Raw genomic sequence first — 48,249 nt, 5'->3', positions numbered from 1 at the left:
AGACTCAATATTTTCCTGTTATAATGGTATTCTAAATAAATCAGGCTGTCTTGGCAAAAGCAAAAATAAAATTGTGGTTTATGGTAGAGCTTTAGTATGAATACACTCATCGATTCAGCAATAAAATATCTTTTTAATCATTATTGCAGTGAAAAAGAGCTCATAAGGCAATTAGAGAGGGATTTTTCGCATGTGCCCGAGTTAGATGCTCAGATTCATGCAACCATAGTTCGCCTTCGGGAATTACATTTAATTAATGATAATCGTTTGGCTGAATCATTAAGTGCCCGTTATATCCATAAAGGAAACCGTTTTATTCAACAAATATTAAAACAAAAGGGCGTTAAAGAAGAGGTGATTGAGCAAATCTTAGAACATATTGAACTGGAAGAAGTTCGCGCCCTGGATGAAGCTCGGAAAAAAATGCGTGGATTTAAAAATGATACAGATGAGGCGATAAATACAAAATTGGCTCGTTTCTTAAGTGGCCGATGTTTTTCCCATGCTACGATAAAAACCGTACTTAAACAGTTAAGTGAAGAACAGACTACTTAAAATTTTAGATAGTGTAGCGGATGAATACAACAATCATTTGCATCTATAAGAAAAGAAAACTGTAAATTACACTCTGAATGAAATGATAAACTTACAACGCATCATGATTATTGGTAGACCAGGAAGTGGCAAGTCCACTTTTTCTGTTATGTTGCAAAAGAGTCTAAATATTCCATTGTTCCATTTAGATAAATATTTTTTTATTGCCGACTGGGTGCCACGAGAATATGAGGATTTTTTGTCACTCCAAAAAGAATTAGTTGCCAAGCCTTGCTGGATTATTGATGGTAATTCCAGTCGATCATTTGAGATGCGTTATCGCGAAGCCGACATGTGCTTGTACTTTAATTTACCCAAATGGCTATGTTATTGGCGGGTGTTTAAGCGCTTGTTTTATAAGGCTTCAGAAATCGATGATAGAGCCGCTGGTTGCAATGAAACGGTACGATGGTCGCTATTAAGTTATATGTGGAACTATGAACAACGGATTAACCCCTTATTAAATGCTTTAAAGAACCAATATCCAAAAGTGAAATTCATTGAGCTGCGTAGTCCATATGATGTGGCGCACTTGATGCGTGTGCTTACACATAAAGAAGAGTACAGTATTGTGACAGGATTTTAATAAATGATGCCGACGAATATGATGATACTCTTGATGGGTATTGCAGGTACCGGTAAAAAAACCATAGGCGAGGCAATTACAACACTGGCTTCTCAGTTTCGATTAGCGCATCACCATGCTTGGATCGATCCGGTTCTAAAACTTCTAGGTAACGATGCTCAAGTATTTTGGTCTCTTGATGATAAAGGATGGGCAGCGCTTAACAAGGCCCGAGATGTGATTTTTGATACGATGACTGAGGTTTGTTCTAAAGAAACGAGCTTTGTTATTACCTATGAGCTCTTAGCGAATAATTCTTGGCATCAGGAGTTTTTTAATCAAGTACAAGCCGTTGCTCAAAAACGGGATGATATAGGCGCGGTTTTTTGGACGAAAAAAGGTAATTTTTAAGAGCTATTCTTCTAAGTAACAGAGGAGAATAGAATGAGCAAAAAAAGAAACTATTACACGGCATCAAAAAAATCAAAGATAGCAGTTGCGGCAATTGAAGGAAAATTGACTCAGGCTCAACTGACCAGCGAATACGGTGTGCATCCTACCCAAATTAAAGCATGGAAGCAAACAGCATTGCAGGCTATTTCAGATGCTTTTTCCAATTCTCATGATAAGGATAAAAAAGAGCAAGCCGAGCTTGTTGGTGCTTTGTATGAGGAAATTGGTCGACTTCAAGCCCAATTATCATGGTTAAAAAAAAAGACGGCCACTGAGCTTGGATGAAAAGCGTAAGCTGATTGATAGCAACGCTGAAATATCAATCCGAGAACAATGCATGCTACTCGGATTGAGTATTTCCAGTTATTATTACAAAGCGTCTCCTATATCAGCAGAGGACGAGCGGCTCATGGCGCTGTTAGACGAGCATTATCTCCAGTATCCATGTGAAGGTAAAGTGAAGCGCGCACAATGGTTGTCCCTTGAAGTTGGCTATCCTGTTGGTAAACGACGCATCAAGAGACTCATGGAGGCTATGGGATTAGAAACCGTCTACCCAAAGCCAAATACAAGCGTTCCCAATAAAGAGCACACCGTGTACCCCTATCTATTACGTGACATCGATATCACTAAGCCTAATCAGGTCTGGGCTGCTGATATTACCTACGTGCGTATGAAGGGAGGCCATGTTTACTTGGTTGCCATCATGGACTGGTATAGTCGGTATGTGCTTCAATGGGCGGTGTCCCCAACATTAGAAGCAGAATTTTGTGTAGAGGCGCTAAAAAACGCGTTATTACAGGGGCGGTGTGATATTTTTAATACCGATCAGGGTGCTCAGTTCACGTCTAATGATTGGATCAATACCTTGAAGGCCCACAAAATCTCTATCAGTATGGATGGGCGCGGCCGATACCTCGATAATATTTTCATAGAACGTTTATGGCGCAGTGTTAAGCAAGAAAAACTCTATCGGTATGATTTCGAAACAATCGAAGAGATAGAGCTGGAATTAGCTGAGTATTTTGAATATTATAACAACCGAAGACTCCATCAGTCTTTTGGATATTTAACACCAGCTCAAGTGTATTTCGGACACCCTAGTACGGTTTCTAAAACATAGTTCGGTGTGTCATGGCTTACCCACAGGGTCCACAGGCCTATCCGAGACGATGAAGGCTCTACTGGCCTATGGACTTGTGGATAAGCCATTCTGTGAGAGCAGGAGTTAATAAACCAATTCGGAATAGCTCTTATTTTTCCTGAATTTTGTTCCAGATTACCAGACCTAGATTACAATCGATTACCCTTGTTCTGAGAAGTACCGTGGAGGCCTTATCAAAAACGGTCATTGCAGATGAAGAACAAAGAACTTCATTTCAATTAAGACTCAATGAGTTTCTTACCAATAAAGAAAAAAGTTTTGATCAGGTTGCGGAACGAATATGTGAGGCCGAACGCAAACTCGCAGTGGTTACGAAACAATTAGAACAAAGCAATCAAAGGTATCGCACATTGTTAGACAGGCAAGAACAACAGATTATTCGTCTGGAGCAACTGGATGCAGAACAATCCAATGAGGTGCAGGAGTTAAGCAATGAGGTTAAGCCTAGCATCAATGGGTTTTATGCAATTAAAAAAGAACCTCCATTTTTGGCAGTCTCCACCTATGGGATGCCGATGGTTGCTGTAGTATAACAGGGGCTATTCTTCTTTGAAGACGGTGTTGGAATAGGCATTGTCTTCATATTAGAATATCTGTATAGGGAAAACCCATCAATGAATGCCTTTTTCGGCCATTATTTTGAACTAAAACGAGTCAACATGTAAATAAGAACAGTAGCTTTTGAATCTGAGTTAATTATTACTTTGGAGAACAATCAAAAGGTGGTGATTACCCCTTTTAAAACCCATGAACCTGGAAATTTCAAACTGGGAATTGATGCGCCTAAACAGGTGACTGTGAACAGGCAAGAAATTTATTTAAGAAAACAGGAACAGTTAAAGAAAGAGAATACATTAACTGACTCCTAATGGTTTTTGTTATAGCGAGATGAGTGGATTTTTATTAGCATTTATTCTGGAAATAATAAGGCTCGATGGTTTCATAAAGCAGGTCGTTAAGGTGGTGTATCACTCGATGAATTAAAATATCATGGGTATCGGTGAATTGATGGGCGATTACCTCACTGACTGCATCAGTCGTTTGCTCTTCTTTGGTCAGGATTAACAGTAGATACTCTGGTTGTGTGGAAAGAAATTCATTAATTAACGGGCGAAGCAGTTCAAGTGTGGCCTCTTTTTTGGATAAATAAATTAAACACTCGCGTTCGAGCGCACGAAACAATTTATTATTCAAGGAATATCCTTTTGCAGCCAACCCTTAATATAGGTAATGGTTTCTTCAATAGTACTTACTGCTTGATGATAGCAGAAGTAATTATTTTCTTGTACTGATTATTATTGCACCGCATAAGATAATCATAGTCCCATTTGAATTAGTCGTGAAGATTTTCTATGGGTTTTAATGTAGTAAAAAGAGGGCAGAAAGTCATTCGGTCGATGCTGTAAGTGCTGCAATGCCAATTCTAATCGCCTTAGCTCTTCAATTGGTGGATATCATTATTCTGGGGACTTTGCTTTATTTTTTAAGGCCCTGTGAATTCACAATTCAGTAAGATTTTTATGAATTTACTGTGACTCCAAACGGAACGAACAGTGTTTTCCCATTGATTTGTACTTGAACAAACATTTTAATAAATCCTACTTTGTTAGGCTCTATATGAAATAGTAATTCAGGTCCTCCTCGTTCAGTATTATTTGTAGGTTCCTTGCCCATTGGATGAACATGAGTTACAGTTTTAAAGTCCTCATTAAAACCTACGATGTGAGCATAAGCACCCATAATGGGTTCTAAGGTATGAACTGGGTTTTCCTTTGCATCGGTGATGTCAATTTTGCCCATGACTGCTTGACCGACGTGCAATGGTGTTTTATCAAAAGACAATTTGAATTGGTAGCCATCAACACTACTTTCAAATAATGGTTGTCGATGAATAGGATTTTCCAATCTCTTTTTGGTTTTTGGGGAAGGTAAATCAGCAACTACATATTCTTGGGTTTTTGTATTAGTCGGTATCAGATCAGCCCATGCTCGATAGGAGGCGTTCTTAAGAGTAGGTTGCCATTCAAATTGATAGATACCTGGTTTCGTTGTTTCGACTGGATGGACATGACTGTAGTCAAGGAGGTTATCATCGATAATCAACAAATGAATCTTTTGTGTATGTGCTTCAATAAGATCGTTTAAGGTGATTGGTTTATTGCTTTTGGTGTCAATTAATTTGATTAACACCAGTTTCTTGTCCTTTTTATCCTTTATCTCTTGAATAGATAATTGCATGGTATTTTTTGATTTCAAAGAATGTGTTGCTTGATTGTTCATCATGCGTTGATTAGGCTTTTCGGAGAAAGCAGTAGGATAATATAAGTTAATGAATATCAAGCTCATTAGGGTGACGGCACATTTCTTCACAATATTTTTGTCTCCAAGAAAACCAATTGGTTATAAAATAATTTCTTATAGTCCTATTCTGTAGGCTATTTATTTTGATCAGCACATAGAATGATATCATGATTGTCCTTTTAAGACAGACATTAAATATAAGTAGAGGTATCCCAAATGTTTATTGTGTAACTTCATGTTGCTTTTAATGGTTCATTCGATTATTGGATATTGTTCAGAAAGCAATGTACCTTCTCCAAAAAATGATTGTTAGGAGCGTCATCGACGTTATTGATTGAGGTGATGAATTTGATGTGATCCGTGTCAATTAATTAGTGTCCTATTTCGAAAATCCAGCACCAATTTTGAATGGGTTTAGGACACAAAAAAGTGAGCTAAAATCAATTCAGCTATCATTCAATTAATTCAATAAAAGGGAAAAATTTTTCTTTTGTACGCTAAATCTTTTTAAGAGTTTTTTATTGAGGATACCTCAAGGCATTCTAGTTGAGTTTCTCAAAGGTTATTCTTAGCTAACTGTCTGTCAAAGCAGAGAACACTTTGTTTTGACTTGTCCATGCCAAAGAGTCTATATTGTAATTATTTCCTTTTAAAATCAAGGATGGAAATCATCATGAAACACAGTCATTGGATGGTTTTGGCGTGTTGTTTAATCCTTACTGCGTGCATGAGCAGTGGCACTAGCAGTAAGGATACTAAGAGTCTGGAAGAGCATGTCGCTCAAGGCCATGTTGGTCATGGTGGCGGTGGTGGTCGCTAACACTAAAATCTTTTACTCAATCCTAAAGGTTAACATGAGCGCTCACTCTATTAATAAGAACTATTTGGGCACTAAAAATTGGGATAAAATGATGCGCACCACATCATAATGGATGGCGAATGCAAAGGATGGCTGTCATGGTAGAGCAGTGGCACGAAAAATCACCTGCAGATATGGCATTGTTGTTTCAAACTGACTTATCTTTAGGACTATCTGAGAAAGAAGCGGAGCAGCGGTTAAAAGAAGCAGGACCCAACCTGCTGAGTCAACAGAAAAAAACGTCTCCTTTCCTCATTTTTTTGCAGCAATTTGGAAGTGTGGTCTCCTGGGTGCTTTTAGGTGCTGTTGTTGTGTCTTTTTTGTTGGATGAAAAAGCCGATGCCATTGCCATTTTGGCTATTGTCATTTTAAATGCCATCATTGGCTTCGTATTAGAATACCGCGTTGATCGCGCCATGCTTGCCCTGCAACAAATGGCGGCACCCAAAGCCACCGTATTGCGCGATGGTCATGCTAAAATAATTGTTGCATCTGATGTCGTCCCCGGTGATATTATTCTTTTTGAAAGCGGCGATTTAATTGCAGCAGACGCGCGTCTTTTTGAATTGTCCGCACTTAAAATCAATGAGGCCCCACTCACGGGAGAATCCCTACCGGTTGCTAAACATCTTGATTTTTGTGCCCAAGACACTCCTTTAGCTGATCGCAAAAACATGGTGTTTATGGGAACATCTATTGCCGATGGTACAGGCAGAGCACTAGTTGTTGCGACCGGCATGCAAACAGAAATGGGCCATATTGCCAAAATGCTGGGCGAAGCCTCCTGTGATGAAACGCCTTTACAGAAAAAACTCAACCAAGTGGGTTCTCGTTTATTGTGGCTTTGTTTTTTCATTGTGATTGCCATTTTTGGATTGGGTTTACTGCGTAACATTCCCATTTTTAAACTGTTCATGAGTTCAGTCAGTCTTGCGGTTGCTGCGATTCCTGAAGTTTTGCCTGCCGTAGTCACAGTGGTTTTAGCTCTTGGGGTGCAGCGTATGGTGCGGCTTCCTGTTGCTTTATGTATTAGGTTATAACATGAGCATTGCGGTCTGGGTAGGGATGATTGCGCTCGCAGGCGTTGCGGCCGAAACAAGTGCCGTGATGCTTGCCTACCTCGATTCCGATTACACTGCGCAAAAAGAAAAGGGATTACTCAACACCTTGCCGGATTTGATTCAAATGGTGCGAGAATGTGCGGTATCGCGTATTCGACCTATGGTCATGGCAGGTCTTGCCAATATCCTGGGGCTGCTCCCTGTGATGTGGGCTACAGGGATTGGAGCTGACGTCATGAAACGTCTTGCAGCCCCTATGGTGGGTGGCGTTTTTTCAGCGCTCTTGCTGACCTTAATTGTGATTCCCGTGGTGTATGTGATGTGGCGGAATCAGGTGGATTTGAAAAAACAAGGAAGTCTAACGGAGGCACAATGAAATTAACTTTTTTAGGGGCAACCCAGACGGTGACCGGTTCAAAATATCTTTTGACGGTGGATTCTAAAAAAATCCTTATTGATTGCGGTCTTTTTCAAGGTTATAAAGAATTGCGCTTACGCAATTGGGATCCCTTGCCTATTAACCCACGTGATATTGATGCGGTCATTCTCACTCATGCACACATTGACCATACGGGCTATCTGCCCTTGCTCATCAAAAAGGGATTTCAAGGCAAAATTTATGCCACACCAGGCACCAAGGCATTATGCGCTATTTTATTGCCAGACAGTGGACATCTGCAGGAAGAAGAAGCCCGACTGGCCAATAAATACGGGTTTTCCAAGCATAAGCCAGCTCTTCCTCTTTATACAGAAAAAGAGGCAAGAGAGGCCTTAAATTATTTTGAGACGATTGATTTTGATACGCCACACCAATTATTCAGTGAATTGAATTTTGAGTTTCATCGTGCCGGTCACATCGTAGGTGCCGCCATGGTAAAAATAAAAACCAAGAAGGGCTCGATTTTATTTACCGGAGACCTAGGCCGTCCTCACGACCCCGTCATGAAAGCCCCCACCATCATTCAAGAAGTGGATTATCTGGTGATGGAATCCACATACGGAGATCGACTGCATGGGGTCACCGATCCCTTACCCCAACTTGGCCAAGTGATTAATGAAACCATCAACCGAGGCGGCTCAGTTGTGATTCCTGCTTTTGCAGTGGGACGTGCGCAAAGTATTCTTTATTTTATTTATGAACTGAAACGAACAGGGGAAATTCCCAAAGACATTCCAGTGGTTTTAGACAGTCCTATGGCGATTGATGCTACTCGTTTGTTGTGTACTTATAAAGAAGATCATCATTTAACTGAAGAACAATGTCGCGGGTTATGTCAGGCGGCCACCTATGTTCATACGCCTGAGGAATCCAAGGAGATTGACCGCCATAAAATGCCGCAAATCATCCTCTCTGCCAGTGGCATGGCTCAAGGAGGTCGCATTGTGCATCATTTGAAAGCGTTTGCCCCGGACTCTAAAAGCACTTTGTTGTTTACTGGTTTTCAGGCGGGGGGTACGCGTGGAGCCAGGATTGTGAATGGAGAGAAGGAAGTCAAAATTCATGGGGGTTTTGTTCCTATACGTGCTAAGGTCGTGGCCATGAGCAGTACGTCAGCACATGCGGATTATCAAGAACTGTTAGGCTGGCTTAAGCACTTTGTTACACCGCCTAAAAAAATCTTTATCACTCATGGTGAGCACCACTCTGCTCAATCATTAAAAGAAAAGATTGAGCAACAATTCGGTTTTTCATGCACCATTCCTTCTTATCTGCAAACGGAGGATTTGTCGTGAGTCATGAGAACAGTCATGTGCTTTGTTTAAAGTATTTAGGGATTAAAACCTATCATGAAGCCATTATTTACATGCGAGAGGATTGTCATGTTTGTCATTCGGAAGGGTTTGAAGTACAAACACGTATTCAAGTGAGCTTAGGTGGACGCTCTATTATGGCCACCCTCAATGTCGTGACTTCAGAGCTTTTAAAGCCAGGTGAGGCCAGTTTGTCCAATTATGCTTGGGATTCTTTAAAGGCTAAAGAAGGCGATGAAATTCAACTCTCGCATCCTAAACCGTTGGAATCATTAAGCTTCGTGCATACCAAGATTTATGGCAATGAACTGTCTTATGAGCAACTCAAAGGGATTGTGGATGATGTGTTAAGTGGTCGACTGTCTGACGTGCAAATTGCTGCTTTTTTAGCGGCAAGTAGCGCAGGACATCTCACAAAAAATGAAATCATGAGACTCACTCAAGTTATGATAGACAGTGGTGATCGCTTATCCTGGTCTTCGCCGCTTGTGATGGACAAGCATTGCGTGGGCGGATTGCCTGGAAATCGCACGACCCTGATTGTGGTGCCTATTGTCGCGGCTTTTGGGTTAATCATCCCCAAAACGTCCTCCCGCGCGATTACCTCTCCTGCAGGAACCGCCGATACGATGGAAACTTTAGCGCCAGTCTACTTAAGCCCAAAGGCCATGCGTCACGTGGTTGAAAAAGAAAACGGTTGCATTGTGTGGGGTGGTGCTGTGAGTTTAAGCCCCGCCGATGATGTGCTGATTCGTGTGGAACGAGCCTTGGATTTGGATAGCGAAGGACAATTAGTCGCCTCGATTCTTTCTAAAAAAATTGCAACGGGGGCTACGCATGCGGTCATTGATATCCCGGTAGGACCTACTGCCAAAGTCAGGGATAAGCCTATGGCGTTACTTCTGAAACACTTGCTTGAGGACGTAGGACAACAGTTAGGGCTTGTGGTCCATACGATATTGACTGATGGGTCGCAACCGGTGGGAAATGGCATTGGTCCGTCGTTGGAGGCACGTGATGTTCTTGCCGTGTTGCAAGGGTTGCCTGATGCCCCAAATGATTTACGCGAAAGAGCCTTAAAGGTGGCGGGTGCTCTTCTTGAATTGTCATCCAAAGTTCCAGAAGGCTTAGGCCAATCCGTAGCGCAACAAGTATTGGACAGCGGGCAAGCGTTTAAGAAATTTCAGGCCATTTGCGAGGCGCAAGGGGGGATGAAGGAATTGAAAACAGCACACTTTACTCATCCTGTTGTGGCTTCCCAAAGAGGGCAGATAGCTCTTATCGATAATCGAAAGCTTGCCAAAATAGCCAAGCTTGCTGGTGCGCCTAAGTCGCAATCAGCAGGAGTGGATTTGCATGTTCATGTGGGTGCACCAGTGGAGCAAGGCGAGCCTTTGTTTACCATTCATGCGGAGTCTTCAGGGGAGCTAAACTACGCCTGTGATGTTTTGCGCGACAAACAAGACGTCATTGTTTTAGGAGAACACTCTTGAAGCCACTATTATTTTCATTATTTGACTCCTCAGAACTAGCAAGACGATTACAAGAATCACTCCAAGTGGACGTTGGTGAAGTGACGTTCCATCGTTTTCCAGATATGGAATGGTACTTAAAAATTAATTCAGAGGTTAAAAATCGCAATCTCATGGTAGTGGATAGCTTAAACCAGCCTGATGAAAAAATACTGCCTTTGCTGTTTTTTGCCAAAGCGGCTAAAGAATTAGGCGCTAAAAAAATCGGCTTGATTGCTCCTTATCTTCCCTATCTACGCCAAGACAAGCGCTTTCATCAAGGTGAAGGAATTACCTCGCGTTATTTTGCCGAGATGTTATCCACCTCATTGGATTGGCTGATGACAATTGATCCTCACTTGCATCGCTACCACTCTTTAGATGAAATCTACTCCATTCCTACCTTTGTCTTACATGCCACAAACCCTATCGCTGCATGGATTAAACAGCATGTTTCCAACCCAGTGATTATTGGCCCTGATGTGGAAAGCGAGCAGTGGGTTTCTAGTATTGCAGAACAAGGCCCGTTTCCTTATGTAATTTTGGAAAAAGTTCGTCATGGGGATAAAGAGGTGGCTATTTCGGTACCCAATCTACTTAAGCTTGAATCGTCAACCCCCGTATTGGTGGATGACATCATCTCCACCGCCAGAACTATGGTAGAGACGGTGAAGCATTTACACCAAGCAGGAGTTAAGTCCATTGTTTGTATTGGGGTGCATGCGCTGTTTGCACAAGACGCATACTCCCTATTATCAGGAATGGAAGGGGTGCAAGTCATCACCTGTAATACCATCCGTCATATCACCAATGCGATTGATGTCAGTGATTTGATTGCGACGGATTTAGCACAATATAAGTTGGTAAAGACTTATAAAAAATAAGTTGGAACAGTCTTAATAGAGAAGGAGTATCACATGTCATTTTTTAAAGTAATCAGGATCATGATGGTGTTCATTGGGCTGGTTTTTGCGACTTCCTTTTTGAGCTCTTGTGATGGTGCGGTGAAACATAGTTCACAAGAGGCTGATGGCTATGGAGGACACAACGCAGGCGGACATGGTGGTCATGGCGGCGGAGCTGGGCATTAAGACCATTCGTTTTCTTAGTGAATTGTGACGGGCTCAGACAGACCCATTGGTTTTTAGTGGGTCGCCAGAGGTTTTAGTGCTGGGTGGACAGGGTAATCAGTGAAAACAATATAAAGGGGTGACCGATGAAGCAAGACCCTCATCAAAAACAGATACATTCTGGTAAAGAGCAGGCTGGTTGTCATCAGGAACATAAGGCACACAAGCCTCAGCAGGATTCCTCCAAAATGGAAGGTCTAATCGTTTATACGTGTCCTATGCATCCAGAAATTCGTCAATCTGCCCCTGGTCATTGCCCCCTTTGTGGTATGGCATTAGAACCCGAAACAATATCAGCAGAAAAAGCAGCGAGCCCTGAGTATCTTGATATGAGACGTCGATTTTGGGTTGCATTGATTTTGACTGGTCCTGTCGTGATATTGGAGATGGGTGGACATGGTTTGAAGCATTTTATTTCTGGCGTTGTTTCCAGTTGGATGCAATTGCTTCTTGCAACACCCGTGGTGTTATGGGGCGGTTGGCCATTTTTTAAGCGCGGTTGGCACTCTCTAAAAATACGTCAATTAAACATGTTTACCTTGATTGCTATGGGTATTGGGGTGGCGTGGATTTACAGTGTGGTGGCTGTTCTTTGGCCAGGTGTATTTCCCCATGCGTTTCGAAATCAAGAAGGGGTGGTCGCTGTTTATTTTGAAGCGGCAGCAGTGATTACGACTTTAGTCTTATTAGGACAAGTGCTGGAACTCAAAGCACGAGAGCAAACGGGTAGTGCCATCCGTGCTTTGTTGAAATTGGCTCCTGAACGTGCCCATCTTATTAAAGAGGATGGCAGTGAAGAAGAAGTATCGCTTGACAAGGTTCATGTTGGAGATACATTGCGTGTTCGTCCTGGTGAAAAAATACCCGTGGACGGTGAAGTATTGGAAGGGCGCAGTTTTGTCGATGAGTCTATGGTGACAGGCGAACCCATTCCGGTTACTAAAGAAGCAGGGGCCAAAGTCATTGGAGCCACTATAAACCAGAGGGGTAGTTTTGTGATGAGCGCGTTGCATGTGGGCAGTGATACCATGCTTGCTCGTATTGTCCAAATGGTGAGTGTTGCCCAAAGAAGTCGTGCTCCTATTCAGCGATTAGCAGATACCGTTTCTGGATGGTTTGTTCCTGCAGTGATTTTGGTTGCCGTATTGTCTTTTATTCTATGGGCTTTTCTAGGGCCACAACCGTCATTGAGTTATGGTTTAATTGCCGCCGTATCCGTACTTATTATTGCGTGTCCTTGTGCTCTTGGTTTGGCAACACCCATGTCCATCATGGTAGGGGTTGGAAAAGGAGCCCAAAATGGGGTTTTAATTAAAAATGCCGAAAGCTTGGAGCGCATGGAACAGGTCAATACCTTAGTGGTTGATAAAACGGGTACCCTAACGGAGGGGCGTCCTAAATTGACTCGCATTGTGACTGATGATGCGTTTGATGAAGAGGTTATTTTAGGGTTTGCAGCTACTCTTGAGCACCAAAGTGAGCATCCTCTTGCCAATGCCATTGTAACGGCTGCGAAAGAAAAACAGTTGTCCTTGGGCTCAGTTGAAGATTTTGAAGCTCCTACCGGGAAGGGAGTAATAGGGAAGATCAATGGTCATCGTATTGCCATTGGTAACGTGAAATTAATGCAGGAGCATGGAAATGACAATGCTTCCCTTCTTGAACAAGCGGATGAACTTCGTAGCAAAGGTGCATCAGTCATGTTCATGGCAGTGGATGGTAAAATAGTCGCTCTTTTGGTGGTGGAAGATCCCATTAAATCGACTACTCCTGAAACACTACGCGAGTTGCAACAACGCGGTATCGAAATTGTTATGCTCACCGGAGATAGCAAGAAAACTGCAGAAGCGGTAGCGAGTACCTTAGGCATTAAAAAGGTAGTGGCTGAAATCATGCCTGAAGACAAAAGCCGCATCGTGGGTGAATTAAAAGACAAGGGTCTTATTGTTGCCATGGCGGGAGATGGAGTAAATGATGCCCCGGCGTTGGCAAAAGCAGACATTGGTATTGCCATGGGAACGGGTACTGATGTGGCAATCGAAAGTGCGGGTATTACCCTGTTGCATGGGGATTTGCGTGGCATCGCCAAAGCACGTCGTTTGTCAGAAATGACCATGAGCAACATTCGTCAAAATCTGTTCTTCGCCTTTATTTATAATGTACTGGGTGTGCCCTTGGGGGCTGGAGTCTTGTACCCACTCACTGGCTTACTCTTAAGTCCTATTATTGCAGCAGCAGCGATGGCACTGTCTTCTGTTTCCGTCATTGTTAATGCGCTTAAGTTGCGACGGATAACACTATGAAAAAAAGATGAAAAAAAACGGTTGCGCATAGAAAAAAAACAAAATCGATCTATACTGATAAGAAGCAGTCAGTTGTTTTTAAGGCAAAATCATGGTGTTCCCAGTGGTTATGATCGTGGTTGGTATTGTCTTTCTCATCAGTGGTGCCTATTTAATTAAAAGCGTATTGCAACAAACGAACCATTATCGTTGGCAGTGGCTCGTTTACCTTGCTTTTATTGGCGCTTTTATTCTAAGTTATTCGGCCAGTATTTTTTACGGTCTCTTGGTTGATCCCCACTGTCTTAATTATTTTTATGGCAGTGTGTTTTTATTAGGTGCCACCTATGTTTATTTGTCTTGTCGTCTTATGACTAAGACCATTCAAAAGATGGAAGTGATGGATGATTTTAAAAATCGCTACGAACTATTAAGGCATCATACCAAATACGATTCGCTGACTGGTTGCCATAACCGAGAGACTCTTTTTGATATTTTAAACACACGGTTTCAACACATTAAGAGCAATGATGGATGGGTTATTGTCCTTTTTATTGATATGGATAAATTTAAGGCGGTTAACGATCGTTATGGCCATGATGTGGGAGATAACACGTTGACCGCATTTGGACAACTCCTAAGGCAGCGATTGCGAAAGGAGGATGTAGTGGCTCGTTATGGCGGGGATGAGTTTATTGCCGTGATGGAACACATCTCCGTGGATGAGGCGAAAAAGATTGCTGAGAATCTTATCACCGTGACCAAACAATCCTTCAAAAAAGGTATTTTATCGAAACTTAATCTAGGCTGCTCCATTGGCATTACTCAGATGAATTCTCACTCGGCTTCAGTGAATGCCGTGATTAAAGAAGCGGATTTGGCGTGTTACGCGGCCAAGCAAAGAAAAATCAATGGCTCTGTTTGTGTCTATAGTACGATGCTTGCAACAACCAATAATCCCATCGATTTGGGTATCCATCAAGTCACCGAATAGACAATGGAAACGCACAAAATAGTCGTCTTACTGCAGCAGTGCATTAAGTTCTAATTTAAGTGACCTTTCTGTTTTTGCGCTACCTCGTCAATTAATATACCACTCTTGTTTAATGGCATCAGGTGGGAGATACTAAGAAATAAAATAATAAAAAGAAGGTATTGATTCATGACCCATTTTCTAATGAAGCACGCTCACCTACTTTTGGTGCCTGCACTTCTTGTTGGCTGTTCTTATAATGCCAAACTAACCCCTGAAGGAGAAAAAGTGACCCTTCTCCAGTCCGGCAAGCCCTCAAAAGGCTGTGCTTTTTTAGGGGAAGTCAAAGCCTACGATCGCAACGGCATGAGCCAATCGTATCAATCGCATGAGCATTTGATTCAGGATGAACGGAATATCCTAAGAAATGAAGCGGCTCTCTTAGGTGCCAATACGGTTTTGGTGACTCAACACCAGCAAACTTATGAAGGCAAGCCCAAAAATGATTTCGTAGCGGACCATTGGATGGTCGGCCGGGCTTATCGCTGTAAGATAAGGCAATAGAGTGACTTCTTGAGCGATTGTTTATGGAACATCATTGTGTCTGGCGCTTTTTTTATGGGGTAATCCTTCTGTTGCTGTATGCCTCTTTGGCCACAGCGGGGAAGGCATTGACTCTTCAAGAAATAACCCAAATTGCTTTAGCGAACAACAAGGATTTAAAAGCGGCGCGCTATAATGTGACTATTGCCAAGGCCCGTTTGCTCCAAGCAGGCCTTTGGCCTAACCCAAGCCTTAACCTCTCCAATAACGACGATCGCTTATTTAATGATGAAGGGGAATATTCACGCAGTGCTGGTTTTAGCCAAGCATTTCCTATTTCTGGGCGTATTGCGAAACAAAAGACCGTGGCGCACTTGGATGTGTTGAAAGCCATGGCAGAAATTAGGGACGCGGAGCGTCAATTAAGTAGCAAAGTGGCAAATGCGTTTTATGCTGCCGCGATTACCGAGCGTCGCATGCAACAGGTGAATTACTTAGTACGGATAAACCACGAGCTAGTCGATGTTATCCACAACCGTTATCACGCGGCTGAAATTTCAAAGCTGGATGAGAATGCAGCGCGCATTGAGTATCTGCGGATTGGGCAAGAAAAACATCTTTTGCATAGTTTTAGTATCAATCAATATGCCCTACTGAATCAATTGATGGGGCGGGAAGCCAATTCACCTTTATCCCTTAAGATGGATTTCATTGCTGAGAGAACGCTCCTGAAATTACCCTTCTTAAAAGCGTTGGCGCTTAAAAATCGCCCGGACCGTCACTCTATTGTGTTATCGATTCACCGCGCCAATGCCGATCGCCGTTTGGCCAAAGCGGAGCGTTTTGCTGATTGGACGGTAGGGCTTGGTGTGCAACAAGATAAAATTGTGGTGGAAGAAGGCCCTCCTCAACCCGCCGATCGCACCTTGGGGGTTACGCTTTCTGTGCCTCTTCCTCTGTTAAACCGTAATCAAGGGCGAATTTTGGAAGCCAGTCACACAGGAACCCAAGCCCTGATGGCATTACGTGCTTTGAATTTAAGTATTGAGACGGAAGTAACCAGTAACTATGGGCAATTAAAAGCTCTGCAAATGAGTCTTAAAGAAACGCAACAGGTCTCCCTTAAATTAGCGGTTGAGAATGTCAAACTGGCGCGTGATTCTTATGAGAGCGGACAAATTTCTTTTTTGAATGTATTGCAAGTACAAAAACAACAAAATGATTTGCAAACGACTTATCTCAATACTTTAGAAAAATATTTGCAAGTGTATGTGGCTTTATGTACGGCTATTGGTCCTGGTAAAACCAATGGGTTTTGCCCTTATTTAGCGTATCAAAGGAATGGGGATAGCAAATGAGATGGCGGCAGCGAATGAGAAGAATGGCATTAATTAGTCTGTTTCTTAGTCTACTCGTTCCTATTCAAGGGTGCTTTGCCCATGGAGAAGAAATTGAAGTGAGTGAGGGAGGAGCCAAAGGCCCAGTTCATTTAACACCAGCACAAACTAAAATGCTGGACATCAAGGTGGTGGAAGCAACCAATCGTCCTATGGCGCAATTGCTGGGTTTGAATGGCCAAGTTCAATTGTTACCGGATGCGCAAGCGGATGTCAGCATTCGGATTAGTGGGAGTGTGACCGCCATTGATGTGAATTTAGGGGATAGCGTCAAGACAGGACAACGCTTAGCCACAGTGCAATCAAGATTAGTGGGTAATCCCCCACCAAGTGTTGCGGTCACGGCCCCAATTGCAGGCATCATTGATGCGCGTAACATTAATTTAGGCCAAGCCGTTGAGCCGAACACCGTTCTTTTTCACATCAGCAATCGCGATAAATTATTAGTCATAGCCCAAGTGTATGAAGAAGATTTAGGTAACGTTAAAGTAGGGCAAGAAGTGAATACTCATGCCTTAAGTTACCCCAAGAAGGTATTTGCAGGACAAGTGACTTTAATTGAGCCCAATCTCGACGCATTAACTCGTACCGTCAATGTGAGAATTACTTTGGACAATAAGGATGGGCTCCTTAAGCCTGGGATGTTTGTACGCGCCAATGTGATTTTAACGCGTAATGAGGCAGCACTTACCGTACCCAATGCGGCCGTGTTGCAGGCGGATGGCGAGCAATTTATTTTTGTGCAAAATGGGGATATTTATGATCGCCTCGCTGTTAAAGTAGGTGCTGTGGATGATGACTACACCGAAATTACAGACGGCCTAGTCCCCGGTGACCTCGTTGTCACTCAAGGCAATCGCGAGATTTATACTCTGTGGCTCAGTGGAGGCAGTAAACCGCCTTCAGGCCAAGAGGAGCCTCATTAAATGTTTACTCACCTCATCGCCTGGTCTTTACATAATCGCCCCTTAATTTTGGCGTTAACGATTATTTTTTGCTTGCTGGGTGGTTATACCCTAAAACAAATGCCGGTGGATGTGTTTCCTGAATTTGCACCACCCCAAGTGGTGGTACAAACCCAAGCGCCTGGCATGGCGACCCAAGATGTGGAAACCTTAATTACCTATCCTTTGGAAAGTGCGATTAATGGCACGCCAGGCGTTGTCAGTGTGCGCTCTAAAACGTCCGTGGGGCTTTCCACCATTACGGTGGTGTTTGACGATCAGAGCGACATTTACCGCAATCGCCAGTTGGTGAATGAACGCATTCAACAAGTAGTGAATCGCCTTCCTCCTGGTGTTGCGTCACCCATCATGTTACCGGTTACGTCGGCTGTGGGGTGGCTCGTGAAATACGCGTTGATGAGTCGCACGGCAAGTCCTGAAACGTTGCGCACCATTTCGGATTGGACAATTCGTCCCCGGATTTTAGCATTAGGTGGTGTGGCTTCTGTGGTATCCCTTGGTGGGGAAGTCAAGCAATACCAGGTACGCCTCATTCCTGAGCGCATGTTGGCTTATCGAATCACGGTCGAAGACGTGCGACAAGCACTGACTTCTGCGAATCAAAATGTGCCTGGTGCTTTTGTCCATCAGGCAGGAACCGAATTCGTAGTCAGTACTGTTGGGCGGATTAAGACACTGGATGACATCAAAAAAACACTGATTGTGGTTCGTAATGGCGTGCCTATTACCATTAATAATGTGGCAAACGTTGCTTTTGGCGGTGAAATTAAGCGGGGTGATGCGTCTTATAATGCAGAACATGCGGTGATTGGGACTATTTCTAAAGCCTATGGAGCCGATACGGTCACGACCACAGAGAACGTCGAAAAAGCACTTTTTGAAATTAAAAAGTCCCTACCTCACGACGTGACCTTAAGGACTAATGTCTTTCGTCAAGCCAATTTTATTGAATCCGCCATTCACAATTTAACTCGTGCCCTCCTTGAAGGCGCTGTGATTGTTATCGCCATTCTTTTTGTGTTTTTGATGAACTGGCGTGCTTCATTGATTACCTTTTTGTCCATGCCGGTTTCGTTCGTGGTCGGTATTTTAGTTCTTCATTATTTTGGCATTGGTATTAATTCCATGACTTTAGGCGGTATGGCGATTGCCATTGGTGAGGTGGTCGATGACGGCATCATTACCGTTGAAAACGTCGTGCATCGTTTACGAATTAATCGTCAGGAAGCCCATCCTTTACCCACCATGCAAGTGGTTTTTGATGCGGTTTTGGAAATTCGAAGTTCCGTGGTTTATGCCACAATCATCATTAGTCTGGTCTTTTTACCTATTTTCTTTTTGTCAGGTATTGCCAAGAACATTTTTAGTCCTTTAGCGATTGCTTATATTGCCTCAGTGTTAGGTTCTTTAGTGGTCTCCATCACCATGGTACCCGCCTTATGCTATCTGTTGTTAGTACGTCGTCAAGAAAAACAACACGATGCCGAAGTGAGCTTGCATGCTTTGTCGCAAAAGGAACGGCATTATGCGGTAGAACAGGAAAGTAACCATGAGGCAGAGCGCGAAACTCGCTTTGTCTTGTGGCTTAAAAAACATTTTTTAACGGCACTTCAATGGTCTATCTCACACTGCAAAACGGTTCTTGCGTTTGCTTTATCGGCTTTTGTCTTTGCCCTGGCCTTACTTCCTTTTTTTGGTACTTCCTTTTTACCGGAGTTTCATGAGGGCAACTTTATTGTCGTGATGAGTACCTTGCCGGGAACCTCACTGGATGAATCCATGCGTTTAGGACAACAAGTGCAAAAAGCATTACTTCGCTATCCGCAAGTAATTTCCATTGCGCAGCGGGCAGGGCGCAGTGAATTGGATGAAGATGCTCTACCCCCTAACATCAGTGAATTTGATGTGCGTCTTAACTTTGATAAAGACAAGTCCATGAGGCCTGATGAATTGCTGCGTCGAATTCGGGCCGATTTGGCCAATATTCCAGGTGCTGTGTTTAATGTGGGACAGTTTATTGCTCATCGTATGGATGAAGTGCTTTCTGGGGTAAGAGCTCAAGTGGCCGTTAAGATTTTTGGGGATAATTTATCCACCCTCAATGAATTAGGGCAATCGATGGAGGCTTTGTTACAATCAGTACCCGGGGTGGTGGATGTGAATAAGGAGCAGCAGATTAAAGTACCCCAATTGGTGATTCAACTTGATCGCGAAAAAGCAGCGCGCTATGGGGTCAATGTGGGACAGATTTCGGAAGACGTACAGGTGCTTTTGAATGGAGTGAGTGTTTCCAGTGTTTTAGAAGGGCAACGAACGTTTGATTTGTATTTGCGCATGGATAAACCAGGACGTGACAGCGTCAAGGACATTCAAAACATGTTGATCGATGCTCATGGCGTAGGAGAAGACAGCAATGCACAAATCCCATTGCGAGCTGTGGCAGAGATTGCATTGGAACCGCAACCTTTTGCCATTAATCGTGAGAACGTGCAGCGGTTGTTAGTGATTTCGTTCAATGTACAGGGCCGCGATTTAGGCAGCGTGATTGCCGAAGTGCAACAAGAAGTACAGGAAAAAATCAAACTCCCCACCGGTTATTTTATTCAATACGGCGGCCAATTTGAAAGTCAGCAACAAGCCTCTCGAGTGATTTTGGTCTTTGGTGGCTTGGTGATTTTTATTATGTTGATTTTGTTGCATAAAGCCTTTGGCACGTTTAGAGAAGCGTTATTGGTGATGTTTAATTTGCCTTTGGCACTCATTGGCGGGGTCATTTCTCTGTTTTTGGTGAGTGGCGAGATGAGTGTGGCGGCCATGATTGGATTTATTACGCTGTTTGGAATTGCTGCGAGAAATGGAATCATTTTAGTGAGTCATTACAACCAACTGCGATTGCAGGGAAAAACTCGGGAACAAGTGGTTATTAATGGCACTATGGACCGCTTGGTGCCGGTATTAATGACTGCTGCCACAGCAGCCCTGGGCTTAATTCCCTTGTTGTGGGGTTCGCCTGCGGGTAAGGAATTGGAGCGCCCTTTGGCTCAGGTGCTTTTGGGGGGATTATTGACTTCTACGGTACTCAATATGTTAGTGGTACCTACAGTCTATAATGCCATGGAAGCATGGCGAGAAAAGCGAAGACAAAAGGATAAAACAGAGCAAGGAGAAAAAAAATGAAACACACGACTTTGAAACAACAAAGCCATTTTTGGTTGGGGCTTATCGCCAGTGTTTTGCTGGTTTTTGGGTATTCTCAAGCAATGGCTAATTCTACTGAGGAGCCAACGAAATCCATTCCCAAAACGATTCCAGCCCTTTGGGAGGCAATAGATAAGCATGCGGCATCGATGAATCAAGTGCTCCGTGGTGATGATTTAACCTCCATTCACCAACATGCGTTTGCCATTCGTGATTTAGTCAACGCATTACCTGCGTTAAGCACGAATTTGTCAGAGGAACAGAAAAAAACACTGCAGCAAAATCTAAGCTACGTCAGTCAATTGGCCACTCGTCTTGATAAATCAGGCGATGCCAATGATAAAAAAGGGACTGAAGTCAACTGGGGAAAATTACAAAAAGTGTTGGCGCAGCTGCGTGCTTTGTATCCTTCAGATGCCCCTAATTAATCAAGGAATGAGTCATGGTGTAGGGTGTTGCTCGAGGTTTATTTGTCAATTACTGTCGCCTTAAGCAACGAGGCTTTAGAAGCAAATGGCCCTTTTCAGAGGCACAGACATCATGACGTACAAAGCGACTAGTGGATTTTCAGCTCCTATTGAGCAAGATCAGATTTTTATGTATTAATTGGGTTTTAAATCCAAGGTAATGACCTCGTCCGCTTTCCCGCTTTTGGGAACGATAGTCACCGTGCCTTTTGTAAAAGAGCCAATCGAGTAGCTTTCTTCTTCTAAGGTCACGGGATTGCCTTTTTGATCCCGTGCCGAGGATAAATCCGCAACTTGGGTTAACTCTTCACGAGTAATCGAGGAACCACGATACATGTGTTTCGTTTGGTTCGCATTCTCTGTGGTCTCAGTAGTTCCATGACCCAGGGTGACAAAGGATATGGCGAGCATGGTTAATAAATAGAATAGAAAATTTATCTTGTTCATGAGATTCTTCTTTATCAAATGATTGAGTACCATAATAGATTATCTACTGCCCAACAACAAACGGTTGAGACTTGATTTTGTATTAATTAATTCCCTTTAATTACTTCCTTGAGCAGTCGTTGTCTCCACGGTATCTTGATGATATCGGTCATCCGATGGAGAAAACATTTTTTGTAAAAATCTTATTCCTAGTCCACAATAGATAAGATGTGGATGATTCAGGATGGTGGTGACACATGGACAAGCAAGACATCGACTCGCCTTATCAAATGGGGCATGATTTTTTTTCTTATCAACTGGATTTTTGGCAGCGTTCTATTTTGTTTTGCGATACGTTACGTGAACGTGCCAATAACATGATGGAGCACGAACAACAAGGGTTGCCACCCCTGCTTCATTTTAAATACGAATTCGTTTTGGATGGGAACTCATTGGAACCCAAAACGAATTATGCGTTGGCTAAGATTCTTGAAGTCGGCGATGTGTGTTTTGAGGAATGTTTTGATCCTAATGCTCATCCAGTTATTATTGTGGATCCCAGATCTGGCCATGGGCCAGGGATTGGTGGGTTTAAACGGGACTCTGAAGTGGGCATTGCCCTGCACAGTGGTCATCCGGTGTACTTTGTTATTTTTTATCCTAATCCTGTGCCTCATCAAACGCTCGCCGATGTCCTGATGACTTTGCGCCATTTTGTTGAACAAGTCCAAGCCTGGCATGAAGGCAAAGCCCCCATTCTTTATGGCAATTGCCAAGCCGGTTGGATGCTGGCCTTATTGGCTTCTGATTGTGTGGGATCGGTTGGCTTGACGGTCATGAATGGTTCTCCGGTTTCTTATTGGTCCAATAGTGAAGAAGAAGCCAATCCCATGCAATTATTGGGTGGGCTCTTGGGTGGTGCCTGGAGTGCCCGTTTTCTATCGGATTTAAAAGAAGGGATATTGGATGGGGCCTGGTTGGTCTCTAATTTTGAGTTACTCAATCCCACCACGGCCATTTGGGATAAGTATTATGGTTTATTTGATGAAATCGATGCAGAACGTGAGCGATTTTTAGAGTTTGAACGCTGGTGGAATGGTTTTTACCAATTTAGCCAAGAAGAGATAATGGCGACAGTGACTCAACTTTTTATTGGCAATCAATTGGAGCGTGGTGAAATGCCAATTCATAAAGGATGTGTTTACGATTTGAAACGCATTCGAAGTCCCATCGTTCTTTTTGCATCCCAAGGCGATCAAATTACCCCACCGAGGCAGGCTTTGCATTGGATAAGGACGATTTATCCTACGACACACGCATTGAAAAAAGCCAAACAGCGAGTCGTTTATCTTCTTCACCCCTCCGTTGGGCATTTAGGGATTTTTGTCTCAGCTAAAGTCGTTCGTTTGCACCATCGCGCCATTTTAGAGCATAGTGATGCCATTGAGCAATTGCCGCCGGGGCTTTATGAAATGATGATTATTAACCCAACGGGCGATCCCGATTGCAGTAAAGAACAATATCATGTGCGTTTTGAAGAGCGTGAACTCACAGAGCTTTGCACAACGAGCTCCACAGAGCCGTTTGACAAGGTTCGCCAAACATCCGAAGCCAATGATTCGATTTACCAAAAAACAACGCAATCTTTGGTACAAGGCTTAAGTAATCCGTTCTTATCCTGGTGGCTTGAGAAAACTCATCCCATGCGCTTTAGTCGCTATGTGTTTTCTGAAAAAGTGAATCCGTTGATGAAAGCAATCGAACGATTAGGCCCACCCGTTCAAGCCAATCGTCGCATGGTCACAGAGAACAATTGTTTTAAAAAAATAGAGCATGATTTTGCGCAGATGATGAGGGATTCGTTGGAATTGGTCCGAATCATGCGTAATGATGTCATGACGAATTGGTTTGAAGCGCTCTATAAGGATCCTGATTAACAGGCGAGGAAGCTAATTCATGGAGCGTATGGCATCAAACTCCTCGTCAAGGTTCATTTCATTCTCTAAATCCCTGGCTTCATGACCCTCTTTCTCATCAAAAAGAGGGCTAGTTTCTTTAGTTTTTTCTTCGTAGTCATTCTCTGTAAAACAATCCTTAGCGTTCATAATCATTCCTTCAAAATGATTGTTCTTGTCCTTGCCAACGACTAAAAAACAACAGGGTGTATTGTTGCTATTTCCATCTTTGGCATTTAGCATAACGGATAACGATTCAATTGACAAAAATAAGAAATTAAAAGGGGTTAACCGAATAGCCATTTGGCTATTTTTTTATAAGAAGAAACGAGGGAATGGGATGTTGGTTCCCTAACTGGAATAAGGAACGCATCGACCATGATAGAAATTATCCCCAATTGGCACCCCATTTTTGTCCATTTTACTGTGGCCTTATTTACTGTTTCGGTGATTCTTTATGCCCTAATCTACCTAGCTTCTTACACTCATTGGAACACCAAGCCCTTGATTGTCGAATTGGAAATAGTAGCTCGTTGGTGTTTATGGCTGGCCGCATTAAGCACGGTGACCACGGTGTCCGCTGGGTTTTATGCTTTTTATACGGTGAAACATGGGGCTATGGTGCATGCCGTAAAAGTGATTCACCGCAACTGGGCACTCGGTAGCGCGAGTGCCATTTTACTTATGGCTTTCTGGGTGGTTTGGCGTTATATTAAACGCCAAAAACCGACGCTGATTTTCTTAATGGTATTGTTCCTGGTGCAAGTGCTGTTGCTTACGACGGCTTGGTATGGAGCGGAATTAGTCTATCGGTATGGGTATGGTGTTCTACCTGTCAAAGCAAAACAGACGGTATCGCCGCATTAATACAATTTTTATGGAAGGATACAAACATGGTACATAAGGACTTGCGTTGTTCGATAAGGAACTATTGCTTCATTTTTTCCTTTTTACTGCTCAGTTCTTCTGCTTTGTTTGCCCAGCATGAGCAACATGGTGCTTCAACACAACCGTTACCTTCTCCCAAGACTACACCGTCTCAATCGAAACCTGCACAATACAAAATGGAACAACCTATCGCTAAAAAACAATCTGTCAGAACAGTGAAACCGCTCACTATGACAGGTGGAGCAAAGCGTACGGTTAATTTGGTAGTCGCTTATAAAACGGTGAATTTTGCAGGCAAACTAAGACGCGCTATTGCCGTCAATGGGCAAATTCCAGCACCGACTCTGCATTTTAAAGAAGGGGATGATGTCACCATCAATGTGTACAACCATTTGGATGAGGGAACGTCCATTCATTGGCATGGTCTTTTAGTCCCTTGGCAAATGGACGGGGTGGATGAGGTGAGTCAAAAACCAATTCCGCCTGGAGGGGTGTTCCATTATCGCTTTAAACTGTACCAAAGGGGGACCTATTGGTACCACGCCCATGCCAAGGTTCAAGAACAAGAAGGTTTGTATGGGACTTTTATTATTGATCCACCCAATCCTCCAAGCTATCACTACACCAAAGATTATGTGGTGGTGTTATCCGATTGGAGCAACACCCCTGCGGAACAAGTGCTTGCGAATTTAAAAAAAGACGGCGACTATTACAGTCCTCGATTTCCCCTGCAACCCTCACTCATGAAATTTCTTCATGATTATCGTAACGCCTCTCCTGAAGAGCGAAAAAAATTAATCGCCGATTATAAAATGATGCAACAAATGCGTATGAGCATCTATGACTTAAGTGATGTGGCGTATGATGCGTATTTATTAAATGGTCATCCTAAATCGCATCCTTGGACTGCTCCTGTGAAAGTAGGGGATACGGTGCGGCTACGCTTCATTGGCGCAGGTGCAAGTACCATTTATCGGGTCAAAATCCCTGATGCCAAAGTGGACATGGTGCACATTCAGGGAAATGATGTGGACCCTTATCCCATTGAGGATTTTTGGATTGCACCGGGTGAAACCTATGATATCCTGGTGACCATTCAAAAAAACAAGCCTTACATTATTTATGCCGAGTCGATTGATACTCTGGGTAAAGTCTATGGGGCCTTAATGACCCATCCTAATCAAGTCGTCAACTATCAGCAAGTGACTCCTTTCCCTGAGCCACTTCCTGTCACAAGAGAAATGATGGCCAATATGATGCAGTCTATGAATGGCGGGGCGATGAGTGGAAATCAACAACACGCCTTGATGAACAAAAAAACATCATCACCGGCAATGAAACCTTCCATGACTATGCCTTCGCACTCCAAGACAATGAGTTCGCAAAGTGCTAATCACTCGATGTCCTCCATGACTGCCCAAAAGAAAATGGACAATGCATCCAATCATTCCGCACACACCGCATCAATGAAGTCCAAATCCTCATCGACCTCGATGAACAAGAGCATGGACATGCCGGGCATGAATCATGGCGCAATGAGTCAGAGTAAGACGTCTAACTCTGCTCAAATGAAATCTGACCCCTCATCGACCGCAATGAACAAGAGCATGGACATGTCGGGCATGAATCATGGGGCAATGGGCCAGAATAAGACGTCTAACGCTGCTCAAATGAAATCTGACTCCTCATCGACCGCAATGAACAAGAGCATGGCTATGCCGGACATGAATCATAGCGCAATGAGCCAGAGTAAGACGTCTAACTCTGCTAATGATATGTCTATGAATAAGAACATGAAGTCTGATGGGCCTATGGAGCAGGGCATGTCGATGAATGATTCCATGAACATGAAGATGCCCATTGAGCCGACCATCATAGGCGATAAGATAGAGCCGGCTGATTCAGCAAAAGCCAGCACCCTAGGAACCAAATATCAAGAGTTAAAAGGAGCAGTGAAAACCAACAACCCGAATATACCAGTCGATGGGATTATTAAAATGGAATTGTTTGGTTACATGGACCGTTATATCTGGTTTATTAATGGCTTACCGGAATACAAGGCCAAGCCGATTCTGATTGAGCCAGGAAAGCGTTATCGGATTATTTTTACCAACAATTCGATGATGCGTCACCCCATGCATATTCATGGCCATTGGTTTATTTTACGCAATGGTCATGGGGCTTACGATCCGTTACTACATACCATTGAAGTCCCTCCAGGGGCGACTGCCGTTGCCGATTTTGATACTGAAGCCAGCGGTCAGTGGTTTTTCCATTGCCACCATCTTCTGCACATGACGGCGGGCATGGCACGCGTATTTCAATACACCACCATCATTGAGATTGCCAACGGCACTCGAAAGCCAGAGCATTACGCTGTTCAGCAAGCCTACATCAATCGACCTATCGTACGAGAAGACGAAGTCATGCCGCTGGATACTGCGCTCATCAAACACCCCGCAGGGCATCATCAAGGCTTCTATCGCTCAAGCTATATCGAGCTGGGTGAAGATCCTTTTCATAATGCTCAGGAAATGTCTTTTAGAGGCCTCTATGGCCCAGATTACAATAAGCTCCAGTTGTATACTGAGGATGCGGAAATTTATAAAGGATCCGTTGAAAATGCGGACATCGATGTGTTTTATTGGCATTTGATTAGTCAGTTTTGGGCTGTTAAAGGTGGGGTCAATTATTTTTATCGCCCGGGAGGCCCTTATTGGCAACCTGGTATTGGTATTGAAGGGGTGATGCCTTATTACATTGATACCAACATTAGAACCTATTACCGTGATGGCAGCGTGAAGTTTGACATTCAGTTGGCTCGGGCTAACCAGCTGACCAATAACTTCTTCTTCCTCACAGGAATTCGCAGCATTTTGGCTACTCATACTGTAGTCAAAAATGAAATTGGCAATGGCTTAAACCAAATGCGTTATATCCTTAGACCTTATTATCGTATTAAGCCAGGGCTTAATATTTTTACAGAGTACGAACATGATGAAGAATACGGTGCTCTTAAGAGGATTCTTCGAAGTCAGGGAGAGGCTACCACTCAAGATACAATCACATTAGGAGTTGCTGTTCTTTTTTAAACAGTCACGTGAGTTGCTGATACCTAGATACTGGAGTCCTAGTGCACTAGATAAAAGCATCTGTTTAAGCCCACGTTCTTGCTCATGGGGTTGAAATTATTTTGAGTTCAGAGTAGGCCAAATAACAAATAATTAGTACTCGTGGTTTGTTCAGAAGAAACCTCGTGAATGCACTAATTGGAGGAATGTATGTACTTAGATGCTCTTTCACGGCTTGATAAGGCTGCTTCATTTTGTCGTATTGACCCTGAAGCTTTAGAGAAACTGAAACACCCTAAATCCTGTCTGGAAGTATCTCTCCCGGTTCGGATGGATAATGGTGAATTAAAAATTTTTCAAGCTTATCGAGTCCATCATAATGACAGCCGTGGTCCTATGAAAGGGGGAATACGGTTTCATCCAAAATTGGATTTAGACGAGATGAAAACTCTTGCATTATGGATGACAATAAAATGCGCTGTCGTTGACATCCCCTTTGGTGGCGCAAAAGGTGGGGTAATTGTTGATCCAAAACAGTTATCCCGCATGGAATTGGAGCGATTAAGTCGAAGCTATATTGAGTTAATAGCAGATTTTATTGGGCCAGACAAAGATATCCCTGCTCCTGATATGTATACCAATGAGATGATCATGGGCTGGATGATGGATGAGTATGCCATCATTGTTCGGCAAAATAGTCCAGCGGTAATCACAGGTAAGCCTATTCCTTTGGGAGGGAGCTTTGGACGTGAGGGTGCGACCGGTCTAGGTGCCTACTATTGCATTAAAATTCTTGAAAAAAAGAAAAAATGGCAGTCTTCTGAGCTACGAGTTGCTGTTCAAGGATTTGGTAATGCGGGACAAAGTATCGCTAAGCTGCTTTATGACAATGGCTATAAAATTGTTGCAATAAGTGATTCGAAAGGGGGAATTTATAATACCAAAGGCATCGATATACCTCGCATGATTGAAATAAAAAATAACTCTAAAGAACTGCAGTCTATCTATTGCAAAAAGTCTATTTGTGACCTTGCGAAGGAAGCCAGAATCACGAATGAAGAATTATTGGAACTCGATGTCGACTTACTTATCCCAGCTGCTGCACAAAATCAAATTACCCAAGAAAATGCAGCAAGAATTAAGGCGCCCATAATCGTTGAAATTGCAAATGGTCCAATAACCTTAGAGGCCGATGCACTATTGCAGAAAAAGGGACTATTAATTGTACCCGATATATTAGCCAATACGGGTGGGGTAATCGTAAGCTATTTTGAGTGGGTGCAAAATAAATCAGGTTATTATTGGACTATGGAAAAAGTTCAAGAAGAATTACAGACTATCATATCCCGTGAATTCAAGAATATTTGGCAGATGATGGAACAATATCAAACAGATATGCGGCAAGCGGCTTACATTCATGCCTTGAGTCGATACGATAAAGCAGTTACGGCCCAAGGAACTCGCGGATATTTTTCAAATTGAAGTCTAAGCCTATAAGGAGAGTTATCCTGCTTGAATTTCATGTCTCTTCTTACTGGGACTCATTGATTATTGGTGTTGATTGGGATATTAGGCTTACTCTCCCCAAAGAATAGCAGGTCCTTCCTCACGTCTTTATGACGGTGACTGATTTATCTGACTGAGTATATTTAGCACAAAAAAACCTCTTAACAACATGTTAATACAGTACTCACGCATCAAGAGAATGAGTTCCCATCTTCTTAATGTCCGCTGCCATGCCCGCCTTGCCAGCCGTGTCCACCTTGTCCACCGTGATGCCAATTTTGATGCCAGTTATGATGCCACTTGTAGTGGTATTGAATCCAATGCCATCTATGTCCATCCCAATGCCACTTACCATGTCCACCATGAGGTGTCCAATGAGGTGGATGATGGACACTGGCAGCCAATATCATAGAACCTAATTGGGAATCATTTTTAACTGAGGTATCAAAGGCAGCAGCTACAGCAGTTGAGCCCATCAAAGCGGCTACAGCAACAAACCGCTTCAACGTCTTTAAAGTCCACATATTTGTATAGCCGGGTACATCCCTGACACTGTTCGGGGACATAGTTGACAGAATTTATTGAGCTAAAGGAGACATTAGCTCAATAAATTATACGTATAAATTTTAAATCTCTCAAAGTAGATGTCGAACTGTTCACCCAAAGGGTTGAGTTTGAGTTCAACATCATGCCCTGCAAACGCTTCCCCCATAGGGTATTCCTGTCCTTTATAACTGATGCGTCCATTGCCACGCACTTTTCTAACGATCGCATCATCACAATACTCAAAAGGCTCTAATTGATGAGGCATAGCACGTTGGCTGGGTTGATATTTTTTAGCCGGAACAAGCATGTCTATAGCTTGATGAGGGCGTTTATAATTATAAATTTCTCGCCATTCATTGAAGAGAAATTGAGCATGCTTAAAATCAGTAATAATGTGTTGGGTTAATACATCTTTTTTTAAGGTACGATGAAAGCGCTCTAGTTTGCCATTGGTTTGAGGATGTCTAGGTCGTGAGTGAGTTACACGTATACCTAAACGCATTAACCACACGGTAAGTTTAGTATGTTTAAACAATTTTGAGTTTCCCCAGGGATTACCATTATCAACATTAAATTGTTTTGGTAATCCATATTGTTCAAACGTTTCAATAAGACGATTTTTCACTGTTAAATACTGTTCATTAGGACAGGCTTGAATGCAGATTGAAAAGCGAGAATGATCATCCAAAATAGTTAAAGGAAAGCACACCTCTTTGTTAGCTAGTCGAAATTTTCCTTTAAAATCCATTTGCCATAAGTCATTAGAATGCTCTCTTTCAAATCGACCAAGCTCTTGACGTTTTAATGATTCTTCTTCGGAAATATAGCCATTTCTTTTCAAAATATCACTAATAGTACTTGGCTTAGGTAAGCCCTTTATACCTTGCTCCAAGAGATGACTATATATCTTCCTTCCTCCCCAGCTAGAATGTTGAACTCTTATCTTAATTATCTGTTCTTCAACGGCTCGTGGAGTTTTATGTGGGATGTGTTGAGGTGCTCGAGACAGTGGCTCTAATCCCTTTAACCCCTCTTTTTTATAACGACGTAATAGCTCGTAGCCTGTTTCTCTACTTATTTTAAACTCTGCACAAAGTGACTTAAACGAGATTTCCTTTTTTAAAGCTCTTATAACAAACTGCTTTTTTTGGGACATAACTGTAGCCTCTTTCCAAGGCATATTGGGTCTCCTGTTTTAACCAATATGCTTATTGTAAAGTGTCAGCTATGTCCCCGGACATGTGTCAAGTATGTGCCCGGTCTATACATATTGCCGCTCCTTGTAAAGGATGTGATTGCGCTATTCTAAACTACTATAAATCCAATACTTATTATTTTCAGTATAGACAAGAGAGCACTTTAGTTCAATATTTGAACAATTTATAAGGTGCTACTTTAGTGGCGCAATCTTTTATCAAGATGGTCTATACTAATAAAAATTAATGAGCAAAGGAGGGCACATCATGTCGCCTGAACCTAAGCATCACCCACAGCCACCAAAACCACAAAAAGAGATGCGCTTTTGGAGTTCTCCTTCTGGCATGGTGGCCATCGTCATTATTGGGATTATTGGCTATTTCTTGATTGTAGAGCATGGTGCTCACATTGCGAGTTTTCTTGGGGCTTCGCCTTTTTTGCTGTTAGTCTTACTCTGTCCACTAATGCATCTGTTTATGCATAGAGGACATGGAGGGCATGGAGAGGAGCATCACCATAAATCGGATAGTAAGGACAATGATTCTTCTGAGAATAAGGATTAATCGACATGGAACATACTTCGTATGCTTATGGTTTGTGGTTATTGGTCATTGTCAATTCGGCGATTTTCATTTTGTTTGCTTACAGTTGTACTACCACGTTTAAGACAAGGCGAGACTGGCGTGCCCTTGGGGCTTTCTCTGCCTTTGTGGTTGCCTATTTTACTGAAATGTATGGTTTTCCTTTAACCATTTATTTACTGTCGGGATGGCTTTCTAAATATTATCCTGGAATGGATTTATACGGTCATGACAGTGGCCATTTACTCCATACCCTGCTTGGCTTGAAAGGTGATCCTCATTTTGATGTTTTTCATATCTTAAGTTTTGTCTTCATTATCGGTGGTCTTTGGATGATTGCATCGGCCTGGGGTACTCTTTATCATGCTCAAAAGAAGCATCAACTTGCCACCAGTGGGCTGTATGCCAAAATTCGTCATCCGCAATACGATGGATTTATTCTGGTAATGATTGGTTTTTTACTGCAATGGCCAACCATTCTGACCTTAATCATGTTTCCTATACTGGTTTATATGTATGTTCGTCTCGCGCGTAGAGAAGAAAAAGAAGTCTTGGCCGAATTTGGTGAGGAGTATCAACGCTACGCTGCAATGACTCCTGGATTTATACCTCATTTGAGTAAGCAAAATAAGATTAAAGGAGATGCGCCATGATGTTTATGTTTCACAGTGCCGAAATGCTCGGCCTTATCGCAATAGCGCTTGGGATTATGTTGGTAGTTTGGGCATTACGTAATGAAGGGAGCAGTACTGGATTAAGCAAAGTATTTGGCTGGCTCATCGTCATTATTGGGGTTTTAGGGGAATTATGCAGTACTTATTACAGTATTAAGTACTGGTATGCCGGTTATTTCCAGATGCCAATGATACAAGGTGAAGCCTTTATATTCCATACCGCTCAGATGTTATCTTTGGTTGCTATAGCACTTGGTATTATTTTGGTCGTCTGGGCTTCACGCAACGAGGGTCTCGGTATTTCGCTGGCAAAAGTTTTTGGTTGGCTCATCGTTATTTTTGCGATTTTAGGAATGATTTGTAGTGGTTATTATGCCACTGTATACTGGTATAAGGGATATATTCAAACGCCTGCGAGTATGCACATGACGATGCCCCATCAAACGTCGAGTCATAATCAATCATCCAATCAATAGCTCAGTCAGTGCATAACAAATTTATGGCACAAAACTGGATACAAAAAGAGTAGTGAATTTTGAATAAACAATGCCATAGAGCAGAGGTGAGCTTAAGAACAAAAATAGAATAAAGGCACTAATAGGGCTAAACCTTACCTCAATGATGCTTATAAAACCCAACCCCTTTAATATCAGTCCATAAAGTGGTTTGGTGGCAAAGGAAACATTGATCTACACGGGCTTCATGCTCATGAGCCACTTTTTTTGAAATCATATTAAAATGCTCCATATAATGACTGGGTGGCGCTTGGTGGCATTGAGCACAATCCATGGAGCTCGGGGATGGGTGCCTAAATTCAGAGAGGCTCCAATGAGCCGTTTCATGACAAGCAGAACAATCGTCGCCAAATAACTTAAAGTGCTTGTCCTTGTTTTGATGACACGAGGCGCAGCGTAAAGTCTGTTCTTGAGGTGATAACTGGGGGTTGACCCGTAATGTGGGCCTATTGGATTCATTCTGCTCTAAAAAGAGCATAACCTGATTAATAATCAACTGCTCTTCATCATCATTTGCATTTGAAAAGGTTTTAAGTTGCTGCAATCCTAATGAAACCAAAGCATTGTGATCCATCTGAGTGATGCGTGCTGTTCTGCCCTGGTGCTCTCTATGACACGCGACACAGCCGTCTATGTTGGCATGAAATGAAGTCGGTTGGCGTTTTAACAGAGATTCGTTGTTGGCATGGCAGGCGATGCAGTTCACGGCCTCAACTCCTTTGACTGGGGTATGACACGCAGTGCAGTTGTGACTAAGAAAAGAGTGAGCCTTGGAAAGTTCTCCAGGGCTTGCCATTCTTTGCCACTCGACCAAGTGAGTCAAGCTGCTCTCCTCCTCTCCATGATAAGACAGGTAATAGGCCAGAAAAGACAGTGCCGCTATCACGGTAAGGGCAGCGAATGTAGCCCAGCGAAGCTTCATTGAAACCACCTTAATCCAAAATAAATTCCAGACCACACGTGCAGACCCAGCAGAACATACAATACCAGTGCGGTAATAATGTGACACGTTAACCATTTTTGAAACAGGCGCTTGAAGTGCTCGTGAAAACGAATGGCGTATTCCAGCTCAGAGATGGCATCCGCCAAGCACAAAACGCGGACTTCTGCTGACTTGATTAGCTGACCATCCAATGCGGTGTCTTCAAGCAACCAGGAAAGAAAGCGAGCTGTCATCAGGTGTAATTTCCCGATGTTTTGCTTAGAGGGTGCGCTTGCTTGTAATTCTTGAGCCACGATTTGGTATTGCTTTTGTAATCCCATCAAGATTGTCTTTTTTTCATCGATTTCATGAGTCATAAAGCCCATGAGATAACGGCCAATAAAACCACTGAGCGTGACAATGAGCGTCATAGCAGTCAAAGCAATACCTAAAGCGCTATTAAATTTATGCCCTGTATGAATCAAGACTAAAATAGAGCCGATAATGCCTGTGTAAATATGCCATGACAACAGGGTATTCATGGACACGTACCGTGTTACCCAATTTTTCAAAAATGAAATGCGCTTAATAAAGAGGTAGAGTAGGGGTATGAGCATCAATATCGAGCCACTCACGCCAAAAACACCACCCCAAAAACTCCCGGCAAAACGATAAGAGGTATGGACTGCAAAGCCTAGCCATGTGATAAGCATGAACAGTACTAAGCCCAAAACCATCAAACGTCCTTGCGCATTCATTAAGCATCCACCTCAATATTTTTTGTCGCTTTGGCCTGACAGGCTAAGATAAGCCCCTGTTGTTTGTCTTCCTTGGAAAGAGCATCTTCACAGGCCATGGTCACCTCTCCTGACAGCAATGTCACTTTACATAACCCACATTGCCCGGTTCGACACGCATAATCAATAGCAATCCCATTGGCTTCAGCGATTTCAAGAAGGGTACGGTCTGGAAGAATTGGAACCATTTTTTCAGATTTCCGAAAAGAAATCATCGCACGGGTATCGGCTTTGATGGCATCCATGTCTTCCTGGATTATTGCTGGTTTCTTTTCTGGTCCAAACGCTTCCGTTAGAATCAAATCAGCAGGCACGTTAAGTTCTTTTAAGATAGCAAGGATGGCATCCATCATCGCAGGAGGACCACAAACATGGATACGATGAGAGGCAATATCAGGGACAAGATGGCTGATGATATTCTTGGTGAATAGGCCTTGTAACCCCATCCAAACGGCTCCCTCTGAGCGCAGCATCGACGCATACACATGGAGATTTAAGTATCTTTCTTGAAGTTGCTCTAATTCTTCGCGAAAGAGAAACTCACTCGTTGTGCGACAACAGTACAGCAAATAAATGTCATTGTGCCATCCAATATCGGTGAGATAGCGGATGATGCTCATCATCGGGGTAATACCAACCCCGCCACAAATCAATACGATACTCTTTGCCTCTTCACCAGTAAAAGTAAATTTACCATTAGGCCCCATCACTTCCAGTACATCTCCTTCCTTAATTTCGTCATGCAAATAACGGGAAAACAAGCCTTGTTCTTCCCGCTTGACCGTAATGGCACAATAATGCAATTGGGTTGGGGTGGACGCCATGGTGTAACTGCGTCTTACCGTTTTACCATTGATCACTGCGGTGAGCGTAATGAACTGGCCAGGATAATAGGTAAATGGCAACGCCACCTCATGGAGTGAGGCCAAATGATACGTTTTGATTTCTGGTGCTTCTTGAAAGATACGGCAAACACGAAGTGTTCCTTCCCATTTCTCTTCCGGTTCGGTGAGCGATCGCATGACTGGAAATTGGGGAACGGGACATTTATGAACAGGACAACAGGTAGCTGGAGCAGTGGTTGTGGTTTCTGATGGCACTTTAGAAACTTGAGAGGGCTTAATGGGCTCTACGGACAAGGAAGGGGTTGGTTCAGCTGCTTTTGAAGATTGGGGTGAGTCATCCAAAGGAGCAGCCGCATTTTGTTTCGTTAAGCGATCGAGCAAAGCAGCAGCTCTTCTCATTTTGAAAAAATACATCCAAATCATGACCAAAAAAAACAGACCAAATAGGGCGATAATCGTTAAATGAAAAAAAGGCCCCCCTAAGACATTCCTGGCTTGTGGACTACTTGGAAGAAGATTCATTTCACGTTTAAACCACTGCAATGCGATGTCACTGGGATTTTTTCCTTCAGAAAGGGCGCGAAGTGCGGCCAGTGCACTCTCATATTGTGCAATCCCTTCCCGTAATTTCTCTAAGGCCTCCTGCATTTTAGCGTAATTGTTCTTGTTGGCTGCGGACAAAAGCTCGTTTAGCCCACCTTTCATGAGCGCAATGCCAGATGTGATGCGTTGATGTGCCATTTGTTGAATTGCAAGGCGTTTTTCGGGGGATAATGTGGGTAAATTCATTAAAGAGGGATAAAGGTCCTTAGAGGGAGTCCCTATGTTTTTCATCATACCACCCATTCCCTCGCCTTCTTTCTCTTTTTCGCCTCCTGGGTGATGTGCGGCATGCTCTTCCGTTGTGGTTTGTGCAAAGGAGACAGAAGCCACCGCCAACAGGAACGAAATGGATAAGGTTTGAATCCATCGAAGGTGGATAAATTTTTTAATGTATTGAAACCGCATCCGTTCCCTCCAAAGCTCACTTAAACTGTCGATTCATGACATGGTTTTAAGTGGAGCAGTCCGCACGAGAGTCTTTCTTATTCACTAAAAGACCCTCTTGTATTTTAAGCTGAGATGATTTGTTTTTCCGTCTCATAGTAGTTTATCCCATATTCTGTAACAAATTTCCAATAACTCAAAAGGGTATGCCTATGAATTCGTGCGGCAATTCATTGCATGGATTAGAAACTCAGCCAAATCAGTACATTATTTGCTCTTTTTTGCGGTTTCCGTCTATTCTATAATAGAAGCTTTTTTAAGAGATGTCCTATGTGAATCTTAAAAAAGTGAAGGGAAAGCTCGCTTTGATAACCTTACTGGGAGCAATCGGTTAAGCGCCAATTCAGACACAGTAGTGAACAGGATGGCGCCAGGATGGAGGAATTCCCAATGGCGAGGAGGTGGATGGTTCTATTAGGGTGTGTGGTCTTGAGTTTATTGACGACGGTTTCGTTAGCCCAATATCGAAATGGTGTTTTTTCGGTGGAGTACTCAAAGATCTCTCCTATAAAAAATATCCTGCTTAAAAAAGCCACATTAATCATCAAAATCTACTATTATGGGTATCCCAGAGGACATTTCTCAGTGGTCACGGATGAAAAACAACAGTTTATCCTAGGTTATGATGATAAAGATCAAATCGCTCTCGAACTCATCGCCATTTCGGGACAGGAAAAATACAAGGCCTTATGCCGTGGGGAATCGAAACCAGGGCAGTTGAAACTAATAGTCGTCTGTAGCCCCCATAAGAAAACGACCTCATAAAGAGGCGATGTGAGGGTTTCCCTGGGTATTTTTAAGTGAGAGAACGACCAACAATCGCTTCTACGCTAAGTAAAATATTCTGAATTTCTTCAGTAATTTCTTCTTGGCGCAGTAAATTGAGTCGATTGGTTAATGAATTTTTTTTATTTTCTAAGCGATCTAATGCCTGGTTTAAATGAACAAGTCGTTGATGATTCTCCGCAAAAAACGATTGATAAAAAATCGAATAACACATGGCAAGTAAATAATGCTCCACCAGATCAGCGAAAAACTGCTCTTTGGGTACATTCAAAACGGGTGGTACAGAAAAAGGAGGCACAGGATTTGTATCCAATTCTTTAAAGGGCTGCCAGGTTTTTACTTGAATTTGATTGTGCTCTTCCTCATTGAAGAGAATAGCCCATTGCCAAGAATGCCATGTTTTATTTCTTTGCAATAAGGCTTTTTCTAACGTGGTTAACACGTTTGAAATCACGGCTGGGATTTCTTCAATGGCATTGGGTCCATCGATTGTTGCCATGACACGAGAATCATTAGCCATTCTTAATGTCAGTTTATGCCCTACAAGAATGAGTGCAGGTTCCAATTCAGAATGTTGCTCTTTGTGCGCTTCTAACTGATGAAGCACATGATCATTAAAAGAGCCACAAAAGCCTCGCTCTGAGCCAATAAGAATAGAAACTAAGGGGAGATTCCCTTGTTGATTGGGGGGCATGGGATAGAAACTTAAAAAATCATGGCTCACTTCACGAATGGTTTTAATGACGTGGTCCTGCAGGACAAGACATTGGGTGATTTTGCCTAGTTCAATTAAAGAGAGATTTTTCATGGCCGTCATAATGTGGCTAATTTCTTCTAAAGTATGAAGATGTTCTTTTAGTTTCATTCGCTTCGTCATAAAACCTTCCAAGTGATCAATGAGACTCATTACTTTGGAATGGATAATGGGTCAGTTTATGCCATTAGCCATTCTTTTATCGCTTTTTCCCATTGTTCTCGTGGCCTTCCCAATGACCAATTGCTCTGTTTTATTTCTTCCTCTATTTTTTTGAGGATTTTGGGGATGTCTTCTAAATTCGATTCGTCAAAGAAGCCCTCATTGTAAGCAATAAGCCATGCGAGTTGAAATTCAATGGGTAATGATGAAAACCGTTCTTGTTTCAGAATTTCTCTTAAAATTCGCCCTTTTTGAATCTGCTGTTGCATTTTGGCATCCAGTTTCGCCCCAAAGCGAGTGAACAGTTCCAAATCAAGAAATTGCAGGTAATCGAGTTTCATTCGACCGGCTTCTTTTTTAATTTGCGGATGCTGCGCTTTACCACCGACTCGGGAGACCGATTTGGTGATATCAATGGCTGGAAGAAATCCAGAAGAGAATAAGGATTCATCAAAAAAGATTTGCCCATCGGTGATTGAGATGAGATTCGTAGGAATATAAGTGGCCATTTCCCCTTCTTTGGTTTCGATAATAGGCAACGCCGTCATACTGCCACCACCCATGGCCGGGGAAAGACAGGTGGAGCGCTCTAATAAACGGGAATGCAGATAAAAAATGTCAGCAGGAAACGCTTCACGACCAGGAGGTCTACGCAGTAAAAGGGATAGTTCACGATAACTATTGGCATGAGCACTCAAATCATCATAGACTACCAGGGTATCAAAGCCCTTTTTCATCCAGTGTTCGGCAATGGCGCACCCTGCAAAAGGAGCCAGATAAAGTAATCCTGGTAAGGCCGTCGCTTGGGCTACCACAACCGTCGTATAGTCCAATGCCTTGGCTTCTTTTAATAATTGTATGGTAGTGCTCACTGTGGAACGCTTTTGGCCAATCAACACATAGACACAATACACTTTTTTATCTTTTTGATTCATCACAATGTCAATGGCCAAAGCACTTTTACCAAGCCCATTATCCCCGATAAGTAACTCCCTTTGTCCTTTTCCAATAGGAATTAAATTATCAATCATCTTATTTCCTGTGTACAATGGCCGATTCACAAAGTCGCGGTGAAGAATAGGTGGGGATAACCTATCCAGTAGTCCTTGTTCTTCATAGGAAGGAATCTCACCGCCATCTAATGGATGACCTAAAGGATCAATCACCCGCCCAAGCAGTTTATCGCCTACAGGAATACTCAATACGCGTTTCAGAGGAAAAATAAGGGTGCCTGCCTTTAACTTTTGGGTTTGTACCAGCATCACAGCGCCAACCAGCTCTTCGGTGAGGTGGAACACCATAGCGATACAGCACTCATCCTCTGAAATAAGAATTTCATCGATGGTCGCTCCTGGTAAGCCCTTAATCCAAATAATACCATCTCCAACAGAAGCCACCTGCCCTTGTTCGGATACCTTGATTTGAAATTGATAGCGCTCAAGGCGTTGTCGTTGCTTCTCAAGAAAAGAAGGGGGGTTAGGCCAGTTCATTTTTTGTCTCTGTAAAGAATTTTAATTCATCACGAAGGTTGGCTTGCAAGCACATGGGGCCAATTTGCAGGGTTAATCCGGCGAGAAGCTTCGGATTTTCCGTAAAAGAGACGGTACGTTTTTTAGGCGCCAACTGTTCAATGACTTGCAAGAGCCCTTGTTTCTGATGTTCTTTGATGGGGTAAGCCGTTTGTATCGCAACGGTCTCATCTTCAGGCACAGTATGGAGCCATTGCCATTGTTCTATCGGAACATGATTCAGATCCTTGATGGTTTTTTCAATGATTTTTTCTTCAAGATGGGCATCCGCAAAAGGGATTAACACTTTTTCAGCAAATTTCCCAGCCAATAGAAACGCTTCTTTGGCATTGTTTTCAATGAGGGTTGAGACTTTTTGCATTTCATGGGAAAAAATCTGTTCTTTTTCTTGGCTTAATTGTTGTTCAAATCTGAGTCTTTCTTCCGATTTCCATTGTTCCATCGCCTCATGCCACTCGTTTTGCAGAGTTACTTTCTCTTGTTGCCAATCGCTAAGACGATGTTCATAGGTTGTTTGCAATTGCGTTGCTTCTTTGTGCCGTGTTTCCGCAGTCTCTAATTGTTCCTGCACTCTTTTTTTTCGTTCTAATAGGGTTTTTTGTATGGGCGCATAAAGAAAGCGTTTCAAAATCCAAATGAGAATAAGAAAATTAATGAGTTCTAATGAAAAAGTGGTCCAAGAGAGTTCCATTGCCTTTATCCCTGTTGCGTTACAAAATAAGACAATAAGGGATTTCTAAAGAGGATAATCAAAACAATCACCAAACAATAAATGGCTAATGATTCAATCATGGCCAAACCAATAAATAAGGTTCTGGTGATGGATTTTTCGGCTTCAGGTTGCCTTGCCAAAGCATCTAAGGCGTGACTAATCGCACGCCCCATGGCCAGAGCCGGCCCTATGGTTCCTATGGCAATGGCTATTGCTGCAATAACGGTTGATGCTAAACTAAACCAACTCATGTCATTCATAACGATTCTCCTTGGCTTTTAAGCTCATGGGCTTGAATGCCCCCGGCAATGTAAATTAAAGCCAGCATGCCAAAAATATACGCTTGGATGATGGCTTCAATAATATGTAAAATGAGTATTGGAATAGGGACTAAAAATCCGGCAATCATAAGGACAACCAGGGCGGTTAATTGCAAGCTCATGATATTACCAAACAATCGGACGGCTAATGCTAAGGTTCGAGATATTTCGCTGATTAAATGAAAAGGCAACAAAAAAGGAGTTGGCTTAAGATAATGTTTCAAATAGTTTCGCCACCCCTCGGCACGAATTCCAAACCAATGTACCGATAAAAAAGTCATCATCGCAAGGGATGCCGTCACTGATAAATCCGCCGTTGGTGAATAAAGTCCTGGAATAACACCGATTAAATTGGAAACAAGGATAAAAATCCACAAGGTGGCTACAAAAGGAAATATCAGCTCAACGTGCTCGGGTAATACTTCGTTCATCGCATCGTGCATCGTGCTCAAAACACCCTCCCAAATGACTTGGTACGTGCTTGGTTGTAGGAGAGAGCATTTGCGAGTGGAACTCCATGCCAAAAGGAATAAAGCCATCATAATGAACCACGTGGCCAAGACGCTTTGTGTGATGTGTAGCCCACCGATTGAAAAGGCAAAATACGCTAAAAATCCTTCTTCCACGGTTAATCCTTAATTAAAAGATACACGTTAATGGCGCCAATAATCACACCGAGGAGGATTAAATTGATGGTCCAACTCATGGAATAGCCTTTTATTTTTTCATCGAGCCAAACCCCGAGATAGGCTCCTGCGATGATGGGTAAAACAAAAACAAAGCCTAAAGTCCCCAGGTAAACCGTTTGGGCTAATAAAGTCGATTTTCCCTTTTTGGCTTCATTGATTTTGCGGACATTCCGTTTCACTTGTTGTTCCAGTTCCTTTTTCGAATCTTTAAATTCCATAGCTGTTCTGCCGGTTTAACTCCCATAAACGCTTTAACATGCCTTCATCCAAACGATGCACGCTTTCTTTAGTACGCGATAGATTGTCTTCTTCCCAATGCAATTCTTCCTCTAGGACCATTTGTATGGCTTGGTACTCTTTATGGCGCACATAATGTCTTGTCGCGATATGCAATTGATTGTCAATGAAATAAACCACGGCACCCGGTAAGGCTAAGTATTCCGTCTCTTGATTCTCATAACGAAACCAAGCCAGGCCGAATTTTAAGCACGTCATCATTCGGTCATGATGTGCTAAAATCCCAAATTGTCCAGAAGCATCTTCACCCACAAAACTGATGATCTTATCGATTTTTTCATATTGTGTGGCACTCTTAAGATGGATAGTAAAAAGCTCCATGTCCGTCGTTATCTCCCTTTATTCATGGCACCTATCATGTAACACTCTTCTTCTGAAAACTCATCGTAATCGCCTCTTAGGAGCGATTCGCAATCGGTTAATGTGTGTTCTAATGAAACCGATTTCCCTTCCATTCCTGTTTGAAGCTTGGTGACATGAAAGGGTTGGCTAAGATAGCGTTGCAGTTTGCGTGCTCTTAACACAATAGCACGGTCTTTAGGAGAAAGCTCTTCAATCCCCATCATGGAAATCATGTCTTCTAATTCTTGATAACGTTCCAGGTGTTCTCGTACGCCTTGTGCAATGGAATAATGTCGCTCGCCCAACAGGATTTTATCCATAAATTGACTCTTGGAAGCTAAGGGATCTACGGCAGGATAAATGCCTTTGCCTGCTTGTGAGCGAGAGAGTACGATGATGGAATCCAAATGAGTAATAATCCCAGTCACAGCCGGATCGCTCATATCATCAGCCGGAACATAAACCGCTTGCACCGAAGTCACTGCGCCTTTGGCAGTCGACGTCATGCGCTCTTCAAGTTCCGCTATCTCAGTCATTAAGGTGGGTTGATAACCGACACTGGCCGGCATTCTGCCGAGTAACCCCGAAATTTCACTGCCGGCTTGCACAAAACGATAAATATTATCCACAAGAAAAAGAACCTCATGGCCCAACGTATCACGCAAATATTCCGCATAAGTTAATGCCGATAACCCGGTGCGAAAGCGCACTCCTGGCGATTCATCCATTTGACCAAATACCATGAGGGTTTTATCCATGACTCCAGCCGATTGCATCTCATGCCATAATTCATGTCCTTCCCGAATGCGTTCCCCAACACCAGCAAAGACGGAGGTTCCTTGATGTAATTGAATAATGGCATGCATCAGTTCCATCAGAAGTACGGTTTTTCCAACGCCTGCACCACCAAACAATCCTGTTTTACACCCTCTGATGAAAGGACAAAGTAAATCAATGACTTTAATTCCGGTCTCAAGAATGGTTTCTTGAGTGCTCGTCATTTCAAGTGGCACGGGTTTGGCCAGAACATCACGATATTCATTGGTTTTTAATGGCGGGGCCCCGTCTAAAGGCTCACCAAAAATATTTAAAAGACGGCCCAAGCACTCTTTTGAAACAGGAATTTGTAAGGAAGTGCCTTGATCATAGACTAGTAAACCTCTTTGCAATCCTGAGGCGCGGTGGAGCGTGATGGCTCTCACATGATGCTCATCAAGATGCTGACACACTTCTAAAATGTATTCATCACGGTCCGTATGAGTTTTAAGCGATTGATGCAAAGGAGGTAAGACGTCACAATTTATTTTGACAACAGGACCATTGATTTCGACAATTCTGCCGATTGGTTTGTCATGACTTTGAGCAACCGCCGTGTTTTTATCCATTATCTTCCAGTTTTATTTGTGACCCAGGAATTAGGTGTCGTCCTGTTTTCTCTATTGTTACATCACATTATGGAATTTTAATATAACAGAGTTTGAAAACAGATAGCAAAATGCGAATCCATACCAGTTAGCCTGGAAATCTAAAAAACAAAGCAATGTGGGGAGTCTCATTAAGCTGCCAATATCCATGTCACTGAGCGAAATGATACACCAATCCACCCCTTTAGTAGGGCTCGATGAAATAGGTAGGTTCTAAATGGGACAATCTTAATAGGCTACCAGCATAATAGGGCTCCCAGAAATCTCATAAGAGCCCCAGTGATTGGATTTAATTACCCTAGAATAGGCCTCTAATCGAGCATTTATTGATTTTTCATCATGGGGCATCCCATCATTTTATTGTCCATCATCATCTGCATCATTTGCATCATCATCTGCATCATTTTCATGCGCTGTTCCATCGTGTCGGGTTGTTTTGCTGCATCATCAGGCATACTTTTCATCATCTTCATGCCTTTTTGCATCGAATGCATGCCTTCTTCCATCATGGGCATTTGTGTTTGCATCAATGACTTCTTTTCTTCCGTTGTTTTGGCGTTCATGAGCTTATCATGCATTTCCTGCATTTGTTTGAGTGCTTCCTGCATTTGTTTCATCTCTTCTTGGGGCTGGGTTGACTGATTAGTGCTTTGCATTCCCATATTATTCATTTGGGAACCAGAAGACATGTCGTCGTCTGCGAAGAGTGGGGTAGCAACTAAACTGCAAGCGGCCAATAAAATGAACACATTCCGTTTTAACATAATGAAATCTCCTTATTATTTTTCAATGAATTGTCCGAGGTGAACATCCTATCACAGTACTATAAGAGCTGGCCATGAAAAGCAAAAGACATACTGAGTCGTTGTATTAATGCCAACCTTTCCCTCCTGTATTGTGTCCTTCATAAGTATGAGAAACACGGTGTGTATCATTGGTCGTTTTCGATGAAGCACAAGAGGTGAACAAAAATGTTGAGCTTAATAATACCACTACCCCAATAACTGCCTTAACAAATCTTTGCGTTGGCATGTCAATGCTCCTTGCAATGAATTATGTGATGGCTGAATCAATATAAAAACAACCCACCTCATTTTTATAATATAGCACCGTTTGGAAATACTGGGCTGTTTTTCATTTGTTTGTCCTTTTTATTGTTTTCCTGCTGTTCCTACATTTCTAAAGAGGACCCAAAAAGTAATTTAGCCTATAAAATGGATAAAGTAAGTAATAAGGCACCACTTTATTGACCAAAATCGATGGGGTAATGTTTCTTGCAGGAAACAGAAGCACTGTTTGGTCAAGGAAATCCACAAGATGTCATTCTTTTCATTTTCTATTTCTGAAGAGAGGCTCCTTAAATGGCATTGATGGGGTAAATCTTGTGCTATCCTGTATTATATCTTGTTGATTATAGGGCATAATGCTAAGGATGTCGCGGCCATGAAGGGACTAGAAAAACAATGTTGTCCTAAGGAAAGGATGCTCACTCAGAACCAAGAATTGCAAGAAGGGCTAGATTTCTCTTGTTGTGCACCGGCTGATATGAGTACTTCCGACAGCGTCTTTCCGTTTTTCACTCAATTAGTGCAAGCCAACCTGGCTAAATGGACGGCAGGAATAAGTCCTGCTGCCATCGGTTCTTCTTATTCCACCTGGCTTTGGCAATTGACCCAATCCCCTGGGGTTTTGTGGGAACTTGCTTTTTATCCGGCTTTGCATGCCAACGATTGCATTAATAATATCGTTTGTGTTGAGCGTGCTGCGGATGGTAAAGACGTGCGTTTTAAAAAAGACAGTTGGCAGCCCATGCCTTGGCGTTTATTCGCCGAAGGATTTTTGCAGATGGAGGATTGGTGGCGACGTGCCACAACGGACGTGCCAGGATTACCCAACCAGGTGGAACGTACTGTTTCATTCTGGGCACGCCAATGTCTTGATGCCCTATCCCCTTCCAATTTTGTTTGGTCTAATCCCGATTTATTCCATGAATCCATGCGCACTGGGGGACTTAATCTTATCCAAGGCAGCCAAATCGCACTCGAGGATTGGTTAGAAAAGCTAACAGGCACACCGCCTACAGGCTCTGAGCATTTTATCCCAGGAAAAGACGTGGCCGTTACACCAGGGCGAGTGGTATTCCAAAATCATTTGATGGAATTGATTCAATTTGAGGCCCAAACCAAGACGGTATATAAAGAGCCGATACTCATCATACCCGCCTGGATTATGAAATATTATATTTTGGATTTATCGCCACATAACTCCTTGGTAAAGTGGCTTGTAAGGCAGGGGCACACGGTATTTATCATTTCTTGGCGCAATCCTGACAAAGAGGATCGTGATTTGGGGATGGATGATTATTATCGGCAAGGAGCTATGGCGGCACTTGATGTGGTATCAACCCTTTTGCCAGAAACCAAAATCAATCTGATGGGGTATTGTTTAGGGGGCACCTTGGCCATGATTACCGCATCTGCGATGAACAGAGACAAGGACGAACGTTTAAACAGCCTCACACTCTTGTCAGCCCAAGGGGATTTTACTGAGGCCGGGGAATTAATGCTTTTTGTGACTGAAAGTCAAGTGGATTTTCTTAAAAGCATGATGAAGGAACAAGGGTATCTGGATACCAAGCAAATGGCGGGTTCTTTTCAGATGTTGCGTGCTTATGACTTAATTTGGTCCAAAATGGTCCAAGATTACATGCATGGCATGCGGCGAGGGATGATTGATTTGACGGCTTGGAATGCGGATGCCACACGGATGCCTTACAAAATGCACAGTGAATACCTTGAAAAACTCTTTTTAAGGAATGATTTTGCCGAAGGGCGTTATACCGTGGAAGGAAAGCCGGTGGCTGCTGAGAACATTAAGTTGCCTGTTTTTGCAGTGAGCACTGAAAAAGATCATATAGCACCCTGGCAATCCGTCTATAAAATCCATCTTATGATCGAAGGGGATGTGACTTTTGTTCTTACTGGCGGTGGGCATAATGCGGGCATCATCAATGAGCCGGGTCATCCAGGACGTTCTTATCGTGTTCATGAGCATAAACAAGGTGAGGCTTACTTAAATCCCAAGAGTTGGCTTGCGATGACAGAGAAGCGGGAGGGCTCCTGGTGGAAAGCATGGCATGCGTGGTTAGTCCAGCAAAACACTAAAAAACGCATTGCGCCACCGGTCATGAATCAGTCACTGCCAGCGGCACCAGGAACTTATGTGCTTCAGAAATAGAACGCTTTTGCGTGAGTTACATGTATTGCCCACCATTAATATCAAAATTGGCACCGGTAATAAAACCGCTTTGCTCCTCTGCAATGAACGCAACAACACGAGCAATTTCCTGGGGTTTGCCTAATCGCCCAACAGGAATTTGAGCAACAATCGCTTCTAAAATATCACCCCTAAGAGAGGCGAGCATCTCGGTATTAATATAGCCAGGAGAGACGGTATTTACCGTAATGCCTTTCTTTGCAACTTCTTGTGCCAGACTTTTGGTAAAACCGTACAATGCGGATTTCGTGGCGGCGTAATTACACTGGCCGAATTGACCTTTGCGTCCATTAACGGAAGAAATGGTGATAATACGTCCGTAACTATTATCCAACATATTGGATAATACGGTTTTCGTCATATTAAAGACACTATTCAAATTGGCGTTGATGACATCCTGCCATTGTTCTTGAGTCATCTTTTTCAAAGTGGCATCCTTCGTCACACCGGCATTGTTCACTAGAATATCGATTTTGCCGTATTTTTCGATGACCAATTCAGTCACTTTCTCACAATCTTTGAAGGAAGAAATATCCCCATAGACAATGTCGATATCAAAACCTTGCATGGCTTGTTTTTTCTGCCATTCTTTCGCTAAATCATGATTGCCCTGTTTGAAATAACAGGCGATGACTTGATAATCTAACTTTTGCATTTCTTGGCATATGGCGGTACCAATACCACCAGTGCCTCCTGTGACTAAAGCAACTCGTTGGTTCACTTCTCTCCTCTTTGATGGTTTCATGCAGTAAAAATAGCTTTATTGTCATTAGAATGGTATTTGCCCAGGATTAATGGTGTTATTTAATTACTTCTACTTCCTCAGCCTGAGGTCCTTTCTGTCCTTTTCCCATTTTAAAAAGAACGGCTGCCCCATCGGGAAGTGTTTTAAAGTCGCCACTTTGAATCGAACTAAAGTGGACAAAGTAGTCTTTGCCACTGCTTTCAATAAAACCAAATCCCTTGTCTTTATTAAACCATTTGACTTTACCACGAATTTTATTGGTCATTTTTGTTTATTTCCTTATAATGAAGGATATATAGTGTCCTGCGATGTTGCTCTTTGTGTCAATAGATTGTTAATCTAATCGCTCATAACGGTTTAGTTAGTGGAGTCAGTAGACTCTTCATCCTCTCCCTTTACCTTTTTCAACGAAACCACTTTATCACACTGAATCTCAATGGTATTTGTTTTAGTAGTAGATACTCCCCAACATCTTACTCTTTTTCCCTCTTTATCGATGAATAGCACGTGAATAACCAAATTTTTCCCATAAGTATTGTCGATGGTGATGTCTTGAACATCATTCGTTTTTGTCAGAAGTCTTCCCAGTGAATTGCCATTACGGTGGAACTCTATTAATACCTCAGTATTGGATAAGGGCACATTGTTTATTTTGGAGTCCTTGTGGTATTTGATGTGATAAGATTGCATGCCGGCATAGGCATTGAGTATCGTGCAGGAAAAAATTGCTGCAAAAATAATTTTAAGAAGGACTATTTTTTTTATTTTAAATGACGCGATATCGTTCATGTGATTCCTATCCTTATTCTTGCTCATGTACTTTTACTATTTTGTCATAAAAGTTTTACACGCCCAATTTTTAATAGCATAATTCATTTTTGTCATAATAGAGTTAATTTTAGTTTGTATTAATAACTCTTAACAAGGAATAGCTTGGTATGTGTTTACGCGTCTCGTTACCTACCAAATTTACATACCTGATTTAAAAACATGTAACAAAATCCTTTAAATGAGCGCGATATTGAAG

General features: G+C 42.7%; 50 protein-coding genes and 2 pseudogenes. 30 read left to right on the top strand and 22 right to left on the bottom strand.

Annotated elements, in window-relative coordinates; translation table 11 throughout:
• Positions 1 to 96: 96 nt before the first annotated feature.
• From Lstg_RS15445 to Lstg_RS15415, 7 genes are all read left to right on the top strand, one after another.
• Entirely contained in the window at positions 97 to 555 is a 459-nt protein-coding gene (locus tag Lstg_RS15445) for a regulatory protein RecX (RefSeq protein WP_058478523.1), read from the top strand.
• Between the two features lie 82 nt (positions 556 to 637).
• Positions 638 to 1,180 carry a P-loop NTPase family protein gene (locus Lstg_RS15440; protein WP_058478522.1) on the top strand — a complete coding sequence of 181 codons (543 nt, stop codon included), beginning with the start codon at positions 638 to 640 and terminating at the stop codon, positions 1,178 to 1,180.
• A gap of 3 nt (positions 1,181 to 1,183) precedes the next feature.
• Positions 1,184 to 1,570: a hypothetical protein gene (locus tag Lstg_RS15435; protein WP_058393304.1), complete on the top strand. Its 387-nt coding sequence runs from the start codon at positions 1,184 to 1,186 to the stop codon at positions 1,568 to 1,570.
• Between the two features lie 33 nt (positions 1,571 to 1,603).
• Positions 1,604 to 1,897: a hypothetical protein gene (locus Lstg_RS18225; RefSeq protein ID WP_065235619.1), complete on the top strand. Its 294-nt coding sequence runs from the start codon at positions 1,604 to 1,606 to the stop codon at positions 1,895 to 1,897.
• A complete protein-coding gene (locus Lstg_RS15425) occupies positions 1,890 to 2,735 on the top strand; it encodes an IS3 family transposase (RefSeq protein ID WP_082650874.1) in 846 nt (281 codons plus the stop codon). The genes Lstg_RS18225 and Lstg_RS15425 overlap by 8 nt, the downstream gene beginning before the upstream one ends.
• 203 nt (positions 2,736 to 2,938) lie before the next feature.
• The gene (locus Lstg_RS15420) at positions 2,939 to 3,310 is read left to right on the top strand and encodes a hypothetical protein (RefSeq protein WP_058393306.1); all 372 of its coding nucleotides are present in this window, start codon (positions 2,939 to 2,941) and stop codon (positions 3,308 to 3,310) included.
• A 189-nt stretch (positions 3,311 to 3,499) separates the two neighbouring features.
• A complete protein-coding gene (locus tag Lstg_RS15415; RefSeq protein ID WP_236708544.1) occupies positions 3,500 to 3,646 on the top strand; it encodes a carbon storage regulator in 147 nt (48 codons plus the stop codon).
• A gap of 34 nt (positions 3,647 to 3,680) precedes the next feature.
• Here Lstg_RS15415 and Lstg_RS15410 read toward each other — a convergent pair whose 3' ends face one another.
• Both Lstg_RS15410 and Lstg_RS15405 read right to left on the bottom strand, forming a co-directional pair.
• Positions 3,681 to 3,971 (bottom strand): hypothetical protein, encoded by a 291-nt coding sequence (locus Lstg_RS15410; protein WP_058393307.1) that lies wholly within the window; start codon positions 3,969 to 3,971, stop codon positions 3,681 to 3,683.
• A gap of 324 nt (positions 3,972 to 4,295) precedes the next feature.
• Positions 4,296 to 5,147 carry a hypothetical protein gene (locus Lstg_RS15405; protein ID WP_058393308.1) on the bottom strand — a complete coding sequence of 284 codons (852 nt, stop codon included), beginning with the start codon at positions 5,145 to 5,147 and terminating at the stop codon, positions 4,296 to 4,298.
• 604 nt (positions 5,148 to 5,751) lie between these two features.
• Between Lstg_RS15405 and Lstg_RS17920 the strand changes: the two genes are divergently transcribed.
• The 14 genes and pseudogenes from Lstg_RS17920 (at position 5,752) to Lstg_RS15345 (ending at position 21,177) form a co-directional block, all read left to right on the top strand.
• Entirely contained in the window at positions 5,752 to 5,898 is a 147-nt protein-coding gene (locus tag Lstg_RS17920; RefSeq protein WP_165481743.1) for a hypothetical protein, read from the top strand.
• 137 nt (positions 5,899 to 6,035) lie between these two features.
• Positions 6,036 to 6,956 (top strand): annotated as a pseudogene (locus Lstg_RS15400) (HAD-IC family P-type ATPase); the annotation flags it as partial.
• Positions 6,946 to 7,374: pseudogene (locus tag Lstg_RS15395) on the top strand (efflux RND transporter permease subunit); the annotation flags it as partial. The pseudogenes Lstg_RS15400 and Lstg_RS15395, both read left to right, overlap by 11 nt.
• Entirely contained in the window at positions 7,371 to 8,732 is a 1,362-nt protein-coding gene (locus Lstg_RS15390) for an MBL fold metallo-hydrolase RNA specificity domain-containing protein (protein ID WP_058393311.1), read from the top strand. The pseudogene Lstg_RS15395 and the gene Lstg_RS15390, both read left to right, overlap by 4 nt.
• Positions 8,690 to 10,243, top strand: coding sequence for a thymidine phosphorylase family protein (locus Lstg_RS15385; protein WP_080444844.1), 1,554 nt, complete (start codon positions 8,690 to 8,692; stop codon positions 10,241 to 10,243). Before Lstg_RS15390 ends, Lstg_RS15385 begins: the two co-directional genes overlap by 43 nt.
• On the top strand, positions 10,240 to 11,145 hold the full coding sequence (locus Lstg_RS15380; protein ID WP_058478520.1) for a ribose-phosphate pyrophosphokinase: 906 nt from the start codon (positions 10,240 to 10,242) through the stop codon (positions 11,143 to 11,145). The genes Lstg_RS15385 and Lstg_RS15380 overlap by 4 nt, the downstream gene beginning before the upstream one ends.
• Before the next feature lie 60 nt (positions 11,146 to 11,205).
• Positions 11,206 to 11,352, top strand: coding sequence for a hypothetical protein (locus Lstg_RS17825; protein WP_162264086.1), 147 nt, complete (start codon positions 11,206 to 11,208; stop codon positions 11,350 to 11,352).
• Positions 11,353 to 11,477: 125 nt separating this feature from the next.
• Positions 11,478 to 13,694 carry a copper-transporting P-type ATPase gene (locus Lstg_RS15375; protein WP_058478519.1) on the top strand — a complete coding sequence of 739 codons (2,217 nt, stop codon included), beginning with the start codon at positions 11,478 to 11,480 and terminating at the stop codon, positions 13,692 to 13,694.
• A gap of 91 nt (positions 13,695 to 13,785) precedes the next feature.
• Positions 13,786 to 14,667 carry a GGDEF domain-containing protein gene (locus tag Lstg_RS15370; RefSeq protein WP_058478518.1) on the top strand — a complete coding sequence of 294 codons (882 nt, stop codon included), beginning with the start codon at positions 13,786 to 13,788 and terminating at the stop codon, positions 14,665 to 14,667.
• 168 nt (positions 14,668 to 14,835) lie between these two features.
• Entirely contained in the window at positions 14,836 to 15,210 is a 375-nt protein-coding gene (locus Lstg_RS15365; protein ID WP_058478517.1) for a DUF4156 domain-containing protein, read from the top strand.
• A 23-nt stretch (positions 15,211 to 15,233) separates the two neighbouring features.
• Positions 15,234 to 16,547: a TolC family protein gene (locus Lstg_RS15360; RefSeq protein ID WP_058478516.1), complete on the top strand. Its 1,314-nt coding sequence runs from the start codon at positions 15,234 to 15,236 to the stop codon at positions 16,545 to 16,547.
• Positions 16,544 to 17,512: an efflux RND transporter periplasmic adaptor subunit gene (locus Lstg_RS15355; protein ID WP_058478515.1), complete on the top strand. Its 969-nt coding sequence runs from the start codon at positions 16,544 to 16,546 to the stop codon at positions 17,510 to 17,512. The genes Lstg_RS15360 and Lstg_RS15355 overlap by 4 nt, the downstream gene beginning before the upstream one ends.
• The gene (locus Lstg_RS15350; protein ID WP_058478514.1) at positions 17,513 to 20,728 is read left to right on the top strand and encodes an efflux RND transporter permease subunit; all 3,216 of its coding nucleotides are present in this window, start codon (positions 17,513 to 17,515) and stop codon (positions 20,726 to 20,728) included.
• Positions 20,725 to 21,177, top strand: coding sequence for a hypothetical protein (locus Lstg_RS15345; RefSeq protein WP_058478513.1), 453 nt, complete (start codon positions 20,725 to 20,727; stop codon positions 21,175 to 21,177). Before Lstg_RS15350 ends, Lstg_RS15345 begins: the two co-directional genes overlap by 4 nt.
• A gap of 174 nt (positions 21,178 to 21,351) precedes the next feature.
• On the opposite strand, the gene Lstg_RS15340 is transcribed toward Lstg_RS15345, so the two are convergent.
• On the bottom strand, positions 21,352 to 21,663 hold the full coding sequence (locus tag Lstg_RS15340; protein WP_058478512.1) for a hypothetical protein: 312 nt from the start codon (positions 21,661 to 21,663) through the stop codon (positions 21,352 to 21,354).
• Between the two features lie 236 nt (positions 21,664 to 21,899).
• On the opposite strand from Lstg_RS15340, the gene Lstg_RS15335 reads away from it, so the two are divergent.
• The gene (locus Lstg_RS15335; protein WP_058478511.1) at positions 21,900 to 23,579 is read left to right on the top strand and encodes a DUF3141 domain-containing protein; all 1,680 of its coding nucleotides are present in this window, start codon (positions 21,900 to 21,902) and stop codon (positions 23,577 to 23,579) included.
• A 12-nt stretch (positions 23,580 to 23,591) separates the two neighbouring features.
• Here the strand turns inward: Lstg_RS15335 and Lstg_RS17755 are convergent, their stop codons facing one another.
• Complete coding sequence (locus Lstg_RS17755) at positions 23,592 to 23,900, bottom strand: hypothetical protein (RefSeq protein ID WP_133129198.1); 309 nt, start codon at positions 23,898 to 23,900, stop codon at positions 23,592 to 23,594.
• 75 nt (positions 23,901 to 23,975) lie between these two features.
• Between Lstg_RS17755 and Lstg_RS15330 the strand changes: the two genes are divergently transcribed.
• The 3 genes from Lstg_RS15330 (at position 23,976) to Lstg_RS15320 (ending at position 29,038) form a co-directional block, all read left to right on the top strand.
• Complete coding sequence (locus Lstg_RS15330; RefSeq protein ID WP_058478510.1) at positions 23,976 to 24,464, top strand: DUF2231 domain-containing protein; 489 nt, start codon at positions 23,976 to 23,978, stop codon at positions 24,462 to 24,464.
• A gap of 26 nt (positions 24,465 to 24,490) precedes the next feature.
• Positions 24,491 to 27,577, top strand: coding sequence for a multicopper oxidase domain-containing protein (locus Lstg_RS15325; RefSeq protein ID WP_058478509.1), 3,087 nt, complete (start codon positions 24,491 to 24,493; stop codon positions 27,575 to 27,577).
• A gap of 189 nt (positions 27,578 to 27,766) precedes the next feature.
• A complete protein-coding gene (locus tag Lstg_RS15320; RefSeq protein WP_058478508.1) occupies positions 27,767 to 29,038 on the top strand; it encodes a Glu/Leu/Phe/Val family dehydrogenase in 1,272 nt (423 codons plus the stop codon).
• A gap of 239 nt (positions 29,039 to 29,277) precedes the next feature.
• On the opposite strand, the gene Lstg_RS15315 is transcribed toward Lstg_RS15320, so the two are convergent.
• Together Lstg_RS15315 and Lstg_RS15310 are read right to left on the bottom strand one after the other, a co-directional pair.
• Entirely contained in the window at positions 29,278 to 29,586 is a 309-nt protein-coding gene (locus Lstg_RS15315) for a hypothetical protein (RefSeq protein WP_058478507.1), read from the bottom strand.
• Between the two features lie 74 nt (positions 29,587 to 29,660).
• Complete coding sequence (locus Lstg_RS15310) at positions 29,661 to 30,788, bottom strand: IS481 family transposase (RefSeq protein ID WP_058478506.1); 1,128 nt, start codon at positions 30,786 to 30,788, stop codon at positions 29,661 to 29,663.
• A 283-nt stretch (positions 30,789 to 31,071) separates the two neighbouring features.
• On the opposite strand from Lstg_RS15310, the gene Lstg_RS15305 reads away from it, so the two are divergent.
• From Lstg_RS15305 to Lstg_RS15295, 3 genes are read left to right on the top strand one after another with little or no spacing between them, the layout of a single operon-like run.
• Complete coding sequence (locus tag Lstg_RS15305; RefSeq protein WP_058478505.1) at positions 31,072 to 31,368, top strand: DUF2933 domain-containing protein; 297 nt, start codon at positions 31,072 to 31,074, stop codon at positions 31,366 to 31,368.
• A 5-nt stretch (positions 31,369 to 31,373) separates the two neighbouring features.
• Positions 31,374 to 32,039: a methyltransferase family protein gene (locus Lstg_RS15300; protein WP_058478504.1), complete on the top strand. Its 666-nt coding sequence runs from the start codon at positions 31,374 to 31,376 to the stop codon at positions 32,037 to 32,039.
• Positions 32,036 to 32,536 (top strand): hypothetical protein, encoded by a 501-nt coding sequence (locus tag Lstg_RS15295; protein ID WP_058478503.1) that lies wholly within the window; start codon positions 32,036 to 32,038, stop codon positions 32,534 to 32,536. Before Lstg_RS15300 ends, Lstg_RS15295 begins: the two co-directional genes overlap by 4 nt.
• Positions 32,537 to 32,675: 139 nt before the next feature.
• Here the strand turns inward: Lstg_RS15295 and Lstg_RS15290 are convergent, their stop codons facing one another.
• The 3 genes from Lstg_RS15290 to Lstg_RS15280 are packed head-to-tail and all read right to left on the bottom strand — an operon-like array spanning position 32,676 to position 36,147.
• Entirely contained in the window at positions 32,676 to 33,497 is an 822-nt protein-coding gene (locus Lstg_RS15290; RefSeq protein WP_058478502.1) for a hypothetical protein, read from the bottom strand.
• Entirely contained in the window at positions 33,494 to 34,255 is a 762-nt protein-coding gene (locus tag Lstg_RS15285; protein ID WP_058478501.1) for a hypothetical protein, read from the bottom strand. Before Lstg_RS15285 ends, Lstg_RS15290 begins: the two co-directional genes overlap by 4 nt.
• Positions 34,255 to 36,147 (bottom strand): 2Fe-2S iron-sulfur cluster-binding protein, encoded by a 1,893-nt coding sequence (locus Lstg_RS15280; RefSeq protein WP_058478500.1) that lies wholly within the window; start codon positions 36,145 to 36,147, stop codon positions 34,255 to 34,257. Before Lstg_RS15280 ends, Lstg_RS15285 begins: the two co-directional genes overlap by 1 nt.
• A 429-nt stretch (positions 36,148 to 36,576) precedes the next feature.
• Between Lstg_RS15280 and Lstg_RS15275 the strand changes: the two genes are divergently transcribed.
• Positions 36,577 to 36,951 (top strand): hypothetical protein, encoded by a 375-nt coding sequence (locus Lstg_RS15275; RefSeq protein WP_058478645.1) that lies wholly within the window; start codon positions 36,577 to 36,579, stop codon positions 36,949 to 36,951.
• Positions 36,952 to 36,982: 31 nt separating this feature from the next.
• Here the strand turns inward: Lstg_RS15275 and Lstg_RS15270 are convergent, their stop codons facing one another.
• The 10 genes from Lstg_RS15270 to Lstg_RS17915 all read right to left on the bottom strand — a co-directional run bounded on the left by Lstg_RS15270 (position 36,983) and on the right by Lstg_RS17915 (position 44,233).
• Entirely contained in the window at positions 36,983 to 37,849 is an 867-nt protein-coding gene (locus tag Lstg_RS15270) for a F0F1 ATP synthase subunit gamma (RefSeq protein WP_058478499.1), read from the bottom strand.
• 56 nt (positions 37,850 to 37,905) lie between these two features.
• The gene (locus Lstg_RS15265; protein WP_058478498.1) at positions 37,906 to 39,378 is read right to left on the bottom strand and encodes a F0F1 ATP synthase subunit alpha; all 1,473 of its coding nucleotides are present in this window, start codon (positions 39,376 to 39,378) and stop codon (positions 37,906 to 37,908) included.
• A complete protein-coding gene (locus Lstg_RS15260) occupies positions 39,365 to 40,108 on the bottom strand; it encodes a F0F1 ATP synthase subunit delta (protein ID WP_058478497.1) in 744 nt (247 codons plus the stop codon). Before Lstg_RS15260 ends, Lstg_RS15265 begins: the two co-directional genes overlap by 14 nt.
• A 5-nt stretch (positions 40,109 to 40,113) precedes the next feature.
• Positions 40,114 to 40,389, bottom strand: a complete 276-nt coding sequence (locus tag Lstg_RS15255) for a F0F1 ATP synthase subunit C (RefSeq protein WP_019235654.1) — start codon at positions 40,387 to 40,389, stop codon at positions 40,114 to 40,116.
• Positions 40,386 to 41,075 carry a F0F1 ATP synthase subunit A gene (locus Lstg_RS15250; RefSeq protein ID WP_080444839.1) on the bottom strand — a complete coding sequence of 230 codons (690 nt, stop codon included), beginning with the start codon at positions 41,073 to 41,075 and terminating at the stop codon, positions 40,386 to 40,388. The genes Lstg_RS15255 and Lstg_RS15250 overlap by 4 nt, the downstream gene beginning before the upstream one ends.
• A gap of 2 nt (positions 41,076 to 41,077) precedes the next feature.
• The gene (locus Lstg_RS15245; RefSeq protein WP_019350013.1) at positions 41,078 to 41,356 is read right to left on the bottom strand and encodes an AtpZ/AtpI family protein; all 279 of its coding nucleotides are present in this window, start codon (positions 41,354 to 41,356) and stop codon (positions 41,078 to 41,080) included.
• Positions 41,346 to 41,756 carry a F0F1 ATP synthase subunit delta/epsilon gene (locus tag Lstg_RS15240; RefSeq protein WP_058478496.1) on the bottom strand — a complete coding sequence of 137 codons (411 nt, stop codon included), beginning with the start codon at positions 41,754 to 41,756 and terminating at the stop codon, positions 41,346 to 41,348. Before Lstg_RS15240 ends, Lstg_RS15245 begins: the two co-directional genes overlap by 11 nt.
• 8 nt (positions 41,757 to 41,764) lie before the next feature.
• On the bottom strand, positions 41,765 to 43,162 hold the full coding sequence (atpD, locus tag Lstg_RS15235) for a F0F1 ATP synthase subunit beta (RefSeq protein WP_058478495.1): 1,398 nt from the start codon (positions 43,160 to 43,162) through the stop codon (positions 41,765 to 41,767).
• 362 nt (positions 43,163 to 43,524) lie between these two features.
• On the bottom strand, positions 43,525 to 43,965 hold the full coding sequence (locus Lstg_RS15230) for a hypothetical protein (protein WP_058478494.1): 441 nt from the start codon (positions 43,963 to 43,965) through the stop codon (positions 43,525 to 43,527).
• 106 nt (positions 43,966 to 44,071) lie between these two features.
• A complete protein-coding gene (locus tag Lstg_RS17915; RefSeq protein WP_165481742.1) occupies positions 44,072 to 44,233 on the bottom strand; it encodes a hypothetical protein in 162 nt (53 codons plus the stop codon).
• Between the two features lie 411 nt (positions 44,234 to 44,644).
• On the opposite strand from Lstg_RS17915, the gene Lstg_RS15225 reads away from it, so the two are divergent.
• Positions 44,645 to 46,438, top strand: coding sequence for a PHA/PHB synthase family protein (locus Lstg_RS15225; protein WP_058478493.1), 1,794 nt, complete (start codon positions 44,645 to 44,647; stop codon positions 46,436 to 46,438).
• A 16-nt stretch (positions 46,439 to 46,454) separates the two neighbouring features.
• Here the strand turns inward: Lstg_RS15225 and phbB are convergent, their stop codons facing one another.
• From phbB to Lstg_RS15210, 3 genes are all read right to left on the bottom strand, one after another.
• On the bottom strand, positions 46,455 to 47,198 hold the full coding sequence (gene phbB, locus Lstg_RS15220) for an acetoacetyl-CoA reductase (RefSeq protein WP_058478492.1): 744 nt from the start codon (positions 47,196 to 47,198) through the stop codon (positions 46,455 to 46,457).
• A 79-nt stretch (positions 47,199 to 47,277) separates the two neighbouring features.
• Positions 47,278 to 47,487 carry a cold-shock protein gene (locus Lstg_RS15215; RefSeq protein ID WP_058478491.1) on the bottom strand — a complete coding sequence of 70 codons (210 nt, stop codon included), beginning with the start codon at positions 47,485 to 47,487 and terminating at the stop codon, positions 47,278 to 47,280.
• 92 nt (positions 47,488 to 47,579) lie between these two features.
• The gene (locus Lstg_RS15210) at positions 47,580 to 48,011 is read right to left on the bottom strand and encodes a hypothetical protein (protein ID WP_058478490.1); all 432 of its coding nucleotides are present in this window, start codon (positions 48,009 to 48,011) and stop codon (positions 47,580 to 47,582) included.
• Positions 48,012 to 48,249: the final 238 nt, after the last annotated feature.

Origin of the sequence: Legionella steigerwaltii (genome assembly GCF_001468065.1) — a bacterium.
GTDB lineage: Bacteria > Pseudomonadota > Gammaproteobacteria > Legionellales > Legionellaceae > Legionella > Legionella steigerwaltii.
This window is presented reverse-complemented; position numbering and strand designations above follow the sequence as displayed.

Bases quoted from the DNA above. Each gene is read 5' to 3' on its own strand.
- Lstg_RS15255 (WP_019235654.1), bottom strand. From the start codon at position 40,389: ATGAATGACATGAGTTGGTTTAGTTTAGCATCAACCGTTATTGCAGCA.
- Lstg_RS15280 (WP_058478500.1), bottom strand. From the start codon at position 36,147: ATGCGGTTTCAATACATTAAAAAATTTATCCACCTTCGATGGATTCAA.
- Lstg_RS17825 (WP_162264086.1), top strand. From the start codon at position 11,206: ATGATGGTGTTCATTGGGCTGGTTTTTGCGACTTCCTTTTTGAGCTCT.
- Lstg_RS15310 (WP_058478506.1), bottom strand. From the start codon at position 30,788: ATGCCTTGGAAAGAGGCTACAGTTATGTCCCAAAAAAAGCAGTTTGTT.
- Lstg_RS15275 (WP_058478645.1), top strand. From the start codon at position 36,577: ATGGCGAGGAGGTGGATGGTTCTATTAGGGTGTGTGGTCTTGAGTTTA.
- Lstg_RS15305 (WP_058478505.1), top strand. From the start codon at position 31,072: ATGTCGCCTGAACCTAAGCATCACCCACAGCCACCAAAACCACAAAAA.
- Lstg_RS15285 (WP_058478501.1), bottom strand. From the start codon at position 34,255: ATGAATGCGCAAGGACGTTTGATGGTTTTGGGCTTAGTACTGTTCATG.
- Lstg_RS15350 (WP_058478514.1), top strand. From the start codon at position 17,513: ATGTTTACTCACCTCATCGCCTGGTCTTTACATAATCGCCCCTTAATT.
- Lstg_RS15330 (WP_058478510.1), top strand. From the start codon at position 23,976: ATGATAGAAATTATCCCCAATTGGCACCCCATTTTTGTCCATTTTACT.
- Lstg_RS15445 (WP_058478523.1), top strand. From the start codon at position 97: ATGAATACACTCATCGATTCAGCAATAAAATATCTTTTTAATCATTAT.
- Lstg_RS15375 (WP_058478519.1), top strand. From the start codon at position 11,478: ATGAAGCAAGACCCTCATCAAAAACAGATACATTCTGGTAAAGAGCAG.
- Lstg_RS15340 (WP_058478512.1), bottom strand. From the start codon at position 21,663: ATGAACAAGATAAATTTTCTATTCTATTTATTAACCATGCTCGCCATA.
- Lstg_RS15390 (WP_058393311.1), top strand. From the start codon at position 7,371: ATGAAATTAACTTTTTTAGGGGCAACCCAGACGGTGACCGGTTCAAAA.
- Lstg_RS15315 (WP_058478507.1), bottom strand. From the start codon at position 29,586: ATGTGGACTTTAAAGACGTTGAAGCGGTTTGTTGCTGTAGCCGCTTTG.
- Lstg_RS17915 (WP_165481742.1), bottom strand. From the start codon at position 44,233: ATGCCAACGCAAAGATTTGTTAAGGCAGTTATTGGGGTAGTGGTATTA.
- Lstg_RS15325 (WP_058478509.1), top strand. From the start codon at position 24,491: ATGGTACATAAGGACTTGCGTTGTTCGATAAGGAACTATTGCTTCATT.
- Lstg_RS15295 (WP_058478503.1), top strand. From the start codon at position 32,036: ATGATGTTTATGTTTCACAGTGCCGAAATGCTCGGCCTTATCGCAATA.
- Lstg_RS15265 (WP_058478498.1), bottom strand. From the start codon at position 39,378: ATGAACTGGCCTAACCCCCCTTCTTTTCTTGAGAAGCAACGACAACGC.
- Lstg_RS15360 (WP_058478516.1), top strand. From the start codon at position 15,234: ATGGAACATCATTGTGTCTGGCGCTTTTTTTATGGGGTAATCCTTCTG.
- Lstg_RS15355 (WP_058478515.1), top strand. From the start codon at position 16,544: ATGAGATGGCGGCAGCGAATGAGAAGAATGGCATTAATTAGTCTGTTT.
- Lstg_RS15290 (WP_058478502.1), bottom strand. From the start codon at position 33,497: ATGAAGCTTCGCTGGGCTACATTCGCTGCCCTTACCGTGATAGCGGCA.
- Lstg_RS15215 (WP_058478491.1), bottom strand. From the start codon at position 47,487: ATGACCAATAAAATTCGTGGTAAAGTCAAATGGTTTAATAAAGACAAG.
- Lstg_RS15225 (WP_058478493.1), top strand. From the start codon at position 44,645: ATGAAGGGACTAGAAAAACAATGTTGTCCTAAGGAAAGGATGCTCACT.
- Lstg_RS15320 (WP_058478508.1), top strand. From the start codon at position 27,767: ATGTACTTAGATGCTCTTTCACGGCTTGATAAGGCTGCTTCATTTTGT.
- Lstg_RS15260 (WP_058478497.1), bottom strand. From the start codon at position 40,108: ATGGAACTCTCTTGGACCACTTTTTCATTAGAACTCATTAATTTTCTT.
- Lstg_RS15385 (WP_080444844.1), top strand. From the start codon at position 8,690: ATGCACCATTCCTTCTTATCTGCAAACGGAGGATTTGTCGTGAGTCAT.
- Lstg_RS15345 (WP_058478513.1), top strand. From the start codon at position 20,725: ATGAAACACACGACTTTGAAACAACAAAGCCATTTTTGGTTGGGGCTT.
- Lstg_RS15300 (WP_058478504.1), top strand. From the start codon at position 31,374: ATGGAACATACTTCGTATGCTTATGGTTTGTGGTTATTGGTCATTGTC.
- Lstg_RS15440 (WP_058478522.1), top strand. From the start codon at position 638: ATGATAAACTTACAACGCATCATGATTATTGGTAGACCAGGAAGTGGC.
- Lstg_RS15270 (WP_058478499.1), bottom strand. From the start codon at position 37,849: ATGACGAAGCGAATGAAACTAAAAGAACATCTTCATACTTTAGAAGAA.
- Lstg_RS17755 (WP_133129198.1), bottom strand. From the start codon at position 23,900: ATGGCTATTCGGTTAACCCCTTTTAATTTCTTATTTTTGTCAATTGAA.
- Lstg_RS15210 (WP_058478490.1), bottom strand. From the start codon at position 48,011: ATGAACGATATCGCGTCATTTAAAATAAAAAAAATAGTCCTTCTTAAA.
- Lstg_RS15240 (WP_058478496.1), bottom strand. From the start codon at position 41,756: ATGGAGCTTTTTACTATCCATCTTAAGAGTGCCACACAATATGAAAAA.
- Lstg_RS18225 (WP_065235619.1), top strand. From the start codon at position 1,604: ATGAGCAAAAAAAGAAACTATTACACGGCATCAAAAAAATCAAAGATA.
- Lstg_RS15230 (WP_058478494.1), bottom strand. From the start codon at position 43,965: ATGTTAAAACGGAATGTGTTCATTTTATTGGCCGCTTGCAGTTTAGTT.
- Lstg_RS17920 (WP_165481743.1), top strand. From the start codon at position 5,752: ATGAAACACAGTCATTGGATGGTTTTGGCGTGTTGTTTAATCCTTACT.
- atpD (WP_058478495.1), bottom strand. From the start codon at position 43,162: ATGGATAAAAACACGGCGGTTGCTCAAAGTCATGACAAACCAATCGGC.
- Lstg_RS15365 (WP_058478517.1), top strand. From the start codon at position 14,836: ATGACCCATTTTCTAATGAAGCACGCTCACCTACTTTTGGTGCCTGCA.
- Lstg_RS15435 (WP_058393304.1), top strand. From the start codon at position 1,184: ATGATGCCGACGAATATGATGATACTCTTGATGGGTATTGCAGGTACC.
- Lstg_RS15370 (WP_058478518.1), top strand. From the start codon at position 13,786: ATGGTGTTCCCAGTGGTTATGATCGTGGTTGGTATTGTCTTTCTCATC.
- Lstg_RS15245 (WP_019350013.1), bottom strand. From the start codon at position 41,356: ATGGAATTTAAAGATTCGAAAAAGGAACTGGAACAACAAGTGAAACGG.
- Lstg_RS15335 (WP_058478511.1), top strand. From the start codon at position 21,900: ATGGACAAGCAAGACATCGACTCGCCTTATCAAATGGGGCATGATTTT.